We start from the raw sequence: 52,998 nt of genomic DNA, 5'->3' as shown, positions 1-52,998 counted from the left end.
TGGAGATGGTGATGCCCGGGGATAATGTGAATATGGACGTGGAGTTGATAGCGCCTGTGGCCCTTGAGGAGCAGCTTAGGTTTGCGATAAGGGAAGGGGGAAGAACAGTGGGCGCTGGTGTAGTTACTAAAATCGTGGAGTAAACCGTAACCATGGGAGACAATACATTAGTAATTGCTATGGCATGCAGTGATTGCAAGAGAAGAAATTATTCAACTACAAAAAATAAGCAAACTCATCGAGATAAGATCGAGCTGAAGAAGTATTGCAAGTGGTGCAGAAGTCATACTTTGCATAAAGAAACGAAGTAATGAATTGAGAAAAGATTTCTATAGGGCAGTAGCTCAATTAGGCAGAGCACTGGACTCCAAATCCAGCGGTTGGGGGTTCGATTCCCTCCTGCCCTGCACGTTGGAGTACACGCACAAGGATAAGCACAATGGATAAAATAGCAAATTTAAGCTCGGATACGGTTCAGTTTGCAAAGGATATAGAGAATGAGGCTAAACGTATAACCTGGCCATCTAGAAATGAGACGGTTAAGTCGACTTTGGCGGTAATTGTTATCTCGGCTATATTCGCGTCCTTTTTAGGACTTGTTGATTATATTTTTTCGATAGGTATCAAGTTCTTGCTGAGCTAAGAGATAAACGGAGACGAATATTCTTTATGGCTAAAAGATGGTACGTGGTTCATACCAATACGGGTTTTGAGGACAGAGTCAAGTCCTATATAGAAGAAAGGGCCAGAGCTGAGGGGTTAGAGGATCAGGTAGTCGAGGTTCTGGTGCCTACGGAGACAATAGTCGAGCCTGTGAAGGGAGGAAAAAAAAAGACTTCGGTCAGAAAATTTTTCCCAGGCTACATTTTGATAAAGATGGAGCTTAATGACGGCAGCTGGCACTTCATAAGAAATATTCCGAAGGTGATCGGATTCGTCGGTGGGAAGCTCAGGGATGGGCTGATAGATCCTGACTCGGTGCCTGATATAAACGAGCAGGAAGTTTTTAAGATAAAGAAACAGATAGAAGAGGGGACTTTAAAGCCCAAGCCGAAGGTCACTTTTGACAAGGGGGAAACAGTAAAGGTTATAGAAGGCCCTTTTGCGAATTTCTCGGGAGTAATTGAGGAAGTAAAGCCGGATAAGGCGAAAGTTCAGGTTCTTGTAACCATATTCGGCAGAACAACCCCCATAGAACTGGATTTTAATCAAGTGGAGAAGATATAGTATGAAAAAAATCGATGGATACATAAAATTATTGGTGGATGCCGGAAAAGCCACACCTTCGCCCCCCGTTGGTCCCGCGCTGGGACAGAGAGGCGTTAATATAATGGAGTTCTGTAAGGCTTTTAATGCGCAGACTCAAAAATTGGAAGGCCTTCTTCCCGTAACTGTAACGGTATATGCCGATAAATCTTTCTCTTTTGAGGTTAAATCCCCCCCTGTTTCCTATCTGCTCAAGAAGGCGGCGAAGGTGGAAAAGGGTTCCGGTGAGGTTCCGAGGGTAAAAGCGGGAAAGGTATCGAGAGTTAAAGTCGAGGAGATTGCGAAAACTAAAATGCCGGACTTGAATACGAATGATCTGGAAGCGGCTGTAAGGATCGTTTCAGGAACCGCAAGGAGCATGGGAATAGATATAGTCTGAGGATAAGTGATTGAATTTGTTCATAATAAAAAGCGGATAAAAAGGATTTATCAAGTTTTATGGAGGTTTAAAATGGCTAAAAAAGGTAAAAAATACACTGGAGTAAGGAAACTGGTTGATCCCAAAGCAAGCTACGTTCTTGATGACGCCATTAAACTTCTTGAAGAAACAAAGACGGCAAACTTTGATGAGACGGTGGAAGTAGCAGTTAAATTGGGAATTGATCCGAGACAGGCAAATCAACAGATAAGGACAGGAATGGTTCTGCCTCACGGCATTGGTAAAGATATCAGGGTTGCGGTTTTTGCCAAAGACGAGAAGCAGAAAGAAGCGAAGGACGCCGGCGCGGATCATGTCGGGCTCGACGATCTTGTGGATAAAATTATGAATGAGAACTGGCTTGAGTTTGATGTCTCAATTGCCACCCCGGATGTGATGGGCTCTGTTGCGAAATTGGGTAAAGTGCTGGGTCCCCGAGGCCTTATGCCGAGTCCCAAAGTCGGCACTGTGACTTTTGAGATCGAAAATGCCGTCAAGGAGGCTAAGGCGGGAAGAATTGAGGTTAAAAACGATAAAGGCGGAGTTGTCCACGCGCCTATTGGGAAGATTTCATTCGGGAGCGATAAGCTTAAAGACAATTTTCTTGTATTCATGGGATCTCTTGTAAAGATGAAACCACCCTCTTCCAAGGGAGCATTTATCAGAAAAATTACGGTTTCTAATACCATGGGACCGGGGATTAAAATTGATTTCGTTAACGTTCGTGAGGAATTAAAGGGGTTTCAGGTGGCGGCTTGATTCTCCGAGAAACGGAAGTAGCCGGATAAATGTCACAGACCCGGTTTATAACGCATAGATTATTTTGAAATTATGGATTTTTAAGGAGCAGGTCAATGTTAAGTAAAGCGGCTAAGAATGAGCTGGTTCAGGAATTTAACAATGTATTCAAAAGCGGTCCTTCGGTTCTGGTGGTTGAGTACAAGGGACTTACGGTCAATGAGCTCCAGGGACTGAGGGCGAATTTGAACAAAGCCGAGGCCGAACTCAAAGTCGTTAAGAATACGCTTCTAAAAATAGCAGCTAAGGATACGGACATTGAACAAATAACAGAACTTTTCGAGGGCCCCACGGCAGTCGCGATCTGCAAGAAAGACCCCACTGAGGTGGCAAAGGTATTTGTGGATTCGGCTAAGAAAATCCCTCTGCTAAAAATCAAGGGCGGGGTTGTGGACGGAAGCGTCCTGAATGAGACCGAGATTTCAGCACTTTCAAAGCTGCCGTCGAGAGAGGAAATGATAGCGCAGTTTATGGGACTTATATCTAGCCCCATGTCAAATTTCCTGGGCACGCTCGTTCAGCTTCAGACTCAGTTTTTGTACGCTTTGAACGCACTTAAGGAAAAAAAGGAAAAGGAAGAAAATTAAGTTTAAACCAAGACGTATTTCATTTAAGGAGGTTTTTTAATAATGGCTGACATCACGAAAACAGATGTTGTAACTTATCTTGAGAAAGCAAGCATGCTCGAGATCTCGGAGTTGATCAAGGAGATCGAAGATAAGTTTGATATAAAGGCCGCAGCCCCTCAAGTAGCCGTTGCCGCAGCGCCCGGAGCCGGTGCGGGCGGAGAAGCAGCTGCGGAGCAAGCGGAAAAAACCGATTTTACTGTGGTCCTGAAGGCCATAGGGGGCAATAAAATTCAAGTGATTAAGGCTGTCAGGGAAGTTACGTCTCTCGGTCTTAAAGAAGCGAAAGAGCTTGTCGAGGGCGCCCCCAAACCTGTTAAAGAAGGCGTGGAGAAGCAGGAAGCCGAGGATGTAAAGAAAAAGCTTGAAGAAGCCGGCGCAGAAGTAGAAATTAATTAAGTATTTGATGGAACAACGGTTATACTATAAAGTTTACCTGTTTAAAGTCGGTCGACTGATTTATATAACCGTATTTCCGGCTTTGTAACTATCATACTTATGTATCTTCTCTCAGATAGGTTGCCGAGTCTCCTAAAAGTAAATGCTTAATTAGGAATTAATGAGCCGTGTTGCGCCTATTGAACAGAGAATTTAGTCATGAAATTAATTGAGTAAGTATTATAAAACAAACACGGGGGGTAAGATAAGTTGAGTGTAGATGGTGTAGAATTTTATAAGTTCAGGAAGAGTTTTTCAAAATTACCGTCCGTCCTCGAAATACCTCATCTGCTCGAAGTTCAAGTCAAGTCCTACTATGACTTTCTTCAATCCGATACGAAACCAGAAGACCGGCAGGATGTAGGTCTGCATAATGCTTTTAAAACTGTATTTCCAATAGAAGATTACAACGAAAAGGCCTCGCTTGAGTATATAAGTTACAGATTTGACAGACCGAAATACGAAGCAGTCGAATGCAGGTTGAAGGGTTATACATACGTTGCGCCCCTTTACGTTACTTTTCGGCTGGTAATTTGGGATACCGAATCAGGTGAGGAACGTACGATAAGGGATGTAAAGGAACAGGAAGTCTATTTCGGCGAAATTCCTCTTATGACGCCTAACGGCTCATTCATAGTGAACGGGACGGAGAGGGTCATAGTGAATCAGCTTCATCGTTCTCCGGGCGTGTTCTTTGATCAGGTCAAGAATAAAGACTCGGCAGTAGGCAGGTCTTCTTTCTCTGCGAGAATTGTACCGCACGACGGCAGGTGGATTGATCTCGAATTCGACTCCAAAGACCTTCTTCATGTAAGAATAGATAGAAAGAAGAAGTTTCTTGTAAGCGTCCTGCTCAAAGCTCTCGGATACGATGAGAAGGAGATCATGCGTCATTTCTATCCTGTTGAGACTATCTATACGGACTCGGATGGAATGAGTAAAAGGGCCAACTACGACGTGCTGCCCTATCAAAGATCCACGGCGGACATCGCAGACCCGGAATCCGGAGATGTTCTGGTTAAGAAAGGCAGGAGATTCGTCAGAAATATCATCGAGAGACTCAAAAAAGCCGAGGTCGATATTATTCCTATTGATCCTCTCGAATTGATGGATAGGTTTGCCGCCGACGATATTGTGGATAAGAAAACCGGCGAGGTGATAGTCAACTTCAACGAACTGATTACTGAAGAAAAGATTCAACAGATAAAAGATAGTGAAATAAACGAGTTTAAGGTTTTCTACATCGATAATATCTCTGTTGTTGCCTCTCTCAGAAATACGATTCTGGCCGATAAGGTTAAAACCCGTGAGGATGCGATTACAGAAATCTACAAGAAATTCCGTCCGACGGACCCGCCTACTCTAAACGTGGCGGAGACTTTCTTCGATAATATGTTTTTTAATCCGGACACCTACAGACTGTCTCAGGTCGGACGACTGAAAATAAATTATAAGCTGAACCACGGTATCCCTGACGATTTTCCCACCCTTACGAAGGAGGACATACTGGGAACAGTAGGCTACCTCCTTGGATTGAGGGGAGGGAGGGGTACCACAGATGACATTGACCATCTCGGAAACAGAAGGGTGCGTACTGTCGGGGAGTTGATAGAAGACCGTTTCTATCACGGGCTCGAGAGGCTTGCGCGCTCTGTTAAGGAGAAGATGGGTTATCAGGCTGTTGAGAATCTGATGCCGAGCGAGCTACTTATTCCAAAAACCGTAATTGCGGTCGTAAAGGAGTTTTTCGCTACGGGTCAGCTTTCCCAGTTCATGGATCAGACGAATCCTCTTTCGGAGATTACTCACAAGAGAAGACTGAGCGCGCTTGGACCCGGTGGTCTTACTAGGGAAAGAGCGGGATTCGAGGTGAGAGACGTTCACTCCTCGCACTACGGGAGGATATGCCCGATCGAGACGCCCGAGGGCCCGAACATCGGTCTTATCTCCAGTCTGAGCACATACGGTAAGATTAACGATTTCGGATTTATTCAAACCCCTTACAGGGTTGTTAAAGGCGCCAGGGTAACTGATGAGATTGTCTATATGAATGCTCTGGCGGAAGAAAAATACATTATTGCCCAGGCAAACGCGCCGCTCGACAATAAGGGCAATTTTACATCGGAATTCATTTCTGCAAGACACGGCGGGGAATTTATGATGGTGGAGCGGGAAAAGGTGGAGCTGATGGACGTTTCACCCTCACAACTCGTTTCGGTATCCGCCTCCCTGATACCGTTTCTTGAGCACGATGATGCAAACCGGGCTCTCATGGGATCGAACATGCAACGGCAGGCCGTACCGCTTATTCGTGCAAGCGCTCCCATAGTAGGCACGGGTTTTGAAAGCACCGTGGCCAAGGACTCCGGAGTCGCGGTCATTGCCAAGAGGGACGGAATCGCCGAATATGTGGATTCCTCGAGAATAGTGGTGAGCGCCACGGGCGAGGACTCGGATGTCGATGCCGGCGTCGATATGTACAACATGCTCAAGTTTCAGAAATCGAACCAGAGCACATGCTGGAATCAAAAGCCGATTGTTAAAAAAGGCGATATTATAAAAGCCGGACAGGTCATTGCCGACGGCCCGTCGACTGATTTCGGCGAGCTGGCTCTGGGCCAGAACGTGCTTGTGGCATTTATGCCCTGGGGTGGATATAACTTTGAAGACGCTATTCTCATGAGCGAAAACCTGGCCAAGGAAGACAGGTTTACCTCTATACACATAGAGGAAGTCGAATGTATTGCGCGAGAGACGAAACTGGGACGCGAAGAGATAACGAGAGATATTCCTAACGTAAGCGAAGATACACTCAGAAATCTGGATGAAAGCGGGATAATAAGAGTAGGCGCTGAAGTTAAGCCCGGGGACATAATTGTAGGGAAGATTTCCCCCAAAGGAGAAACACAGCTTTCACCCGAGGAGCGACTGCTGAGAGCTATATTCGGAGATAAGGCGGGTGACGTAAAGGATACTTCTCTAAGGGCGTCTCCCGGGGTTTACGGCACCGTAATCGATGTGAAAATGCTTATATCCAGAGTCGTCGATAAGGACGAAAGGGCTAAAAGCATTGAGGATTTTGAAGTAACTCGTCTCAAGCAGGACTGGGAAGATGAGGTAAAGATATTAAAAGATGACGCCTTTGAGCGTATTAGGTCCATGGTGATCGGTAAAACAGCTTCTGCCAAACTCACGGTATCCCGAAAAACGGTTCTCAAAAAGGGAGACAAAATATCCGAGGAAGCTCTCAAAACCATACCCTTTGAAAAGTTTGCAGATATCAGCGTAGAAAAAGGAGACCAGATAGAATCCGAAATCAAGCGCATAATCGAAAGGACGCTTGAGCAGATAGACCTAACTAATGTCGTTTATGATCAAAGAATCTCCAAACTAACCAAGCCGGATGAACTTCCTCCGGGCGTACTCAAGGTTGTGAAAGTAAACATCGCGGTCAAGAGGAAGCTGCAAGTGGGAGACAAGATGGCCGGAAGACACGGCAACAAAGGTGTCATTTCGAAGATCCTTGCCGAGGAGGATATGCCTTACCTTCCGGACGGTACCCCAGTGGATATGATTCTAAATCCGCTCGGCGTTCCTTCGCGAATGAACGTCGGACAGGTGCTTGAAACTCACCTCGGGTGGGGCGCAAAGGAGCTCGGGAATCAGATAAATGAAATAATGGAGCGGGAATTTAGCCCCGAGGCCCTGCGCAAGAAACTAAAAGACATATATAAATCTTCGGAAACTGCCAAGATTATTGATAAAATGAAGGAGCAGGACGTGCTCGACGTTGCCAGAAAGCTGAGTAGAGGTATTCCGGTAAAGTCTCCTGTATTTGACGGCGCTTCCGAGGAAGAAATAAAAACGGTGTTGAGAGAGACAGGGCTGCCCGAAGACGGTAAAACGATTCTGTTTGACGGTCAGACGGGTGAGCCATTCGACCAGAAAGTGACGGTAGGCGTAATGTATATGCTTAAACTGCACCACCTGGTTGAAGAAAAGATTCATGCCAGAGCTATAGGTCCTTATTCGCTGGTTACGCAGCAACCCCTGGGCGGTAAGGCCCATTTCGGAGGCCAGCGACTCGGAGAGATGGAAGTCTGGGCGCTTGAGGCCTACGGAGCGTCTTATACCCTTCAGGAATTCCTTACGGTGAAGTCTGATGACGTAATCGGAAGGACGAGAATATTTGATTCGATCGTAAAGGGCGATATGAATTTCGAGCCCGGACTGCCGGAGTCATTTAAGGTGCTGCAAAAGGAGCTCCAGGCGCTTTCACTGGACATCGATCTTCTCGAAGAGGAAGAAGTGGAAAGTGAATAAATAAAGAATAGGGAGGGAGATAAACGTGGACGTAGATACCCTTTTTGAAAAACCTAAAAATCCTTCGGAGTACTCGGCCGTTAAGATTTCGATAGCTTCTCCCGAAAAGATCAAGGAATGGTCTTTCGGAGAAGTAAGAAAGCCCGAGACAATAAACTACAGAACTTTCAAACCGGAAAGGAGCGGACTCTTCTGCGCGAAGATTTTCGGACCCGTAAAGGATTACGAATGCACATGCGGGAAATATAAGAGATTAAAGCACAGAGGTATCACCTGTGAAAAATGCGGGGTAGAAGTTATCTCATCCAAGGTCAGAAGGGAGAGGATGGCTCATATAGAGCTCTCATCCCCGGTGGCCCATATATGGTTTCTAAGAAGCATACCCTCGCGTATCGGGATGCTCCTGGATATGACGCTCAAGGATCTGGAAAAAGTGCTCTACTACGAATCCTACGTGGTACTGGATCCCGGGGGCACGCCGCTTAAATTTGCGGAAGTGCTGAGCGAAGACAAGTACAGAAAGGCAGTAGAGGAATACGGACACAGCTTCAGAGTGGGAATGGGTGCTGAGACAGTAAGAGAGATGCTCAAGAAGATCGACCTTGTTGAGCTTTCGGAGCAGCTGCGCCATGAAATGAAAAATACATCCTCTCCCATAAAGAGGGCAAGGATAGCTAAAAGACTTAGAATTTGTGAAGCGTTCAGGAAGTCCAAGAACCGTCCTGAATGGATGATCCTTACAAGGATCCCTGTTCTTCCGCCTGATTTGAGGCCGCTTGTTCCGCTTGACGGCGGGAGGTTCGCTACGTCGGATTTAAACGACCTTTACAGGCGTGTAATTAACAGAAACAACCGTCTTAAAAAATTACTTGAATTAGGCGCACCCGACATCATTGTCAGAAATGAAAAGAGGATGCTTCAGGAATCGGTGGACGCTCTGCTTGAGAACGGGCGCAGGGGAAGGCCGGTTCTGGGTCACAACCACAGACCTCTTAAGAGTCTGAGTGACATAATAAAGGGGAAGCAGGGAAGATTCAGACAGAACCTGCTCGGGAAAAGGGTGGATTACTCCGGGCGTTCGGTTATCACGGTAGGCCCGGAGCTCAAGCTCCATCAATGCGGTATACCCAAGCAGATGGGTCTCGAGCTTTTCAGGCCTTTTATCTATCAAAAGCTGGAAAAATGGGGGGCCGCGGCAACAATAAAAATCGCCAAGAAGCTGGTGGAGCAGGAAGCCCCGATCGTTTGGGACGCTCTGGACGAAGTTATTAAAGAGCACCCGGTTCTGCTTAACCGTGCTCCCACACTTCACCGCTTGAGCATACAGGCGTTCGAGCCGATTCTGATCGAAGATAAGGCGATACAAATACACCCGCTCGTCTGTCCTGCATACAACGCGGACTTTGACGGCGACCAGATGGCTGTGCACGTGCCTCTTTCCATCGAAGCCCAGACCGAATGCAGAGCGCTCGTTATGTCGACCAATAACATCTTGTCCCCTGCGCACGGAAAACCTATAATTCTTCCCACCCAGGACATCGTACTCGGCATCTACTATATGACAAGGGACATGGCTGTGGATAAAGGGGACGGAAAGATATTCTCATGCATCGAAGAGGTGCAGATAGCGTATGATTCCGGTGAAATCGGTCTGCACGCAAAAATAAGAGTGCGCATCAATGATAAGGTATATGAGACAACGGCGGGCAGGGTAATACTATACGAAATAATGCCCAGGGACATTCCTTTCGAGCTTGTCAACAGGGTAATGACGAAAAGGGCTATCGAAGAGCTGGTCGATACGTGCTTCAGAGTTGCAGGAGGCAAGAGCACGGTTATTCTTGCCGACAGGATGAGAACACTGGGGTTTAAGTACTCGACCAGAGCGGGAATTTCCATATCAATAGACGATATGAGCATCCCGGAGAAGAAGAAAGATCTTCTTCAAAAAGCCCAGGACGAGGTAGTCAAGGTTCAGAATCAGTACTCTCAGGGTCTTATTACTGACGGTGAAAGATATAACAAGGTCATCGACATCTGGGCGCGAACGAGTGACGACGTAGCCCAGGAAATGATGAAAGATATTTCCTTTGAGGAAATGCTTAACGACAAAGGCGAACTGAAAAAGGGTACAAGCTCCAATCCTATATATATGATGATCGATTCCGGCGCGCGCGGCAGTCAGACACAGGTTCGTCAGTTGGCAGGAATGAGAGGCCTTATGGCCAAGCCTTCCGGTGAGATCATTGAGACGCCGATCACGTCTAATTTCCGTGAGGGCCTTACCGTTCTGCAGTACTTCATCTCAACTCACGGCGCGAGAAAAGGTTTGGCGGATACGGCGCTTAAGACCGCAAACGCTGGTTATCTGACAAGAAGGCTCATCGACGTGGCGCAGGACGTAATGATTAAGGAATTCGACTGCGGCACGGTTGAGGGTATTACTGTGAGCGATCTTGTCGAAGGGGGCGAGATAATCGAGAGAGTAGGGGAGAGGGTGCTCGGAAGGGTTACTCTGGATGACATTACCGACCCTGTAAGCGGTGAGATTATAGTAAGAGAGAACGAGGAAATAGACGAGCAGTCCGCTTCCAAAATAGACGAGGCGGGAAGTATTACAGAAGTGAGAATAAGATCGGTTCTTACGTGCGAAACACGGATAGGCGTCTGCGTATGCTGTTACGGAAGGAATCTGGCTACCGGCAAGCTCGTGAACATAGGAGAGGCTGTAGGCATTATTGCCGCCCAGTCGATCGGCGAGCCGGGTACGCAGCTGACTATGAGAACCTTCCATATCGGCGGCGCCGCCAGCCAGAGGGCCGCAGAAAGCACACTTGAATCAACCCATGAGGGAACGGTCAAATTCAGCACCGTCAGAACTGTAAAGAGCAAAGACGGCAGTCTTGTTGTCATAAACCGTACCGGTATTTTAATTATTATGGATGATAAGGGGTACGAGAGAGAGCGCTATCCGCTTGCTCTTGGAGCGAAGCTGAAAATAGAGGAAGGCGAGAAGATTAAGGAAGGGCAGTTGCTGGCGGAATGGGATCCGTACACCACACCGTTTATTTCGGAATTCGACGGCACTGTCGGCTTTGTCGATCTTGAGCAGGGTATTACCCTTAAGGAACAGGTTGACGAAGTTACGGGTATTTATAAAAAGGTTGTTATTGAATCCAAAAATCTGGACGTTCATCCCGGTCTGGTGATAAAAACGAAAGAGGGGAAAGGTATCCAGTACTCGCTTCCGATCGGCGCGATTATTGAAGTCAATGAAGGCGACAAGGTAGGTGCCGGGGACATAGTTGCCAAGATCGCGAGGGCGACCTCTAAAACAAAGGACATCACGGGCGGTCTTCCGAGGGTTGCGGAACTCTTTGAGGCAAGGATGCCGAAGGACCCCGCGGTCGTTACCGAAATCGACGGTATCGTGAGCTATGGTAAGGATGTCAAGGGTAAAAGAAGGGTTGTCGTAACCCCTGAGGTCGGGGAACCCAAAGAGTACCTGGTTCCGAGGGGTAAGCATGTCCTGGTTAGAGAAGGGGAGCAGGTAACCTCCGGCGACCAGCTTGTTGACGGCTCCGTCAACCCCCATGACATACTTCGAATCCGTGGGGAGCGTGCGCTCACCCGCTACCTGGTGGACGAAATCCAGGAAGTATACAGACTTCAGGGTGTAAAGATAAACGATAAGCACATAGAGGCCATTGTGAGACAGATGCTCAAGCGTGTCAGGATTAAGGACCCTGGCGACACAATACTCCTTGTGGGAGAAGCGGTGGAGAAGCACATATTCTTCGAGGAGAACGAAAGGGTTGTTGCTCAGGGAGGAAGACCGGCGTCAGCTGAGCCTCTCCTGCTCGGTATTACAAGGGCGTCTCTCAGCACCGACAGCTGGCTTTCCGCGGCATCATTCCAGGAGACGACCAGAGTACTTACCGAAGCCGCATGCGAGGGCAAAGCGGACAATCTGAGAGGCCTTAAAGAAAACGTCATCATGGGAAGACTCATACCGGCGGGAACGGGACTACCTATATACCGGAACATTGACGTAGAGGTTCCGGTGCTCGAAGTTCCGGTTCCGGCAGCAGCCTCTGTTGACGAAGAATAAACACAGCAAATAAATCCGGGGGCCGAACACTGATAATTATCAACGGCCCCACGGACCCTTAAAATTTATTTCATATAATTCATAATGCCGCAAGATAGTGGAACCCAGATGGACAAGGTTTACGATCCAAAAAAGGTTGAGGAAAAGTGGTATGCGGACTGGATCGAAAAGGGTTATTACAGGTCGTCTCATAACGAGCAAAAACCGCCTTTTTCCATCGTGATACCTCCGCCCAATGTGACCGGATCGCTTCATATCGGTCACGCGCTAAACAATACCCTCCAGGATATTCTTATCCGCTATAAACGCATGAAGGGATTTGATCCCATGTGGGTTCCGGGCACCGACCATGCCGGAATCGCGACACAGATGATGGTCGAACGGGAGCTCGAGAAAGAAGGCCTGTCCAGGGTTCGAATGGGGAGGGAATCTTTTGTAGAGCGTGTATGGAAATGGAAAGAAGAGTCGGGAGATACCATCAGCAATCAGCTCCGCCGTCTGGGGGCGCTTCCCGACTGGGACCACGAGCGTTTCACAATGGACGAGGGACTATCCAATGCCGTGAGAAAGGTCTTCGTCGATCTCTACAATGAAAAACTGATTTATAAGGACAAGAGGCTCGTTAACTGGGACCCCAAGCTGTGCACGGCGATTTCCGACCTGGAAGTAGAGCAGCGGGAAGTTACGGGGAATCTGTGGCATTTCAAATACCCGGTTGAGGGAACCGAAAACGAATTCATAACGGTCGCGACGACGAGACCCGAAACGATGCTCGGTGATACCGCGGTCGCCGTACACCCGGAAGACGGGCGCTACAAGCACCTCGTCGGCAGGAACGCGGTTCTTCCTCTTGTCGGGCGGCCTATTCCCATCATTGCGGATGAGTACAGCGACCCTGAGAAGGGAACCGGGGCCGTGAAGATTACGCCCGCCCACGACTTCAACGACTTCGAGGTCGGGAAAAGACACGGCCTTCATATGATTAATATATTCGACCAAACCGCTCACCTCAACGAACAGGCTCCCGAGAAATACCGCGGGCTTGAGCGTTTTGAGGCGAGAAAGCGCATCATAGAGGATATGGACGCGCTGGGTCTGATGGATAAAATAGAGAACACAGCTCATACGGTTCCTTACGGCGATAGGTCCGGAGTCGTAATCGAGCCCTGGCTTACGGATCAGTGGTATGTCGATGCAGGGAAGCTCGCCGCCCCGGCTATAGAGGCTGTAGAGAAGGGCCGCATCAAATTCGTTCCCAAATACTGGGAGAGCACCTACTATGAGTGGCTCAGGAACATAGAGCCCTGGTGTATATCCAGGCAGCTTTGGTGGGGGCATCGGATACCGGCCTGGTACGGGCCTGACGGCGAGATATTCGTTTCTATGACCGAGGACGGGGCTTATGAAGACGCGAGGAAGCATTACGGCCGTCAGGATGTCGAGCTCAACCGCGATCCGGACGTGCTCGACACTTGGTTTTCTTCCGCTCTGTGGCCGTTTTCCACTCTCGGGTGGCCCGAGCAAACACCGGAATTAAAAAAATACTATCCGACCGGCGTACTGATTACGGGTTTCGATATTATCTTTTTCTGGGTCGCGCGCATGATAATGCAGGGACTCAAATTTATGGGGGGAGTTCCGTTCAGAGATGTCTACATTCACGGGCTTATCAGGGATGAGAGCGGGCGGAAGATGAGCAAGACCACGGGGAACGTCATTGACCCGCTTGACGTAATCGAGGAGAACGGGGCTGACGCTCTCAGGTTCAGCCTCACGGCTCTGGCCACTCAGGGCAGGGATATAAAGCTCTCGATGTCCGTAATACAGGGCTACAGGAACTTCATAAACAAGATATGGAACGCGTCCCGCTTTCTCATTATGAATCTGGAGGATTACGACCCTGACCTGAACGTAGAGGATGAAAGGCTCACGACTTACGATAAGTGGATAATCACAAAGCTGAATCATACCGTAAAGGAAGTAGAGATTTCTTTAGAAGGATATGAGTTCGACAAGGCCGCAAACGCCGTTTACAAGTTCTTCTGGTCTGAGTACTGCGACTGGTACATAGAATCCGTGAAGCCGGCTCTTTACGGAGGCGATGAGAATCAAAAACAGAATACTAAGAGCGTTCTCGTTCACGTGCTCAAGACTGCCCTCCAGCTTCTTCATCCCATGGCGCCTTTTGTAACGGAGGAGCTTTATCAAAGGCTCCGCGGCTTCGGCGTAGAGTTAAACGCCGTCGATGGAGGAGTAGCGGAAAGCATACTGTTAAGCTCGTTTCCCCGGTGTGAAGAGGCGCAGATATTCAAAGACGCGCATGACGAGGTCGAATTTCTAAAGGAAATAGTTGTTGGTATCAGAAACCTGAGGTCCGTAATTGGTCTTCACCCTTCGGAGAAGGTGAACATACTGCTCCTTCCCGAAAACGTAAAAGCGCGTAAACAAATCGAGGACAACAGAGGATTTATACTCAACCTCGCTACCCTCTCGGGTCTTCAGGTTGCGGATGGGGAAAAGCCCGAAAAGGCAATCGCTCAGGTGGTTCCCGGAGTCGAGATTTTCCTTCCCGTCGAGGGTCTGATCGATGTTGAAAAAGAGACTGAGAGGGTAAAAAAAGAGATCGGAAAGATATCCAAAGACCTCGACCGCACTGAGAAGAAGCTCGCTAACTCCGACTTCCTGAGCCGCGCCCCCGAAGAGGTCATCGAAAAGGAGCGAGAGAAATTCGAGGAGCTTTCCTTCCAGAGAAAGAAGATGGAAGAAGTGCTAAATAAGCTGAACGAACTCAGATAAGCCTTTCCTGTTTATATAAAATCCTTCCTAATTCAGCCTTAGCGAAGTCCGATACCCTTTTGTTAATCTTATTGAATTGAGTACGTTATCCTTGAAGCTGAGGAGATATGGGATAAGTTGGGTTATAAATAGTTCCGCATTACGTCGAGGAAAAGTATTGAATAATAATACTGAGAAAATAATTGATGAAGTGATAGAGGCTCATGGGGGCATCGACCGATGGAAATCACTTGTAGCGGTAGAAGCGGTGATATCTGCTTCGGGATTTTTATTCACCGCAAAACGAAGGCCCGCTCAGAGCGGCGTCAGAGTGCGCGCATTTCGTGACGAGCCGCGATTTATCGCATGTGACTTTCCCGAACCAGGGCATCGGAGTGAGCTAATAGGGGATAAAGAGGTGAGAATTCTTGATTCCCGGGGTAATGTAATAGCCTCGCGCATAAACCCGAGAGCCGCATTCAAGAGTCTGAGGAGTACTTTCTATTGGGATGATCTGGATTTTATTTATTTCGGAGGTTATGCAGAGTGGAATTATCTCCTCACGCCCTTTATTTTTCTCCGGGATGGGTTTAAGTTCAAAGTGCTTGAGCCGATTGCTGGAATACCCGACTCGTGGTTAACGCTGGAAGTCACTTTCCCGGACGATTTGCCTACTCACTGTAAAAGGCAGATATTCTATTTCGATGAAAAAAGACTTTTACGACGTCTCGATTACACAGCCGAGGTAGTGGGCAGCTGGGCGAAGGGTGTGCATTTGTGCGAGGGATACAGGGATTTCCACGGCTTTAAGGTGCCTACGCTTAGAACGGTAAAGCCTCATTTTTATGGAGCTAGATATCTCCCTTTTCCTACACTTATATTTATAGAGGTCCATGATTTTAAGCCTATTGAGAGGGGCGATATGCTCTAGCTAAGCCAAGACGGCTAAGGCAGGAGCAGATGGGCAAGAAAAATTCGAAGAGCTTTCCTTTCAGAGAAAGAAGATGCGATTTCTGAAGGTGAAAACTGATTCTCCTGACATCTTTAACCTGAAAAACAGTAATTGCTTACTTCAATATAAAGTATTACATTAGAACACTCATGTTTTATCCGGTGTATATATCTAAAAAGGGGTGAAGAAAATGGCTCACGAAGTTTCCTTTACCATACCCAGCCGAGCGCTGGGACGTTCCGATGTCGAGTTCGATGTTTGGCAAAAAGGCGAGAAATTAGGAACGTTAAACGTATCCAAGGGCAGCGTTGTCTGGTTTCCCGCGAACACCATTTATGGATACAAAGTGGGATGGAACAGGTTCGATAAGATAATGCAGCAGCACGCTAAGGGTTTTGAGAAAAGATAGGCGCACAATTTTAAGCCCCGGAGTCCTGATTCGTCCTTTGAAACAGTTGCTGCCGGTGGAAAAAATATATTATGAATCAACTCCCGAAAAGTCTGAGCTGCTTCTTTTGTGTCTTCTTCTGATCGGTTAATTCGACCGTGTATTTCCCCGTGAAGCAAGCGTTACAGAAGTTTTCTTTCCCATCCACTTTTTTGGTATCATCTACCGCTTTCATGACCCCTTCCAGGCTCAGATACCCTAAAGAATCCGACGTTATATACTTTCTTATCTCCTCTGTTTCAAGAGAATTCGCTATGAGCTCCTCTTTAACAGGCGTGTCTATGCCGTAGTAGCAGGAGAATTTCGTAGGCGGGGAGCTTATCCTCATATGAACCTCTTTTGCTCCTGCGGACCGTATCATTTTTACTATCTTTCTCGACGTTGTTCCCCTCACGATAGAGTCGTCCACAATTACGACTCTCTTTCCGTCAAGAACCTCCCTGATGGCGTTCAGCTTGAGCTTCACGCCGAAGTTTCTTATCGACTGCTGAGGCTGTATGAACGTTCTCCCTACGTAGTGGCTTCTGAGCAGGCCCAGCTCGAGCGGAATACCCGCCTCCTCGGCGAATCCCATAGCCGCGGGGACGCCGGAGTCCGGCACGGCGACCACAATATCCGCGTCCGCAGGGTGTTCGATAGCCAGCTGCTTGCCGAGAGCTTTTCTAACCTGGTAAACGTTTCTTCCCGTTAAAAAGCTGTCGGGCCTTGCGAAATATATGTATTCAAACACGCAGTATGCGTGCTTCGCCTCACCGAAGGGTTTAAATGATTGAACTCCGTTCTCATCTACCAGTATCAATTCTCCGGGCTCCACCTCCCTTACGTATTGGGCCTCTATAAGATCGAAAGCGCATGTTTCGGAGGCAAACACGACCGAGTCTCCCAATTTGCCCATTACGAGGGGTCTGAATCCATAGGGGTCCCTTACGGCAATCATCGCTTCAGGCGTGAGGAACAGCAGCGAATACGCTCCCTTGGTGCGCGTAAGGGCCTCGATAACCCGCTTTTCCAGCTTCTCCTCTTTGGATTTCGCTATGAGGTGCACTATTACTTCCGTGTCCGTAGTGGACTGGAATATGGCTCCTTCCCCTTCAAGCTCTTCTCTAAGGGTTCTTGCGTTTGTCAGGTTGCCGTTATGGGCTATAGAGAGTGCGCCGCGGAAATAATTTATCACGATCGGCTGCATATTCTTGGTCTGGCTCGAACCCGTGGTGGAGTATCGTACGTGGCCTATGGAGTTTTGTCCGGGCAGGCCGGAGAGAATTTCCTCGGTGAATATATCGGAGACGAGCCCCATATCCCGGTGTTTGTGGAGATTCACGCCGTCCGACGTGACTATTCCCGCGCTTTCCTGCCCCCTGTGCTGAAGCGCGTGAAGACCCAGATATGTCAGGTTGGATGCTTCGACGTTACCGTATATGCCGAATAAACCGCACTCTTCTTTAAGCTTAGGCATAGCTTTTAAGTGTGTTTTCGAATCCGGATGACCAGGCCTTTAAGGCTTCTGTTACCGGAATATCGATCATATCCTCGATAAAGAAACGTGTGCCCGTAACACTTCCGATTATTTCAACGGGCACACCGTGTTTTTCCGCTATTTGTTCAATTCTTTCTGAATTCTTTTCGTCGAGTGAAATTATCGCCCTTGCCTGGGATTCCGAAAACAAGAGGGCGTCTTTCCTGATCGTATCGGGCAGCCTGATATTAATACCCACCGGACCACTCGGAGTGAAACAGGATTCAGCCAGTGAAACCGCAAGACCTCCCTCGGAAAGATCGTGAGCCGAATTAATTATACCTTCTCCTGATGCTTCAAGTAAAGCGTCTATAAGTCCCGACTCCGCTTCCAGGTCGAGCCGCGGCGGGCTGGTGCCTGTTTTTCCATGTATCTGCATGAGATACTCGCTTCCCCCGAATTCCTCCCTTGTATCGCCGAGCAGAACGATAATGTCTCCTTCATTCTTAAACCACTGTGTTACGTGTTTCTCCACATCCGGAATCAGCCCCGCCATTCCGATAGTGGGAGTGGGATAGATGGCTCTGTCTTCGGTTTCGTTATAGAAGCTCACGTTTCCGCTTACAACCGGCGTGTTAAGTTTTAAAGCGGCCTCGGCCATGCCTTCGATCGAGCGTTTGAACTGCCACATTACCTCCGGTTTCTCGGGGCTTCCGAAATTGAGGCAGTCGGTAATCGCAAGCGGCAGGGCGCCTGAGCATGCAAGGTTTCTCGCGCACTCCGCGACAGCTATGCCGGTTCCCGTGAAAGGATCGAGGTAGCAGTATCTGGAATTGCAGTTTACAGTCATGGCGACCGCCTTTGTTGTTCCCTTTATTCTTATTACCGCGGCGTCGGAGCCTGGCAGGGTCACGGAGTCCGTTCTGACCATATGGTCGTATTGCTCGTATATCCAGCGCTTGCTCGCTATAGTGGGGGTTGCGAGGAGCGTAAGTAATACACGGCCCAGATCCTGGTCCTGTGGGACCGGAATGCTGTCAATGTTAAAGTTTTCGTTCTCGGTTATATATTCGGGTTCCAGGACGGGCCTTTCATAGAGGGGCGCTTCTTCCGATATAAGGCTGATCGGGATATCGGCTACCTTTTCCCCCTTTTCCATTATTTCAAGCCTGCTCCGGTCCGTAACCTCTCCTATCACACTGAAGTCAAGGCTCCATTTTCTGAAAATATTCTCCGCTGTTTCTTCCTTTCCCTTCTCAAGCACTATGAGCATACGCTCCTGTGACTCGGAGAGCAGAACCTCGTAGGCGTTCATCGAATCTTCCCTTCTCGGCACCTTGTCTATATCTATCCTGATCCCTGTGCCGGCGCGCTCCGCCATTTCAGTCGAGGACGAAGTGAGCCCGGCGGCGCCCATGTCCTGAATTCCCACTACGACTCCGGTCTTAAAAAGCTCAAGGCAGGCTTCGAGAAGGAGCTTTTCCGTAAACGGGTCCCCCACCTGTACGGCAGGTCTTTTCTCCTCGGCCTCCTTCGTGAATGTTTCAGATGCCATGACGGCTCCGTGTATGCCGTCCCTGCCGGTCTTGGAGCCGACATATATGACGGGGTTCCCCACTCCCTCGGCGTAACCCCTGAATATTTCCTCAGACCTGGTAATTCCTAGAGCGAAGACATTCACAAGAGGGTTTCCGTTATAGCAAGGGTCGAAATAAACCTCGCCCCCGACGGTCGGTATTCCGATACAGTTTCCGTAGCCGGCTATCCCTGAGACGACTCCGCCGACAAGGTATTTTGTTTTCGGAAGGGAAGGGTCACCGAATCTGAGGGAGTCGAGAATTGCGACAGGTCTTGCGCCCATTGTGAATATGTCTCTGAGTATTCCTCCGACGCCCGTGGCCGCTCCCTGATAAGGCTCGATAAATGAGGGATGATTATGGCTTTCCATCTTGAACACTGCGCAGAGTCCGTCCCCGATATCCACTACTCCGGCGTTTTCTCCCGGTCCCTGAATTACCTTTTCCCCTTTTGTCGGCAGTTTTTTCAGATGGATTCTAGAGCTCTTGTAAGAACAGTGCTCCGACCACATTGCTCCCAGAATGCCGATTTCCGTTAGGTTCGGCTCTCTTCCGAGCGTATCCGTAATTTTTTGATATTCTTCCTCGGTAAGCCCGTGGTCCAAGGCGGTTTTCAGGTTAGACATATCGTCTCAATCTCTCTATGTTTAATATACCAGTTAATTCCCCTGTATCCATTTGCCGGTGCTTATCTTGAGCCCCTCAGAAAAATATCAATATGACATCGTACTTGGTTATGTCAAAAACTTTTTCGATTTTCCCGCAAGAACTTTTAAACTAGCGCATAACCGGGCTATTGTATAACCTCCGGTCGCCTTGTATCATTACTAAGATATAAGAAATATGACAGAGCATTTGAAAGAAAGGATAAATATAAAGGACTTAAGTCCCGAAGAAATAGAGAAATTCGTGGCGGATAACCGATTAGAGCCCTTCCGCGCCCGTCAGATAGGAAAGTGGATTTACGGTAAAAGGGTTTCTTCGTTCGAGGAAATGACCGATCTTTCCAAGGAGCTCAGGCTAATGCTGAACGGGGCTTTTTGCCTTGATGACTCGATTGAGCTCGCCGATAAACAGGTCTCTCAAGACGGGACAAAAAAGTACCTTTTTAAACTCCGGGACGGAAATCAAATCGAAAGCGTTTTGATACCGGACAAAGGGAGATTTACGCTATGTGTGTCCTCTCAAGTAGGGTGTGCTTTAGGATGCACGTTTTGCCTCACGGGTACTGTGGGAAAGATCAGAAACCTGAGCCCTTCCGAGATAATTGACCAGTATTTGCTGGTTAATCGGTATAATAATGATTGCATTACCAATATTGTCTTTATGGGTATGGGGGAGCCTCTCGATAATCTCGACAATCTTGTCAGGTCTGTAAAAACTTTGACTGATAAACATTTTCTGGCGCTTTCCCCGAGGAGGATCACGGTTTCTACGTCAGGCCTCGTTCCTCAAATTAAAAAGCTCGGCGCGGAGGTTTCCGTAAACCTGGCGGTGTCTCTGAACGCCCCGACGGATGAACTCAGAGATGAAATAATGCCGATAAATAAAAAATACCCCATCCGGGAGCTTCTTAGCGCGAGCGTGGAGTTCCCTGTGCCCCCGAGAAAAGCGCTCATGTTCGAATATGTGCTCCTGAGCGGGGTGAATGATTCTGACAAGGACGCGTACGACCTGGGTAATCTGCTGCGCGGTATAAACTGCAAGGTAAATCTTATTCCTTTCAACCATGCTTCTCCTCTTCTTTACAATTCGCCCGCCCGGGATAGGGTGATAGGCTTTCAGGACATTCTTAAGACGTACGGAATTAATGTGAGAATAAGAAAAAGCCGCGGCTGCGATATTCTGGGCGCGTGCGGACAGCTGGCGGCAAAATACCCTGCCAGGAAGTCCAAACGGGTCCGAAATTCCACTCGGGCGGTAGTCTGATATAAGGTTTTATCAAAGGTAAGGCAATAATGACAGGCTCGGAAATAAGAGGTCAGTTTCTAAAGTATTTTGAAAGCAAGGGTCATACGGTTGTGAAGAGCTCTTCACTTATACCGAAAAGTGACCCGACCCTTCTTTTTACCAACGCGGGGATGGTCCAGTTCAAGGACGTATTTCTGGGTATTGATAAAAGGGATTACAAGAGGGCTGCATCCGCCCAAAAATGCGTCAGGGCCGGCGGTAAGCATAACGACCTGGAGAATGTCGGCTATACGTCGCGGCATCACACATTTTTCGAAATGCTTGGCAACTTTTCGTTCGGGGATTACTTCAAAAAAGAGGCGATAGAATTCGGCTGGGAGCTTATCAACGGTATTTTTAAGCTCCCTGAAGAGAGGCTCTGGGTCACGGTGTTCGAGGAAGACGACGAGGCGGCGGAGCTGTGGCTGAAAACGATAGGACTTTCTCCCGACAGAGTGGTAAGAATGGGGGAAAAAGACAATTTCTGGGCGATGGGCGATACCGGTCCGTGCGGTCCCTGCTCGGAGATACATATAGATCAGGGGGAAGAATTTAGCTGCGGCAAGCCTTCATGCCTGATCGGCTGTGAGTGTGACCGGTATCTCGAGCTTTGGAATCTTGTTTTCATGCAGTATGACAGGGATAAGTCTGGAAATCTCAATCCGCTGCCCAATCCCAGTATCGATACCGGAATGGGGCTTGAGAGGATTGCCGCAGTGCTGCAAGGGGTTAAAAGCAATTACGACACCGACCTTCTGAGAGGCCTGATATCCAAGGTAGAGGAAATATCGGGTAAAGAATACGGCCTTGACCCGTCATCGGACATATCAATGAGGGTAATGGCCGACCACGCGCGCGCTGTTACGTTTCTTATAACCGACGGTGTATTTCCCTCAAACGAAGGAAGGGGTTATGTGCTGAGGCGGATACTGAGACGGGCGGTCAGGCACTCGAAGATGCTCGGAATCGAGGAGCCCTGCCTGTATAGAATGACCGACCGTGTCCGCGAGATAATGGCAAGCGCATATCCGGAGCTCGACGAGCGAATCGCGTTTGTAGCCGACGTCGTAAAAAATGAAGAAGAGAGGTTTTTTGAAACGATAGACAGGGGCCTTGAGCTTCTGAATACGGAGATAGAAAAGATAGGGAGTAAAAAAATCATATCAGGGGATGTCGTGTTTAAGCTCTACGACACGTTTGGCTTCCCTGTGGATCTTACCCAGGACATAACGAAAGAGCGCGGGCTTGCGCTTGATTACGCCGGGTTTGAAAAAGAGATGGAAATGCAGAGGCAGAAATCTAGGAAAGCCCGGAAGGGAGCGGGGGCGGAGGAGCTTGCCCCTTTGTATAAGGAATTCGCGTCCGGGGGGCTCATGGTGAATTTCACCGGGTATGACAGAACGAGCGACACGGGAAGAATAACCGCGATTATAAAAAACGGCGTGCTCGCGGAAAGCGCGAATGAGGGGGAAAGCGCCGATATAATTACAGATCAGACCCCCTTTTACGGTGAGTCGGGGGGCCAGGTAGGCGATAAGGGAGTGATAGAAGGCGAGGGCGGAGTCGCGGAAGTAGCGGATACGAAAAAGCCTCTCCCGACTGTAATTGCGCATCACGCAGTAATTAAAAAAGGTACTCTCTGGGTAGGAGACAAGGTAGAGCTCAGGGTCAACGAAAAACTCAGGTACGGCGCCGAAACCCACCATTCGGCGACGCATATCCTCCATGCGGTTCTAAGGGAGGTGCTGGGAACTCATGTGGGTCAGGCCGGGTCTCTTGTCGCGCCCGGGAGGCTCAGGTTCGATTTCACTCACCATTCCTCGATTGACGAAAAAGATTTGAGAAAGATGGAGGAAATAATCAACGAGCGTATGAGATGGGATGATAGAGTGATAACTGAAGCCGATATCCCGTATGATGAGGCGATCAAAAAAGGGGCAATGGCATTCTTTGAAGAAAAGTACGGGGACAGGGTGAGGGTTGTCAGCATCGGGGATTACAGTACGGAGCTTTGCGGGGGTACCCATCTTGGCTCATCGGGTGAAGCCGGTCTCTTTAAGATCGTTTCCGAATCCGCTTCATCGGCGGGTGTGAGGAGAATAGATGCGCTTGCGGGGGAGACGGCATGGAATTTCATGAGGGGCAGGGAGGAAAAGCTGAGCGAGGCGGCCGAGATACTGAAGGTTCCCGAGTCCGATATTATCTTACGGCTCAGAAAATTGGTGGAGGAGCATGAAGGGGTCAAAAAAGAGCTCGAGACCTATAAGGGAAAAATGCTGAGTGAAAAAACCGGGGACTTGCTGGAGGCCGTAAAAAAGGTAAATGGAATGAATGTCCTTTCGGTTGAAATTCCCGAGGCCGACGCCGGTCAATTGAGGAAGGTCTGGGATGATTTAAGGAACAGGCTCAAGTCGGGTATCGCGGTTCTGGGGAGTAAGGAAGACGGCAAGGCTTACATACTCGTAGGTGTTACAAAGGATTTGAGCGATAGGTATCACTCGGGGAATATCGTCAAAGAGCTCGCTCCGCTGATTGGCGGTAAAGGAGGCGGCAGGCCCGATATGGCTCAGGCGGGCGGGAACAAGCCCGAGAAACTAAACGAAGCGCTCGACAAGGTGTTTGATTTAATACAGGGGGGCTGACTCCACCGCAGTTCATCGGTTATTTGCTGATTCCCTTTTCTTCAAGAACGTGTTTAATCTTTTTAAGCGCCGCGCTCTCGATCTGCCGTACCCTTTCTCTGGATATATTGAATTTCGTCCCGAGCTCTTCAAGGGTTTGAGGCGTGTCCGATAAGACTCTTTCCTCGATAATATAGCGTTCTCTTTCTTTGAGCGTTTTAAGCGCGTCGGCCATTCCGCTCTTGATCCGTTCTTCTTCCTCGGCTTTGGTTATGATCTCCTCCTGGTTCTCCTCTTCGTCGGTAAGGTATTCCAGGTGAGACGCGTTGTCTTCCTTTTTTATCTTGGCGTCGAGCGACAGGTCCTTGCTTGCCATTCTCTGATCCATCTCCATAACCGCCTCATCGGGCACTTCGAGTTTCTCGGCGAGTTCCTTGTAGTCTTCCGCGCTAAGGCTGTCCCCGCCCATTTCCATTTCATTTTTAGTCGATCTGAGTTTATAAAACAGCTTTCTCTGGGCCTGTGTCGTGCCCAGTTTTACGAGGCTCCAGCTCTTGATGATGTAATTTTGTATGTACGCGCGAATCCACCAGACCGCGTAAGAGATGAGCCGGTACCCTTTAGTCGGGTCAAACCCCTTAACCGCGTGCATGAGTCCCACGTTACCTTCCTGAATGAGATCCATCGTGTTGAAACCGTAATTTTTATATTCGTTCGCTACCCTGACGACGAACTTGAGATTGGATGTAACAAGCTTTCTCGCGGCGTCCAGATCGCCATCATTCTTGTACTTCATCGCGAGCTTATATTCCTCCTCGCGGCTCAGCACAGGATAATTGCTTATTTCTGCCAGGTAACGATGGAGGGAAGTAGTGTGAGCGGGTAGCAGGTTTGCCTGATGCTTTTTTTTGTTAGTCTTTTCGGATTCTTCAGCCATAGAATTTACTGTCTTTCTTGAGAGTTATAGTTAGTATACTTTTCAGAGGAGTCCTTATCAACCGGCTATATTATTTGTGGCGTAAGGCGCCGGATTTATTGTAATTATAAAATTACGGCTTCATCACTTGACGTATATAGTTCGACTGTATAAATTTATTCGCTTAAGTTCTGAGCCTGTTTTATTCGGTTCCGGTGTAGCTCAGCTGGCAGAGCGGGTGGCTGTTAACCACTAGGTCGGGGGTTCGAATCCCTCCGCCGGAGCCAATAATTACAGTATTATTCCTCCATACCCCATTTACCATACATCTCTTGGCTACAGTTTTGGCTACAGTTCTATTTATAGTTGGCTAAGATTTCCACCGCTTTTATTAAAGAATCACCAGGATGAAAGTACTTCATAGTGGTTTTTATATCAGCATGACCTAAAATTTCCTTTACCGCAATAATGTTTGCTCCATTTTCAGCCATTCTGGTCGCAGCTGTATGTCTTAAGTCATGGAAAGTAAAGTTTTCAACCTTAGCTTTATTACGAGCGGTTGTAAAGGTCCTTTTAAGAGCGCTAGGATTATTAGGGCTATACGGTATAGCTTCCGGGGTTACGAATACATAACCTGTACTAATGGTTTTGATTTTCTGCTCTAATAAGAGAGTTCTTAAGCTTGAAGAAATTGGAATTCTTCTATTCTTTTTACTTTTCGATATTTCAGCTCGAATTGTTATCAAATTATTACCAAAATTCACGTCTTCCCATTTTAAGCTTAAAATTTCGCCTTGTCTCATACCTGTCATAAGAGCTGTCTTGATAATCGGATAAAGATGTTCTGAGCTAGAGTTCATAAGTCTAGCTTCCTCGTCTAATGTTAAAACTCTTATACGCTGGCTCTCTGTTTTTAATAGCCCGGACTCAGATACTGGATTGTCTCCAAAAAACTTTTTCCATTTCTTCGCCAGATAAAATAAATGCCTAAGCACTTCTAGCTCTCTATTGACAGTTACGGGTTTAACTTCCTGTAGGCGTTTTTGTTTATAGTCATCTATGTCTTTTGCTGTTATTTCAGAGAGTTTTTTATCTCCGAATAGTGAATTAAATATTCTCAAGTGTGCTTCGTCCTTTTTCCAGCTCCTTTTGAATTTGACCTCTCTCTGATACACCATATAATCACGAGAAAATTCTCGTAGGGTAGGGATGGTTGTTTTTAACATATCCAGTTGGCCTAAACGTAATTGTTTCTTTCTTTCAGCAAGCCTAGCTAATGCGATATCTTTTGTAACCTGTCCGACTTTACCAACAAGTTCCCATTTGTCCTTTCCATTCACAGAATATCTGATATACCAAAACTCAGATTTCTTCCCCTTAGAATTTATTCTTTGTCTTTTGAAAACTCCCATTTATTATCTCCTTTTAATTTCAAGATATTTTAGCCTTTTAGTTTTGCATGTGTTTGGAACATTCAGTTCTCAACAAAATTTCATTATTAGATAATTGTGACTATATATTATATATTCTCAGTTAGAAATATCAAGAAAAATATTGTAGGGTATTCAGAATGTAATAAACGTAGTCTATAATTCTCATGCTTTATAATCTAAATAAAACATTTACAAATAGCATCTGCTGCATTCATACCTATGGTTAAGGAGACAATATGCAGCCTACGACTATCAATAATTATAGTGTAAGAGCGAATTGTCCTGATTGTGGGGGTGCTATATTATTATTTGACCATAGAAAGTCTGGGGGGGGCGAATATGGCTCTATTATAGCTTATCAAGGTATACATCAATACCAAGATGAAACATTCAATAGAGTAGTTTATACATTGGTAAGGTGTTCTGGGTGTGGGCGCGGTGGGATAGCTAAATTTCATGATAATGGAAACGGTCCAGGTACTCTTGAGACATTTTATCCACGAGCAGTACCTCATGCTTCATTACCAACCAATATTCCAGACAAAATAATGAATGAATTCAGAGAAGCAGAACTTTGTTATTCTTTTGAAGCATGGAGAGCAGCAAGTGCACTGCTACGTTCTACGTTAGAAAAAACATTAAAAGAAAAAGCACATTCCGACATTTAGAGTACTTGGTAACGAGATTGTACATGATGATTGGAAAAGAGTTGAAGAGGATGAAGTTGCAGCGGCTATGCATTATATTCAACGCATCCTAGAAGATTTCTATGATGACCGAGAGAGTGTAACAAAACTATTATATGAAAAAAACAGACTTGCTGTCCCAGAATCGAAAGTGTAGTGACTAAGCCAGTCGACAAGGTGCTGGAATAAAATCTTCGAGTTTAATTACATGGCTTAACATTTCTTGACTTTCAGCTGTATGTGAATATCGTTGAGCGAAATCTTCACAAAAGAAGTTGTGATACCTCGCGGCCCATTCATATTTTGCATATACATTTGTGATTCCTCTATAACTTAAGAGTCCATGTTCTATCTGGTTCTTATGTTGAATTATAAAATCAAAGAATACTTGGTCATAAGGATAAGCAATCAATGATAGATTTAGGTAGTTTATAAAGTACTCTCCATCCGCATCTTTGAGTAAGTCATGATAATGTGGAGTACTTTCAATCCTTCCTCCGTGGGCTTCAAAATGCTTCTCTATTGACTTCCTCGCTGAGTTTGAGAATACAATGCGCGGTGCTCCATTACTTTTATCTAGTTGAACTGCATCAACAAATGCTTCACCAAAAACAACATGCTCATCTATGTAACATTTTCCGTATGCAACTCCACCGCGTATAAAGAAGCCATCTAATGCTAGGAATAGCTGAAGGTTTGAAATTAGCCATATTAAGTCGCCTAACTCTGGTTCTCCATGATCCCATTCAGGTCTTTGGATTGGGTATCCAACCACCACGTTGTCAGTAAATGTTTTCATCTCAAAACGAGCATAATCTTCTTCAGGCCAAAACCGTTCAGGGCCTCTGTGTCCCAACATCTTTTCATAAGCTTTACTAAGTGTGTTATTTAATTTTTGCAAATTAGCATTTGTACTTCTCTGTGCAAATTCTTTATAACCCAGAATATCAGAATGACAAACTAAGGATTTAATCTGTCTGTTACGTTGTTTTAGGTAAGGGTTCTTATTCTTAAATTTCTTGCTCATATATAGTGATATAATTCAATCTTAATATGGGATACAGTGGGTCAATATTATAGAAGACCCAAGTATAGTATAGTTTATCTGGTTCGGTAACTCTTTATGAAATTAGTCTACTTAGTAGAATTGCGAGTAAAATCTTTAATGTAATATAAATTAATCTGGTTTAGGAATAGCAGAAAAGAACATATGTCTGCCCGAATAATTCCAATCCCTTATATCTTGCTCAATAAAAAACCACTTTATTACACCTAGTAGTAGGTCAACCGGATAACCTGTGGAAAACCTAATTTCTGTATAAGAACTTTTATTAAGGTCCTTACAAGTATATAAGTCTTCTATTAGTGAAAAAAGTTTGCTATATAGTACTTGATTTTCTGAACGCTTAGATGTTAAATCTTGTAATACATCGTCATGCTTTGGATAGTCTCTTCTTCTGCCAATGCCCTGACTAAATTCAATATTCTCCACACTTATTCGAAAATCAAAACCTTTTTTTAAATTGGCTGGCCTCTTTAAATATATTCTATTTCCTGAAGAGAGAGTTTCTACGAAGTATATATAATTAGAATAATCTTCTTTTTTCCCTGGTTTCTCATTTAAAAATAGTTCCACAACTCTTCTTCTTATGTCTTCTCTCGTCCCTTCATTTGAAATTTGAGCATTTATTTCAGTTACTGGCATATTACATGAATAACACAATTATTTACCCTTGTCCATACAGACTAAATGTGTCTATTTCCTACAGACTTTGGTATCTTAATATGTGTAGTTAGTATCTTTTACAAGAATTTCTATACGGGAAGAAATCACATGCAAGTTCGAAAGAATTGGCACCTTACCAGAGATAATGTGTTTTATGCAAAACCGTTTCTAAAATGGGCTGGAGGAAAGCAGCAATTAATACCACAATATCAAAACTTCTTTCCTATAGAGTTTGGAGATTATTATGAGCCCTTTCTGGGTAGTGGAGCAGTATATTTTCATTTATTCAATACATCTAGTTTAAAGAACCACTCTTACCTATCCGATAATAATGTTGAGTTAATAAATACATATGTAGTTGTACGGGATAATTTAGATGAATTAATGGTATTACTTAAAATTCATCAAGCTTCACATAACAAAGAATACTACTATGAAATCCGCGGTCTTGATAGAAATGACAATATAAAGCTCAGCGATGTGGAAAAAGCCGCTAGAATGATTTACTTAAATCGAACTTGTTTTAATGGTTTATACAGAGTGAATAGCAAAGGGTATTTCAATGTACCCATTGGGAGGTATAAAAATCCAAAGATATTATTCGAAGATGTTTTGAGAACCGCAAGTGATGCACTACAAGATGCCAATATCAAAGTACAAGATTTTAAATATATACTAAGTAGCCCTCATAAAGGGGATTTAATATATTTTGACCCCCCTTATCATCCATTGAGCGAAACTTCGAGTTTTACATCTTATACTTCAGGAAATTTCACAGATGAAGACCAGCGTGAGCTTGCAAATGTTTTTTCTCAGCTTTCTGCTAAAGGGTGTTTATGTATGTTAAGCAACTCATATTCTGATTTGATTTTAACGCTCTATAAAGACTTTAAAATTCATATAATTCAAGCTAATAGAGCTATAAATTCAAAGGCTCATGGAAGAGGCAAAATTAAAGAGGTATTAGTTACAAATTATTGATTTGAGTTTGACTTGAGTTGTGTAAGAAGGTCTATTAGCTTGTTTGTGATAGTTTTAAAGTCACTTTGAGAGATTTCTACTTTCCAATTTACTCCTTTCTTAGCTGTATTCCACAGTATCAGATTGTCAATTTCTTGCTTATGATTGTGTTTAAATTCTATGTTGGAGTGTGCTATGGAATTTCTCAAATAGCGGATTAACTGGTTTAAGTCTTTTACTTGCTTGTAATTTCCTATGATTTTCGGTATTGGCCAACCTTGATTTTGAAGGTCTGTTATTGGTATTTTCGGGATTTTCTTCATATACTTTTGTTGTGGGAAAACAAGTAATCCAAGCATCGAGTTAACTAGTTGTGTAACTTCAAATGTGATGCATCCTGCCTTTTCAAGTGCTTCAATAACCTTTAAATTATGGCTAGTCCGCTTAGCAAAATCTCTAATAAAATCAGTATCGTCATATTTCATAATTATTGTTCTTAAAACTACTAGAATGAATAACCAATTACTCTTGGATTCCTCATCTCAATATCTCTTCGAGAATCCCATTTTCAATCATGTTCAAATTGAAGAGATAATCATTGTGGTCGAATGTTTCTCTAAGAGGCCTAGCACTACTCTTCCATCCATATCCATCTGTTATCCATATGAACTTATGTTTATTCCTCAAGACGTCATAGAGATTTCGATATTCTCCTGCAGTTGATTTTAGTTTTGAGCCTCCGCCTCCATAGAAATTCGTTTCAATTAAAAAAATTTCTTTGCCATTATGGATTACAAAGTCATATCGACGAGATGACTTATCTACTGGTACATTATAATCCCACTTTCTTTTGATTTTGATTGAATCAGCTTCCTTTAAATATTCATATCCACTTCTCTCGCATAAATCATCAACAAATACTTCAACAATGTATTCCATTGATTTTCCACCCCTATTTTTACGGGCATTACTGTCTATGCCTGCTTCAACCCCTATCATGTAATCAACAAGACTTTTTATTTTTCTTGATTGAAGAAGTTCCTTTAGCCCTGTTTTTTCTATGAATAAAAGGTAGTTCTCAATATCATTTTCGTCTAGTTTTTTCTTAGAGAAATCAAAGTCTGCATATGTTAACTTTTTCTCGTTGAAGTCCACAAGAATCTTAAATCTTTTTCTACTTTGCCCATCCCTAACAACTAATGCCGGAATTGCTTCAATTGAAGACGGGTACTGTCTTAATATTTTTCTAAACTCCTCGTCGAAATTATCTTTTCCAATAAGGTAATTGAGCACATTCAAATGTAGCTCTATCTTATTCGTATTATCAAGAACCTTGTCCCAATTCACGAAGTATGTCCAAAGAGTAATGCTAGGTTTGAGAGTATCAATTAGATAACTGAAGACCTCATCTTCATTATTACAATTTAGGTTTTTATAGAAGTCGAGATAAATCATGTTCAGGTAAATTGATATCCAATCTATAAGAGCAAATCAGAAAACCTTTTCTTCGACAATTCCAGGTACTTGATTTCTTTATCTACACCGATGAAGCTTCTGTTATTGTGGAAAGCAGCAATTCCAGTAGTTGAACTACCAGTAAACGGGTCAAATACTAAATCACCCTCATGTGAGGATGATAAAATTATTCTGTGCAATAACTCTAATGGCTTTTGTGTAGGATGTTTCCCATATTTCTTTTCGAATCTATGTGGTGTATTAATAGCCCAAACGCTTCTCATTTGTTTTCCTGGATTCTTGACGGAATCGTTAACGTGCCAATCTCCATTCTTCATTTCTTCGTAATTGAAACAATGTTTGGAATTTTTATCTTTTCTTGCCCATATTAAAGTTTCATGACTTGCAGTGAAGTAACGACAACTCAAATTTGGAGATGCGTTTGGTTTATACCAGGCAATATCATTCAATATATGATATCCAAGCATCTGTAATACCGCTCCACATTGATAAATCGAATGATATGTTCCACTAACCCAGATAGAACCACTTGGCTTTAATATTCTTTGGCAGGCTTCCAACCATTTAAGGTGAAATTCAAAATCTAGTTCGAATCCTTTACTTTCATCCCATTGCCCCTTATTAACTGATACACGTCTTCCAGCGTGAACGGAAAAGCCATTATTTGATAAATTGTACGGTGGGTCCGCAAATATCAAGTCGACAAAATTTTCTGGTAAAGCATTCATTAATTCCAAACAATCGCTATTGTATAAAACAAAATTACTAGAGTGAAAATACGGTTTATTTGTGACAGATTGAAGTGTTATTTCTATGTTATTATGAATTTTATTCTTCGTTAGATTCATACTCATTCTTCTTTGTTTGGATTAAGAGGTTCTTGAATTTCGAAACCTTTGGTTTTCATTACTTCATGTATCCATCCCCGTATTAATTCAGATACGGATAGATAATTATCCTCAGCATATTTCCTGAGAAAATGGTCTTCATCTTCGTGTAAATATATATGTATTAATTTTGGTCTGAATCGTTTTGGCATGTATATGTATCATATAGTCATAATTTAGAAAGTCAATAAATCTAAGAATCGGCTAACTTCGGACCATATTTGAAACTTGATTTTTATCATGACATTATTTGCTAGAGCAGTCGGAGTAAATGGGTGCGAGTGATTTGAATGTGAATGCACTATCTATACTGTTTACATGAGCAATTCTTTGACCTACATTCGTTTATATAACAGTCCAAATCAATAGCACTATCTTTTTGTTCTTGAAAAGCTTTAATATCGACATGCTCGATTTTCATATGTCCACAATCTCCACATTTATTAATAAGACCGCTCTTCGAGCTGAATTCAATAATCTCCTCTACTGAAGAACAATCTAGAGTTTTCGCAAGGTTTCTCTCACTGCTAGTTTTAATCTTTTTATAGATGTCTTGTTTAATTTCACTTTCATCCTCGGGAGTGTAATTACCCGATATAGTCATTCCGACTCCTTGCGTTATTTGCTCCGTTTCCAAATCATGCGTAATTTTCAAAAGTTGCTGATAAACCCTTTCATAACGAGTACAAACTACTTCTAGATGAGAATACTCAATTTCACTGATAAAAAATCTGTGGATGAACTTATTCCTTATACTGTATAAATTATCAAGTTCATGATATAAAGCAGATTCAATAATGTTCTTCTGTCGGACTAATTTGTAAATCTTTCTCTCTGTAAAATAGAGCTTATCGTCATTCTGATAAATATATCGCGGATTAATTGTGGCGTTTCCGTTCTTAATCTGTTCTTTCAATATGAGACAAATGCGGCAAAGCCCATCAGTTAATGATGCGTATAAAACTAAGCCTTCAATCAGGAAGCCCTGTTCGTGGGCTCTTTGTAAGAGCAACCGCGTTGCACCAAATGTGTGAACAAAATTTTTGAATTTTTCGAGATTTTCACTAGTAGAAGTTCTGTGATTTAGTTTGCTCATATTCTTTCGACCTATATTTATTATCCAGAAGTGTTTTCTTGATATATCAGTTCTGACATTACTGGATTTTTATCTAATTTTATATGATAGGCTGTGATGTCAGGATTTTCGTGTCGAGCTTTCAAATATAAAGTAAAATTCCCATTTTTTTGTAATATTTGGACATGCCAATAAACTCTTTTTTCGTCTTTGGTTGTATTCATCTTTTTTAACCATGCTGAAAAAACTTCAAAGGGAAATAGAATTATGTTATCTGAAGAGCCACAGCCGAATGCTACAAATGGTTTTGAGCATTTCTTTAGGAAATCTTTTTGATATGGATGAAAGGCAAACCAATAGCCTGAACTATCATTCTTTACATATTCCTTCGAAATCGCAATACTGAGTCCAATATCGTTGTCTATGCTTGAATATAATGACTTAGTTCTTTTTACTAAATCTATACCTAATTGTTTTTGGATAAATTCTATACTTCCTTCACGAAAGGATACTGGTATTTTCTTTCTATGACTTTCTGATTTCTCTTCAAAATCATCCACAATTTCTCCTTCACTTTCTGTAATACCTTCAGCTGTGGAGAAAATCATTTCGATTATTTCATCGAGTTTTGTATATTCTTTAGGTAATAGAACTTGGAAAATTTTGTTAACAGTATCAGGGTTGTCCAAGTCCTCTTTCACAGTCATGAGTTTAATTAAAGCGTCTATACTAATAATTCTAATGGACCATGCGTATTTGGAACCTCTTACTTGTGCTTCTAAACCGCCTGTATCTTCCCTCCCTACAACCAATAATATTGATACATCTTCATTTGTTTGATTCTCTCGAGATATGAATGTCTTTCGATAAGATGCAATTGTGTCTAATTTTATGCGGTATGCGTCAGTTGTCTTTACTTCGACAACAATGAACTTAGACTGAGGAGTTTTCCAAATGCCATCACAATTAAGTTTATTTTTATTACCTAGATATATGCCATTAGTAACTTCAAATCCGATTCTGTTTCCAATTTCGTTAATGATATCCTGCAAAACATAACCTGAATCCTGAAACTTTTCTTGTAAGCACTCAATAGCATATTCTCTGAGTTTGTTAGAAGGAATTATTCTGAGAAATTCACGAAACTCAACTGAGGTTGAAGAACCATCTCGAAGTTTTCCATCTCCCGCAAAAGATATAATTTGACTGACCTTCTTATCAATTAATTGGGATTTATCACTTGACCAAACACTTAAGAGGCTCATTATTAAATATTGTAGAACAAATAGTTCTGTTATCAAACAGTAAGCTGTTTTCAGTTTCTATCTACAATTTATAAATCATTGCTCTTTTTCTACTTTTAGAGGACCAATTTTTTTCATTTCGAGCTCGATAGTTCCCTTATCATATGAAGAAAGTATTATTAATTTTGGTAATAAGGCTTTGGACTCCGGGTTGAACGGTACACAGTAGATAACCTCCGGATACATTTTGACGACAACTAGATTTGTATCTTGGACAACATAATATTCTTTCGTTGTCTCCGCTTTGGCGACTCCTTGCGTGTATGCTAACCAACTGCTAACGAATATGAATAATAAAAGATTGTAACCTGCTGGTCCTATTAAATTAAAAATACGACCAAATATACTTTTGCTTCTAGCAGGTTCTTCAGCTACTTCGTCGGCAATAATTTTTTCACTAAAGTTTTTCTTTTTGGAATGAACTAAGATTGGCCAAATCAATTCAAATATTATTAAAACTACACCAAAAAAAATATATATAATCCAATCTGTTCGACGGAAACCATAATTTATTATATGTATTAATAAGAGTAGAATTATTAATGATACTCTAACAGCTTTTACTTTTAGTGCTGGATGTGTTGGCCAAAACATTGCTAAGAAATTTCCTATGAGGAATACAAGCCAAAGCACTCCAATTAGGAGGACAAAAACAGTAAGAACTGATTCTAATTTCAGTTGAATTAGATTATAAGGGATGTCGAAGGTTTTAAAATAACCAACTTCGTATACAAATGCTATCCAATACGAGCAGGCTGTAAAAATTGCTATTAAAGTAGCTTCAGGTATTAGATTTAGTAATTTGTTCTCATTTGTATATGAACTCATTTTTCCGCTCTGTTGCAAATTCTAAGCAGGTTTTGTTAATTTTTGTCCCTTGAACAAATTCAGTAAAGATTTTTTACAGTTTCTCTATTATGGTCAGTCAGTAGCATTTCCTGAAGGTTCATTATTCTCGGGAAATCACCACTTCAGGATTACACTTTCGTTAGTAATTAGACATAGCTAACATCGATTGATGAAGTTTCAAATTCTGATTTTCAAGCCAGTCCACATAGGATTGACGATTCGCTATTCTTTTCAATATTTGCCGTATTGTTATAGTTGTACCTAAAACAAGAACATAAGAGGGTAAACCTCCAATTCTAGCTATATTTGTTAGCATTAGTTCGACAGCCATACCTGTAGAAATTGCTCCTGAGGATATAGCCGTTTGTTCAAGAGTGTCGTGTATAAATTGTTCTGAATTTTTTGCTCCTTTATACATTAAGAAAGCGTTCGCTAAGACATGGAGTGAAGCTGCAGTAATACTTGAACCTATAATTTCTGTGAAAAAATTTTCTAAAGCTTCACTGGCATTAGCCGAGAAGCCGAAACCCAACTCGGTCATGTCTCTTGCTTCACTGCTAGTAATATCAATCTTGTAAATTTTAGTCTCTAAATCCAGTTCATTTACCATTTCGACAACCTCTTCATGGATATCCTCAGGTACTGCGAAATCTATAGAATTAACTATCTGGTCCCCGTCTGTAATTTCTCCAAGCTGAAGCTTATCATTAACTTCTTTTATCTCACGAATTACCGAAGAAGGTTCGGAATATAGTTTAACTTGCACATACTCCTTTGTGCCCTCCGACGTAGGTAGCACAGCATCCCAACCTTTTTGGCTGCCAGATTCCGCCAATCTCGCATCAAGACCGATTTTCTCAGCCTCATCGATAAATCTGTTTTCACCGACCTGTCCTACAATTTTATTTATAAAACCCTCAATAGAGTTATCACCGAGTTCTATTTTTTCGTATATTAGTGCTCGAATTTCCTCGTATGTATCAGCCTTATCCTTCATAAGGGCTGTAAAGGCCTCTTTCAGCTCAGGTTTTATCTGGTCTAGGATTTGGTCTCCGTGAAGCACATCGAATAAAACTACTCCCGGAGCAATTGGTGTATTCAGAAGCTCATCAACCCTTTTCTCATTGTCCCAATGCTCGAATATTCTCTCGCTATTCTTAATAGCGGACCCGTACAATAAGTCGAATTTATGTATGTTCATTTTTTATCCGGAATTTCAGACGAATTTAATTCTGAGATTTTTTTCTCTAGTTCCGAGATTCTCTCTAAGGCTTCTTGAAGTTTAGTGGCTAAGAGGTCGTTATACCTATCCTGAAGCGATAATCTTTCCTGAACCAACTCATACATAGCCTGGCCGCTTATTACATCTAGGGTTTCCCCTGACTTCGTTTTTATAGTATGTATATGTCTCTGCGCACCTGATTCGACAAACCTTGTAGAAACTTCTTCGGATATCTTTTTCGCATGCTCTTTAAGTTTTGGATTCTTGTCTACAAATTCATTACTTTTTAATGAGACAAACTCTTTCGTATTATCGAGGATGCCTCTTAATTTGGAATAGGTGGTTTGATTTATTTCTTCTACGTCTGCGCACTGAGGGCAAGAAGAGATATTGTCTTCGGTTTCATAATCACACTTACCACATACAAACCCCATCTTAACCACCTCATACATCAGTATGAAAAGTATCGACAGAATAAGAACCGACCTAATCGATTATCTCATAAGACTCTCCTCAGTGTCAATCTCCTGTGAATTATTCGGCATAAATGATGTGAAAATCCGATTCTATTCAGTGAATACGGGTGTTATATTAGGAGTATCATAATCCGAAAATCCTAAAATTTCTCGGCGTAAATATAATTTATCAGCGGGCCTTGTTTCACGCCTCTCTCATTTCCTTAAGCTTGTTCATGAGCGTTTTTTTATCGAATTTGGCGTGTGCGTATTCCTCGGCTTCTTCACCGTTTAAAATCTCGTCCGGCTCATGTTCTTTTATCAAACCGATTTTCAAGAGCTTATCCATAGTATCCATCTCAGTTTTCCATATGAGTCCCCAGTCAGCCATTTGTGCGGCTTTAGACTGTACCACTGCCTTTACTCGAAACAGCTCTGAAATCACGGTCCAGGGGTCGAAGCCCCTTGCGATTAGTCTGGCCCTCATAGCCTCGTCTATTTTCTTCAATCGGGACCGTACTGTGTCTCTGTGAAGACCTAATAGGGCCGCTATCTTGGCTATAGTGAAGTTTTCCTCATAACGCAGGAATTCAATAATAAGCGTCTGCTCTTCCTTCGACAGACTTGCAGGGTGGAGTTTATTATTGATAACTAGACCTATTATTTTTATTATATCTCGTTGAGTTCGTAGCTTATTTATTTTCCCTACTTTCATAACGCTCATTTTTTTAATGTTATTTTCAATGATGCTCCGAATGACTATTTCTCTGGCGTAGTCGTTTATTTCTTACCGCTACTTTTAGTTTTCCCAAGAGCTCGTGTTTGTCGTATAACTTACCTGAATCGTTACTTTTTTCTCTTGGGAGTTTTTCTTGGGAAATTTGTGATGCCAGCATGTATAGATTACCAGCCTTACGGTTTTTCCCTTGAGGAAGTCGTATTACGACTCCCTCTTCAACCATGGTTTGTAATGCCTTTTTAGTAGCTTCGTATTCTAAGCCAAGGGACTTACTTATTCCTCTAATACCTTTCTTACCTGATTTCAGCTGATTTTTAATCCTTTCATTAGTAGTCAGTTTCTGTATATCCGGATATTTCCCTTTGAGCTCCCACCTCAGGTCCCCCTTCAATTCCGCCTCTTTCAATTCTCCGGATTCAGCGTCCCTGATGATGGTTTCTATAGATATATTTTTCCCCTGACCACGAATTTCTTTTAACAATATCGCTCCGTCAACTGCACCGAGGATAGCTGACGAGCCTCGGATAACTTCTCCACTTATACCTTCTGATTTTCGAGTATGGTGAATAACAAGGCATGAGCAACTCGTACTTTGTACGATTTCTCTGATAGGTCTTAACACTCTAGCCATATCGTTTGCGTTGTTTTCGTCAGCTGCATTATAAGACTCGATAAGAGGGTCGATTATAACAAGTTTATAATCTCTCTCCTCTATAAGGGCTTTCAGGCTGTCTCTCTGCTCTTGTGAGTCGAGCAATACAGGTTTACATATAAAATCGATATCAATGTCCTCTCGACTCTGTAGTATCTGCCAGAGCCTCTTATTAATTAGTCGGGGTCTATCCTCTAAGGCCAGATACAAGACTTTTCCTCTGGTTGTCGCATTCTGTAAAAACAGTTCTCCTTGCGCTACTGACAAGCCTATATTAAGCGCAAAGATGGATTTCCCGAGCTTCGGCTTGCCCACGAGCAACACCAGACTTCCCTCTACAATCATTTTATCGACTATCCACCTGATTGTCGGCGGTTCGTACCCCATAAAATCTCGTAACGGAGTCGGCTTTAAATCATAATTTGTATATTGTCGAGATTTTACCAGCTCGGTGAGCTCCTTCAATTTATCGGACGATAGAATTTCTTGTAGTCCGGTGTAACCTTTGATAGAGGCATCTTTCAACTTTTTATTATAAGTACTTTTTATCGCGTCCAATCTCTGTCGAGTTTCGTCATCACCGCAGTTAGAAGCTGCGCCGAGAATTATTTCTCTTGTATCAGCCCAGCTAATATTATGCTTTCGTGCAAATCCGGCAAAATACAGGGCTAAGTTTTGTCTTTGCCCTTCAGACCAATTGCCCGAAAGGATTTCGATAATCATCTCTTTTCTGTCTGCCCATGTATGTGATGTCTTAGGCACCAGTTTATTATAGGCATTATCTAGAGTTTCTCTGGATGTTCTATTTTCCCTCGCGATTTTGAGATATTTTTCAAAGCCTAGTGGTCTAAAATACTTAAAATCGACCATAACCCTATTTTCTGGTTCCCGCGTAAGAGTTCCGAAGTAGGGTAAATTGATATAATGGCCTACTCCCGGTGGTGTTATTGAGTCCTGCTTCGGAAAAACTTCCACGTGGCCATCACGAATAGGGAGATTAAGCATATTAGCTATGGTCCGAAAAATCACTCTGACTTTTCTGGCTGGCACAGGTTCTGAAAATAATACCCACACATGAACTAGGCCCGATTTACTAATCTCTAGCATAGGCTTAAAGCCAATCTGTGATAATTTAATGTATAACCTTCGAGCCTCTTTTTTTGCTCGTTTCTTCGCATTCGGGTCAGACCTGAAGTCGAGGTCAAACAACGCAAAATAACAATTACCGTCATCAAGTACAGGGTAGATACCTAGCGACTCTTCACCGTTTAGATGTCTTAGATAATGAGATTTATTCAGCTCTTCTCTCACGCAACCTCCTCTGAGTCTCCCCCATGCGTCTTCTCTGCCCCTAAATAAAGTCGCAAATTGAATTGCGAGCTTATTTTCTTTAGACTTAACTCGTGATAAAATAAATTTAATGTGAGTTTTTTTAAGCCTCAGTTTGGCGCTGGGGCTTTTTATTTTTTTAGGCATTTTCATCTCCTAGTTCGGAAATTTTATTTTTTTCAACCCAGCGATTGATATCTTCTGGGTCGAAGTATATACGTCGACCTATTCTCACTACAGGTATACGTCTATGACGGACAAGCCAACGTACACCCCATTCTTTGAAAGCTGGATATGCTTCCATTAATTGCCTCATATCCCAAAGTCTATCTTGATACATGATTGACCTCCGTTTTGTTTTATGAGGCATTAGTTTACGTGAAGTGGTGTAATCAATATTGTGAAGAAAATTGAAATATTTTCTTCACAATTTAAAGCAGGGCATCATGAATTATTGGCCAGAAGAAGTGCATTCCTAATTACGGACAAGATACTGAGAAGGATTAATTTTATTCTTGATAAGATATCTCAGCCAAGCTCTGTCTTTCAATATCCTTGGAGCCTCCCTCTTAAATATGGTTTCTTTTGTCTTGCTGATTTTATAATATCTCTTTTTTACAGATTCGTATTTGTCTTTGAAATTATTATTCAAGCAGTATAATCCTATAGCTATTGCTACCTTATCTTTATCATGCTCTCCATGGGTTAGGAAGTTTAAATTCTCTGTAGATGGCTCGTATCCAAAGATACTTTTAAATGCTTCTTGAATGTCTTTTCTCTTTTGTAATTGATTTTCACGAGTGTATCTTTTATTTAAGAACGAAGCTAACTTGAATTTGTACGTCTCAATTTCAGTATATAATTTTCGTGATTTGACTCTAGCCAAGTTTTTATCACTACTTTTACGTCCTTTAGCATATTCTGGAATGAATGCATTCAATCCAGCCGACTTGAATATATTCTTAGCCATTTCCCTCTTATCATATAAAAGGCAACAATGATGTAACACATGAATAGCACGCTTAATTAGAGGGTCATTATAAATACAGAAGGGGTCATTTCTTATCCTCAATAGAAACTCATCTTTGGTAATTTCAGGGTATATGTATAGTTTGAGCTTTTTCTTATTCATTATAATTATTTTATGGTCGGCTACAGTTCTGGCTACAGTCAGCTTTACATTCTATCATAATCCCACACCATTAAACACAAAGCGAGTTCGTAATTAAGATATATATAAACCTATGATTAAAGGGAGTTATGCTTGATGGAACAACACAACACAAATTAGCACAACTTCAAATTGAAGCTCTGTTAACCACTAGGTCGGGGGTTCGCCAATATTTACGTATTAAGCTTTTTGTTAATATCTGGCGCAAATGTATTTCATCATTATCCTTAAGGAGGAACGTAAGAATAGACCGGAGCTTCATAGATATGGAAAAGATGAACGGAAGAGATCTTTTGTTTGAAATACTTCTCATAGAAAACTTAGACAGAATATTGTATCTGCAAGCAGTCAGAAAACTAAGTAAGGAGGCGTGCATACTATATAAATATATGAAAAATGGTCCAACTTCTGTCGAATTCAATATACGGTTTGTATTACGCATGGACTGTGGTTGTTCTGGACATGCCTGTCCATAACTTATCTCCAGGAGGATTAATTATGGAACTTTATGAGGTAATGCGCACGGCTTTTGCCGCGAGAGAATTTACCAAAGATCCTATATCCGATTCCACTCTCTACAAAATTCTCGATAACGCGCGTTTCGCTCCAAGCGGTGGAAACAGACAGGGATGGCGTGTGATTATTATACGAGAGAAGAAAACGAGGAAGGCTCTGGCTGACCTGGCCGCGCCCGCCGCGAAGAGATACGCGGCACAGCTGGAGGCGGGTGAAAACCCCTGGAATACCATAGTCCCGTCAAAGGTCGATTCCGAGACGATAGATTCCATTCCGGCCCCGACCCATTTAACAAAAATATATTTGGATGCTGCTTTAGTGCTGGTTGTGTGTGTTGATCTCAGGGTTGTCGCTTCTGTGGATCAGAACCTCACTCGAATCGGCGTAGTCAGCGGGGCTTCTATTTATCCTTTTGTCTGGAATATCCTGCTTGCTGCTCGAAACGAGGGATATGGCGGTAATATAACTACCTTAGCTATTTCCCGTGAACCGGAATTACGAGAGCTTCTTGGCATCCCGGATCATTTCGCGGTAAGCGCAATTATACCGCTCGGTAAACCTCTAAGGCAGCTCACACGGTTAAAGCGTAACCCGGTTTCCTCATTCGCCGTTAATGGACACTGGAGCGGCAGACCCTTGACTGAAAACGGTCATGATTAAGTATTGTGAGAAGCCCGACTATAGGGATGAACTGAATTTGGTCTTTGAACTGATGCTAAAACAAGAACAGTGAAGGAGATTAAATTATGAACGTATTGATTATTATCTTATCCGGCATACTGATTTGATTGATATTGTCATAGCGGCTCGTGAATATATACAACCGGGCCTTTGATCATGGGCTTCCCTACCGACTTAGCAATCCTGGTGAGCATGCCGTTGAATATCAGATGGTGAAGAGGGGATACAGAATACCAGTATAATATGCCGCCCAGGCCGCGGGGAATAAATCTTGCAATTTGATGAAGCTCCACGGTCCCGTCTTCCTTTGGAAGAATAGAGAAGTCCAGAATCGCGCTCCCGGGTAATTTCATCTCGGCTTTTAATAAGAGCCTTTTATAGTTCCTGACTTCCTTTATTCGCCAGAAATCCACCATGTCCCCTTCATTAAGATGATGAGGGTCGGTCCTTCCTTGTCTCATTCCGACACCGCCGATCAGATTGTCTATTGAGCCTCTTAGTTTCCAGAGCCAATCCGCATAGTACCATCCATTTCTACCTCCGATATTTAACAGAGGCTGCCAAACCTGCTGTGGGCTTGCCTTGATTCTGACTACTCGGTGGTCTTCAAAAACCTTGCCGCCGGCCCAGGCGTCGTCTCCCGGATAAGTCCATTCAGGCGGGGGAATAACGTCAGTTTGTTCGTTAATATCTTTCACTAAATTATGCTGCGCCTCGTCGAGAGCGAGCTTTATCGCTTGTCTGCAATCCAGCAAATCCTGCGATATTTCATTGTGTATTCTGTTCTCAAGACAAACCACTTTACTGCTTAAACCCTGAGCCAGGGGTCTGGCAATCGCTGCGTTAATCGGTGTTACCAGATGAATCCAGTATGAGCTCAATTTTGGCGTTAGAACCGGAGCGGGAATAATCCATCTCCTCGACAGACCCGCTTCCCTGGAGTATGTATGCATAAGACTCTGATAGCTCAGGACTTTCGGGCCTCCGATGTCGTATGAATTTCCCGTTGTGGATTCCGTCTTCAAACATTTAACCAGGTAATACAAAGCGTTTCTTATCGCTATCGGCTGAGATTCTATACGGACCCACTTCGGGGTTATCATGATTGGCAGGCGTTCTACGAGATACCTAAGTATCTCGAATGACGCGCTTCCCGCTCCTATGATCATTGCCGCCCGAAAAACGGTTGTCGGAACTTTTCCCGATTGCAGTATTTCCCCCACTTCAATTCGGGACAGAAGGTGTTTACTGATTGTCGTATCCTTGTCGCCCAGCCCGCCGAGATATATTATTCTCTTTAATCCGCATCGCTCGGCAACCTTAACCATGTTCTGAGCTGCTTTTCTATCCGCTTCCGCAAAATCCTCTTTGTTCGGGTTCATCGAATGAATAAGATAATATGCGGCGTCGCAGCCCTGAGTTACATTTATTAACGAGTCCTCATCAAATATATCAAACTCGGCCAACTCAAGATTTTTTTTGTTACTCCAGGGTCTTTTTTCAAGTTTATCGATAGACCTGCTGCATGCTCTAACCGAATAACCGCTGTTGAGGAGCTCCGGAACGAGTCTCGCGCCTACATAACCTGAGGCTCCGAGAACCAGTACTCGTGAATTCCCAGGTTCGATTTTTGACATTTTATTTTTTTGCTCCGCCTTTTTCATCGAACGATATTGGCGTTAATAAATTTTTGTTCCCGTAAGTTAGGTTAGCATTAATTTGTAATTCCGTGAATTTTACAGGCTCGAATATTCTGGCCTTATCTATAAAAGACATTATAAATAGTAGAGATATGCTATCAATTCTATATATACAAGTGGCATGCCAAGCAAGACTAAATCTCCGCATGAGACAAATATACTTTGTAGAGCGCGTCGAGTCAGGTTATGGGCGGCAAGGTTCTTAAAGCGAGCACGGGCAACTAAGCCCTTGAAATTATTCACACATTTAGCCGCTTGTAATCCTGCTGAGCGCTGATTTGTGGCTCCGAATCTTTGGGCCTGAATGTTAACCGGGAGCCGGACTAAGCCTTCTCGTAATTATGTTTATCGCCCCGTGTTCTCTTCAATTCTTTTCATCTCTTCCATCCACTTGTTAACAGTCTCCTGATATAAATCCTTTGCGTCCTTTTTACCCACTGCGGGTTCTATCGGGTCCATCACGGTAAGAGTCACCTTCGGGAAATTAAGATCGGGGTTTACGGGGGAGAGTGTTTTGGTTGCGCCGTCGATATAAATCGGAATGATAGGAGTGTTTGTTTCCACGCTCAATAAACCCGTCCCTATCCTGGGCTCCATTATACTTCCGGTACTCGTGCGCGCCCCCTCCGGAAAGATGCAGACGGACATGCCGCGTCTCAGCCCCTGTGACGCCAGTCTCAGGGAGTCGGCGTACGTTCTGCTGGTACCCGTCAGTATTACTCTCAAGGGATGCACGATCCAGGAAAGCGGGGGCTTGCTAAAGTACTCGCCGAAGCCTGTGAAAAGAAGTTTTTCAAGCATGTCGCCGGGCAGAAGGGCAAAAATCAGTACAGGATCTATGAAGCTCTGGTGGTTGGGACATATCAAAACCGCTTTATTCCTAGGTATCTTGTTAACTTTTTTGATGCTGGCCCTGAATGTGATTTTTACGATTACCCTGACCAGGATCTGTATTATTCTCATAGCCGCTCTTTTAAAAATGCCCCGGTTCAAATTAAAAATATCATCTATTGATTCGGTTTCTTCCCGTTCGAATAAAGTTTTTAGATTTCTATCTTCTTCAGTAATTGTCGGTTGTGATTCGGGTAGTCTTTTGAGTATGTCCCCGATTGTGCGGATGTCTGAAATGTCTCTTTCCGTTATCAAAACTCCGAACTCCTTTTCAAGTAAAGCTGTGATCTCGACAAGCGTAAGGGAATCGAGTCCGAGGTCCAGTGTGAGGTCGTCGCTCGGATGAAAAGGTCCCTCGACTTCGGTTATCTCGGTAAAGTGTTTCAGGAATCTTAGGGCTTCGGGCTTGTTCAGGAGCTCTATCGCCTTGGGTGTGAGGAATGTTTCCCTCGGTTGCTCGCCCGCCTTTAGCTCGGCTGCTATCTCCTCAATTTCACCTCTCCTGAACTTGCCCAATCTTGTCTTCGGCAGTTCGTCAGTGTAAATAAGAACCTCGGATATCTGCATATATGAGGGCAGGCTCGACCCCGTCATTGAGATGGTAGTACGTATTCTTTCCCGTATATCAAGAACGTCTCTGTCTCTTGCCTCTTTCATGTCGGGGACTACTACCATGCCGAGACCTTTAATGCTGCCGGAGTCCGACTTCGAGGGTATGACGCAAAGCTCCTTTATGAGTGAGCTCTTTTTATACAGGTTTTCCACATCCTCAGGATATATATTCTTGCCCGAGGGAAGAACTATCACCTCTTTGGCCCTTCCGGTAATAAAGAGATTATTCCCCGAATCCAATCTCCCCAGATCCCCGGAAAAAAGCCACCCGTTTCTTATCAGTTCGTTAGTAGCGCTCTCGTTCTTGTAATAGCCTCTAGTGACATTCGGTCCTCTTATGCATACCTCTCCCGTTCCGGACTCCTCCGGGTTATCGATCCTGATTTCAACCCCCGGCAGCGGTTTTCCCGCGCTTCCCGGATTGGGGTTATCAGGCGACGTCAGTGTCGAAACAGCGGAGGTTTCGGTGAGTCCGTATCCCTCGGCTATCTTGAAACCGAGGCTGAGAAAGCTGCTATATATTTTAGGGTCGAGCTTGGCGCCCCCTGATGTAAAAAAACGAAATTGCCCGCCGAACGGTTCGTGAATTTGTCCGAAAAACAATTTTCCCAATCTCACATTTATTGATTTCCAGCTGAATTCCGATATTTTGAACATACTTTTAAATAAAGTCTTTTGCAGCAAAGGCAAGCGTCTCACTCTGCTGTCTATTTCGTTATACAGAAGCTCGAATAACCTCGGCACTCCAGGGAAAATTGTGACTTTTGTTTCTCTTATACATGCAATCAGGTCGGTGCTTTTAATTGACTCTGAAAATGTAACGGTAGCGCCTGCCCAAAGAGGGGACAGTAAGGCTACTATAGATGAGTATCCGTGATGAAGAGGAAGAATATTTAAGATGTTGTCCCGTGGCCTCACATCGACTGATTTCAATATTGCCCTTACGTTGCCGAAAACATTATTGTTCGATAACTGAACGCCTTTTGGAGTCCCTGTAGTGCCGGAGGTAAACAATATGGCTACCAGATCATCCGGGTCCGGTATATGAGGCTCGCCTGATCGCTTTTCTTCGGACCCGTTAACTATCGATTCCATAGGGATGACTTCAATATCTGAGCCTCTTGTCGTTAATTCTTCTTTGAGTTTATCTATATGCGATTGGTCGGTTATTACGGCTTTTGCCTCCGAGAAACTCAGAAAATTGAAAATATCCTGAGGGCCGAGCAGGGCGTCAAGCGGTACCAGAATAACGCCTGCGAAGTGGACAGCGATGTAAGATATAACCCAGTCGGGAGAGTTGTCGCCATATACCGAAATACGATCGCCCGGTTTATATCCCATAGACTCCAGTTTTAATTTTAGCTTGAGACAATTTTGGTATAGGTCGCGGTAGCTGATTGTGGAATATGCGCCTTCGGAGTCCCTTAGCTGTAGGGCTGTCTTATCGGGCTGTTTCTCGGCCCAGTGCCGGAGTTGTTCAGCGAGCATTTATAGTTTCCCTAATATTTTATAAAAAAGTCGCGATTCCTAAAAGATTATAACTTAAATTGAGGCGGGGAATTTGAGCTGTGGAAATTTTTTTCGGTCTGCCGTAACCATATTTCACAGTTTTATAATCTCTGGTGAGCTTCAAAGCTTATATTTTTAATTACAGGACGTTATTCTACAGTATGAATACTCATACCAGCTTCATCCGTGATAACAACATTATCTCCGGCTTTAATAACTTTAGATTTTAGTGCAGTTCTAATCATATTCTCGGGGGTTAGGTATTGCTCCTCATCGTTTTGGGTCAAAACTGGAATAACTCCCCATACGCCAGGCAGGTATCTGTATGTATCAACTGATGGCGTGATAGCTATAATGATCTGTTTGGGACGATACCTGGAGATGGTTTTTGCCGTATAGCCTGATTTGGTGTAGGTAATGATTGCTGATGCTTTTATATCTTCAGCTACGTTGCACACCCCAAGCCCCAGAGCTTCACGATCGCTATCAGTGGAAAAATTCCTGAATTTATCGACCAGAGTCTGGAATAAAGAGCTGGATTCCATGGTTTTTGCGATTTTAGCCAGAATTTTCACCGCCTGATCCGGATATTCGCCGATTGCCGTTTCCTCGGAAAGCATTACAGCGTCTGTACCGTCCAGAATCGCGTTAGCTACGTCGGCAACCTCAGCCCTGGTCGGTCTCATGTCGTGTACCATCGATTTCAGCATATGAGTAGCCGTAATCACAGTCTTTCCAATCTCATTTGACTTGCTAATAATTATTTTTTGCGTTATCGGGACCTTTTCGATAGGAGTTTCAACTCCCAGGTCACCGCGGGCAACCATGATTCCATCAATAGCGTCCAGTATTTCATCGATATTATCTATTGCCGGAAGGGTCTCTATTTTGGCGATAACCGGCAGTGTGCTCTTTTTCTTCTTTAAGTATCTTTTTACCTTCTCAACATCCCGGGCATTTCTGACGAAAGATAGGGCTATCATGTCAATTCCGGTCTTAATTCCGAAATCGAGATCCTTTTTGTCCTTATTTGTAAAGCTCGATATGTCGAGGGAGTGTGCCGGTATGTTGATTCCTTTTTTGGAACTGAGTTTCCCCCCGGTAATTACCCGGCATATTATATCTTCTTTTGAAGTTTCAATGACTTTAAGCTCTATGGAGCCGTCACTCAGAAGTAAGGTGTCACGGGCGTTTACTTTTGTCGGCAGCTTCTTATAATTGACTGATACTTCATTCTCATCGCCCGGAACGCTACGGCTGGTTAACGTGAAATCCGATCCTGATTCCAAGATTACCGACCCCGATTTTATTCCTCCAATTCTGATTTTCGGTCCCGCCAGATCCTGCAGAATTGCTACAGGTTTGTTTAGGTCGTCTGAGATTCTCCTGATTGTATCGATTCTTTCTTTATGCTCGGAGTGTGTGCCGTGAGAAAAGTTTAATCTCGCTACGTTCATTCCCGATTGAATCAGCTTCGAAAGCATTTTTGGGGAGCTTGTGGCGGGACCTATTGTACAAATAATTTTGGTTTTAATCATTGCGGATTTTGAGTTTCGTACAACCTCTCTTGATTATAAGTCTAAGCATAGAATAATAATTACACTTTATAACTGGTTAATCAATTTAAATAGTTTAGTTGAATTTTCGGCTTTTTTGTTATCACTCAAGCTGTGAATATATGAGGTAGTGCTATTACTTATTGGCGGTTTAAAAGAGCGCACTGTAACTTATACTTACCTTAAAAATAATCAAGACCTGACTAATTTATGAATAGCCTTGTTGTATTATCGATATTTATTTTATTGGTGGGTCATCTATTTGCCGGAAGACTGAGTTTCTTTAATACGGCTTCACGATGCAAATGGTTATCCATGGCGGGAGGGGTATCCGTGGCATACGTGTTTATTCATGTATTGCCGGAGCTCAAAGAGGGGCAGGATGTATTAAAAGAATCCGACTATTTTAATTTCATAAAATTCTTCGAATCCCATGCGTATTTTATCGCAATGCTGGGCTTGATGATATTCTACGGCCTGGAAAAGTTGGTGAAAACGTCTAAATATAAGAGCCGTGACGGCTCTAAAGAAAGAAATTTAGGGGTTTTCTATATACATATATTTTCTTTTGCCATCTATAATGCGCTCATCGGCTACTTGCTGGTTCACAGGGAAGATCATTCGGTTCAGGGACTGGGTTTTTATGTAGGAGCTATGGGACTTCACCTGATAGTTAACGATATTGGACTGAGAGAGCACCATGAACATATATACGACCATATCGGGAGGTGGGTACTCGGTTTCTCTCTATTTATCGGCTGGCTTGTGGGAATCAATACTGAAATAAGTGAGCCTGCCATCGTTGCTCTTTTCTCTTTTCTTGCAGGCGGCGTTATTCTCAATGTTTTAAAAGAGGAGCTTCCCGAGGAGCGCGACAGCAGATTTTGGCCTTTCGCATTGGGAGCTCTCCTGTACGCTTTTCTTATGTTTACAATTTAATGGTTTTATACGTGGGAACAATTTTTGAATCCGCTCTGGATTTCATTTAAAAAAGCGCTCTCAAGTCAGCCGTGCTAATTAATTGTAAACGGCATCAGGAATTAAACGGCCGAAGAAAAGACCCCTCGAAGAAGATTCTTTACAAAATGCGATATCACTGTACTAGAAATTCAATCACAGGAACCCATTATTCTAATGACGAAATAGAACTCATAATCTACAAATAATTCATTTAGTAGAACCGATTACCTCTATTTTTTCTTAATACCCAGGTTACTTAATTCTGCTGCAATTAGTAGCTGAAACCCCTTTTATTTTCCGTATACTTAAAACAACCATATTGTAAAACAGGAGGATTTAATGAAAGTCTTGGTTGTTTATTATTCGATGTACGGTCATGTTCATAGAATGGCGGAGGCAGCTGCGGAGGGAGCGAGGTCTGTGGACGGTACGGAAGCTCTTCTACGCCGCGTGCCTGAAACTCTGCCCGACGATGTGCTTGAGAAAATGGGCGCGATAGAATCTCAGAAAGAGCAGGAGCATATCCCCGTGTGCACACGGGACGAATTGGGTGAGGCGGACGCGATAATATTCGGAACCCCGACCCGCTTCGGCAACATGTGCGGCCAGATGCGCCAGTTTCTCGATTCTACGGGAAAGCTATGGCAGAGCGGGAAATTGGTCGGAAAAGCGGGGAGTGTTATTACTAGCTCGAACACTCAGCACGGCGGCCAGGAATCTACCATCCTCAGTTTTCATTATACATTGCTGCATCAGGGTATGGTGATTGTCGGTCTTCCGTACACCTTCGAGGGACAGATGACTATGGATGAGATAACCGGATGCTCTCCATACGGAGCTTCAACGATCGCTGGCGGCGACGGAAGCCGCAGTCCAAGCGATAACGAGTTGGCCGGCGCGCGGTTTCAGGGAGAGCATGTCGCAAAGATCGCGAAAAAGCTTGCTGCATAAGGGGAATATATAAGCAATACGTATTAAAGATGCATATTCTTCGAAGGTTCAAAAAATTACCTGATATTGGTATTTACCTGTTTGATTAAGAGTCTTTTTTTCGCAGAGTGCGTCATCGGCTTCCTCATGCCAATCCCGGATCAGGCTCCGTCCGAGTCCGGGATGAAATTATTCTGTCAGTATTATGAAATCATGATGGCTTAATTTTCTTAGGATAGCTGAGGAGTTATTCCGATTTTTTCAATTTAAGGTTAATTTATATCCTTAATGGGAAATTTTGAGGAACGCTACGGGAAATTAAATCCCGAGCAGAGAGAGGCCGTAGATTATATAAACGGTCCGCTACTTGTCGTTGCCGGACCCGGTACCGGAAAGACCGAGATTCTGGGTCTCAGGATCGCGAATATTCTCAGAAAAACCGATACGTCTCCCAGGAACGTTCTGTGCCTCACATTCACTAACTCTGCATCCCATAACATGCGTAAGAGATTGTCGGAGCTGATCGGACAGGACGCGTATAAAGTAGCGATACACACGTTTCATAGTTTCGGAGTCGAGATTATAAGCGGTTACCCGGAATATTTTTATAGCGGCACGATATTTTCCCCCGTTGATGATTTAGGGCAGATTCAGATACTTGAAGAAATAATTGAGGAACTCTCGTACGACGATCCTCTACGGACAATCCATCCCGAGGGTGGATATGCTTATATTAACAGCATTAAAGAAGCCATAGGCGATTTAAAGAAGGCCGGACTCACCCCTGAAGAATTCCGTTTAGTACTGGAACGGAATAAGACGTGTTACGAACATCTGAATCCTCAAATTAATTCAGTATTTGCTCCGAGAATAGCAAAGAAATCAATTGGAATCGTTGCAGGTCTCGTAGAAAACTTGAGTTCTGAGAATGCCCTTGATACGGCATTTCTGGATATAAAATCAATCGTAGAGTCGGTGCGACATTCACTCACTCATATACTCGAAGATGCCGAGAGGAGCGCAAAGACAAAGCCTCTATCCGACTGGAAATCCGAATATACAAAAAAAGATGATAATGGAGCTCTCGTACTAAAGGATAGTCTCTATTCGGACAAACTCTTCTCTCTCGCGGATGTATATGAAGAATATCAAGAGCGGTTGTATAAAGAAAGATGCTATGATTTTGACGACATGATACTCGAGGCGATCCAGGGTATCGAGACAAATAAATCGCTGGGATACGAGCTCCATCAAAAGTATGAATACATACTGGTCGACGAGTTTCAGGATACGAATGAAGCGCAAATGAGGCTTCTTCGTCTCATAACGAAATACGGTGAAGACGGCCGGGAACCGAATGTTATGGTTGTAGGGGATGATGATCAGGCGATATACAAGTTTCAGGGCGCGGAATTGTCAAACGTTCTTAATTTTCAAAAAATTTATCCGGATACCAAAGTACTAAGCATTACTTCAAACTACCGGTCGACTCAGGATGTTCTGGATCTCGCGCGTTTTATCATAACAAAGGGAGAAGAACGTCTTGAGAATTTATATCCCGATATAGATAAAAACATAGTTTCTTCGAATGCCAGGGTCGAGCCCGGAGAAATCGTTTCAAAGTCCTTTCCCACAAATTTACACGAATATTTCTGGGTAGGTCGTGAAATCGAGAGGCTCATTCAAACGGGCAAATGCCCGAGTAGTATAGCCGTCATAGCTCGAAATCACAGGCAGCTTGAGGAGATCGCGCTCTTACTAAATAAAATGGAGATACCCCTCATATACGAGAGATACAACAACGTGCTGAGGGAGCCTCATGTGCGTCAGCTTATTCAGATATCCCGTTTTATCAGCTCCGTTTGCCGGAAAAACATGGACGAGGCGGACGAGTATTTACCGGAAATTCTCAGTTATCCCTTTTGGAAAATAGACCGGAAGGTTATATGGGATATTTCAAAAAAAGCTGGAAACAGGAGGGCCGGGTGGCTTGACATAATGGAATCCTATCATGATGAAAATATCAAACGGGTGGCTGATTTCTTAATACAGCTTGGAAAAGAATCCTCCTTCGAGACGCTCGAGCACATTCTCGATAGGATAATGGGGGCTCATGAGGAGCTCGTTCCCGATAACGACGAAGACGAGTTAGAGAGCCCGGATGGGGTTTCTGACCAAAAATTTGTCAGTCCCTTCAAGGATTATTATTTCGGGGAACGCAGACTGGAGGAAAATCGCGTCGAGTATATAAAATTCCTTTCGGGCCTTCGCACCTTTATCCAGGCATTAAGGGACTACAGGAAGGGAGAGCTTTTAAAGATCGATGACCTTGCCGAATTTGTGGGGCTTCATGAAAAAAACAATGTCCCGGTAATTGACAACAGTTTTTTCGTGAATTCAGGTGATTCGGTCAGCCTTCTCACCGCTCATAAAGCGAAAGGGCTTGAGTTCGATACGGTTTTTGTAATTAACTGTCAGGAGGAAATCTGGACACGAAAGGGCAGGGGGTCTTTGCTACCATTCCCCCTTAATCTTCCGATTAGCCCTGCGGGCGATACCCTGGACGATCAGCTTAGATTATTTTACGTAGCTGTAACGAGAGCCGGAAGCAATCTCTACATTACTTCTTACGAAACGAAGGAAAACGGGAATATTTCGTCAAGGCTTCATTTTATTCAGGATTCCGGAGAGAGCGAAGAGTCGGGAGCTAAGTTAAGAAAGGCGTTAAGCGTAGACCGGGAAGATATAGACGTTTCTGAGATACCTGATACCGGGGATGTGTTAACAGTCTCGTGGGAATCGTACCATGCTCCGCCGGTCGTTCATGACGAAAAGGCTGTTTTCGAGAAGACTCTGGAGGAGTACAAGCTCAGCGTGACTCACCTGAACAATTTTTTGAATGTAACAAAAGGAGGCCCCCGTTTATTCTTTGAGCAGAATCTGCTTAGATTTCCTCAATCCAAGACCCCCGAGGGTTCTTACGGCTCTGCTATTCACCGAATAA

General features: G+C 43.7%; 43 protein-coding genes and 2 tRNA genes (1 of these 45 running past the window's edge). 23 read left to right on the top strand and 22 right to left on the bottom strand.

Annotated elements, in window-relative coordinates; genetic code table 11:
• The 14 genes from tuf to RIG61_01550 all read left to right on the top strand — a co-directional run.
• A partial coding sequence (gene tuf, locus RIG61_01615; GenBank protein ID MEQ9617853.1) for an elongation factor Tu occupies positions 1-143 on the top strand: 143 nt, incomplete at its 5' end.
• Positions 144-152: 9 nt separating this feature from the next.
• A complete protein-coding gene (gene rpmG / locus RIG61_01610; GenBank protein MEQ9617852.1) occupies positions 153-311 on the top strand; it encodes a 50S ribosomal protein L33 in 159 nt (52 codons plus the stop codon).
• 22 nt (positions 312-333) lie between these two features.
• Positions 334-407: transfer RNA gene (locus RIG61_01605), tRNA-Trp, on the top strand.
• A 32-nt stretch (positions 408-439) separates the two neighbouring features.
• Positions 440-643: a preprotein translocase subunit SecE gene (secE, locus tag RIG61_01600; protein ID MEQ9617851.1), complete on the top strand. Its 204-nt coding sequence runs from the start codon at positions 440-442 to the stop codon at positions 641-643.
• Between the two features lie 26 nt (positions 644-669).
• Positions 670-1,227: a transcription termination/antitermination protein NusG gene (gene nusG / locus RIG61_01595; protein ID MEQ9617850.1), complete on the top strand. Its 558-nt coding sequence runs from the start codon at positions 670-672 to the stop codon at positions 1,225-1,227.
• Between the two features lies 1 nt (position 1,228).
• Positions 1,229-1,645 (top strand): 50S ribosomal protein L11, encoded by a 417-nt coding sequence (rplK, locus tag RIG61_01590; protein MEQ9617849.1) that lies wholly within the window; start codon positions 1,229-1,231, stop codon positions 1,643-1,645.
• Positions 1,646-1,717: 72 nt separating this feature from the next.
• The gene (rplA, locus tag RIG61_01585; GenBank protein ID MEQ9617848.1) at positions 1,718-2,443 is read left to right on the top strand and encodes a 50S ribosomal protein L1; all 726 of its coding nucleotides are present in this window, start codon (positions 1,718-1,720) and stop codon (positions 2,441-2,443) included.
• 95 nt (positions 2,444-2,538) lie between these two features.
• The gene (gene rplJ / locus RIG61_01580) at positions 2,539-3,069 is read left to right on the top strand and encodes a 50S ribosomal protein L10 (protein MEQ9617847.1); all 531 of its coding nucleotides are present in this window, start codon (positions 2,539-2,541) and stop codon (positions 3,067-3,069) included.
• Positions 3,070-3,111: 42 nt separating this feature from the next.
• Positions 3,112-3,507: a 50S ribosomal protein L7/L12 gene (gene rplL, locus RIG61_01575; protein MEQ9617846.1), complete on the top strand. Its 396-nt coding sequence runs from the start codon at positions 3,112-3,114 to the stop codon at positions 3,505-3,507.
• A gap of 249 nt (positions 3,508-3,756) precedes the next feature.
• Positions 3,757-7,869, top strand: coding sequence for a DNA-directed RNA polymerase subunit beta (rpoB, locus tag RIG61_01570; GenBank protein ID MEQ9617845.1), 4,113 nt, complete (start codon positions 3,757-3,759; stop codon positions 7,867-7,869).
• A gap of 25 nt (positions 7,870-7,894) precedes the next feature.
• Complete coding sequence (gene rpoC / locus RIG61_01565; GenBank protein ID MEQ9617844.1) at positions 7,895-11,980, top strand: DNA-directed RNA polymerase subunit beta'; 4,086 nt, start codon at positions 7,895-7,897, stop codon at positions 11,978-11,980.
• Between the two features lie 84 nt (positions 11,981-12,064).
• Positions 12,065-14,776: a valine--tRNA ligase gene (locus tag RIG61_01560; GenBank protein MEQ9617843.1), complete on the top strand. Its 2,712-nt coding sequence runs from the start codon at positions 12,065-12,067 to the stop codon at positions 14,774-14,776.
• Positions 14,777-14,933: 157 nt separating this feature from the next.
• Positions 14,934-15,686, top strand: coding sequence for a hypothetical protein (locus RIG61_01555; protein ID MEQ9617842.1), 753 nt, complete (start codon positions 14,934-14,936; stop codon positions 15,684-15,686).
• Between the two features lie 211 nt (positions 15,687-15,897).
• The gene (locus tag RIG61_01550) at positions 15,898-16,116 is read left to right on the top strand and encodes a hypothetical protein (GenBank protein MEQ9617841.1); all 219 of its coding nucleotides are present in this window, start codon (positions 15,898-15,900) and stop codon (positions 16,114-16,116) included.
• Positions 16,117-16,192: 76 nt separating this feature from the next.
• Here RIG61_01550 and purF read toward each other — a convergent pair whose 3' ends face one another.
• Entirely contained in the window at positions 16,193-17,611 is a 1,419-nt protein-coding gene (gene purF, locus RIG61_01545) for an amidophosphoribosyltransferase (protein MEQ9617840.1), read from the bottom strand.
• On the bottom strand, positions 17,604-19,814 hold the full coding sequence (purL, locus tag RIG61_01540; GenBank protein ID MEQ9617839.1) for a phosphoribosylformylglycinamidine synthase subunit PurL: 2,211 nt from the start codon (positions 19,812-19,814) through the stop codon (positions 17,604-17,606). Before purL ends, purF begins: the two co-directional genes overlap by 8 nt.
• A 217-nt stretch (positions 19,815-20,031) precedes the next feature.
• Here purL and rlmN point away from each other — a divergent pair, with 217 nt between their 5' ends.
• Together rlmN and alaS are read left to right on the top strand one after the other, a co-directional pair.
• Positions 20,032-21,117, top strand: a complete 1,086-nt coding sequence (gene rlmN / locus RIG61_01535; GenBank protein MEQ9617838.1) for a 23S rRNA (adenine(2503)-C(2))-methyltransferase RlmN — start codon at positions 20,032-20,034, stop codon at positions 21,115-21,117.
• Between the two features lie 29 nt (positions 21,118-21,146).
• A complete protein-coding gene (gene alaS, locus RIG61_01530) occupies positions 21,147-23,780 on the top strand; it encodes an alanine--tRNA ligase (GenBank protein ID MEQ9617837.1) in 2,634 nt (877 codons plus the stop codon).
• A gap of 19 nt (positions 23,781-23,799) precedes the next feature.
• On the opposite strand, the gene rpoH is transcribed toward alaS, so the two are convergent.
• Complete coding sequence (gene rpoH, locus RIG61_01525; GenBank protein ID MEQ9617836.1) at positions 23,800-24,696, bottom strand: RNA polymerase sigma factor RpoH; 897 nt, start codon at positions 24,694-24,696, stop codon at positions 23,800-23,802.
• Positions 24,697-24,886: 190 nt separating this feature from the next.
• Between rpoH and RIG61_01520 the strand changes: the two genes are divergently transcribed.
• Positions 24,887-24,962, top strand: a tRNA-Asn gene (locus RIG61_01520).
• 69 nt (positions 24,963-25,031) lie between these two features.
• Here the strand turns inward: RIG61_01520 and RIG61_01515 are convergent.
• On the bottom strand, positions 25,032-26,087 hold the full coding sequence (locus RIG61_01515; protein MEQ9617835.1) for a tyrosine-type recombinase/integrase: 1,056 nt from the start codon (positions 26,085-26,087) through the stop codon (positions 25,032-25,034).
• A gap of 257 nt (positions 26,088-26,344) precedes the next feature.
• On the opposite strand from RIG61_01515, the gene RIG61_01510 reads away from it, so the two are divergent.
• Complete coding sequence (locus tag RIG61_01510; protein ID MEQ9617834.1) at positions 26,345-26,776, top strand: hypothetical protein; 432 nt, start codon at positions 26,345-26,347, stop codon at positions 26,774-26,776.
• 178 nt (positions 26,777-26,954) lie between these two features.
• Here RIG61_01510 and RIG61_01505 read toward each other — a convergent pair whose 3' ends face one another.
• Together RIG61_01505 and RIG61_01500 are read right to left on the bottom strand one after the other, a co-directional pair.
• The gene (locus RIG61_01505; protein ID MEQ9617833.1) at positions 26,955-27,821 is read right to left on the bottom strand and encodes a hypothetical protein; all 867 of its coding nucleotides are present in this window, start codon (positions 27,819-27,821) and stop codon (positions 26,955-26,957) included.
• 150 nt (positions 27,822-27,971) lie between these two features.
• A complete protein-coding gene (locus RIG61_01500; GenBank protein MEQ9617832.1) occupies positions 27,972-28,499 on the bottom strand; it encodes a DNA adenine methylase in 528 nt (175 codons plus the stop codon).
• A gap of 129 nt (positions 28,500-28,628) precedes the next feature.
• On the opposite strand from RIG61_01500, the gene RIG61_01495 reads away from it, so the two are divergent.
• Positions 28,629-29,501, top strand: coding sequence for a DNA adenine methylase (locus RIG61_01495; protein ID MEQ9617831.1), 873 nt, complete (start codon positions 28,629-28,631; stop codon positions 29,499-29,501).
• On the opposite strand, the gene RIG61_01490 is transcribed toward RIG61_01495, so the two are convergent.
• From RIG61_01490 to RIG61_01430, 13 genes are all read right to left on the bottom strand, one after another.
• Positions 29,495-29,965, bottom strand: coding sequence for a HEPN family nuclease (locus tag RIG61_01490; protein MEQ9617830.1), 471 nt, complete (start codon positions 29,963-29,965; stop codon positions 29,495-29,497). The genes RIG61_01495 and RIG61_01490 overlap by 7 nt on opposite strands.
• A gap of 52 nt (positions 29,966-30,017) precedes the next feature.
• On the bottom strand, positions 30,018-30,935 hold the full coding sequence (locus tag RIG61_01485; GenBank protein ID MEQ9617829.1) for a type II restriction endonuclease: 918 nt from the start codon (positions 30,933-30,935) through the stop codon (positions 30,018-30,020).
• 23 nt (positions 30,936-30,958) lie between these two features.
• Positions 30,959-31,684 carry a site-specific DNA-methyltransferase gene (locus RIG61_01480; GenBank protein MEQ9617828.1) on the bottom strand — a complete coding sequence of 242 codons (726 nt, stop codon included), beginning with the start codon at positions 31,682-31,684 and terminating at the stop codon, positions 30,959-30,961.
• A 122-nt stretch (positions 31,685-31,806) separates the two neighbouring features.
• Positions 31,807-31,995, bottom strand: a complete 189-nt coding sequence (locus tag RIG61_01475) for a hypothetical protein (GenBank protein MEQ9617827.1) — start codon at positions 31,993-31,995, stop codon at positions 31,807-31,809.
• A 149-nt stretch (positions 31,996-32,144) separates the two neighbouring features.
• Positions 32,145-32,939 (bottom strand): hypothetical protein, encoded by a 795-nt coding sequence (locus RIG61_01470; GenBank protein ID MEQ9617826.1) that lies wholly within the window; start codon positions 32,937-32,939, stop codon positions 32,145-32,147.
• Between the two features lie 20 nt (positions 32,940-32,959).
• Positions 32,960-34,183 carry a hypothetical protein gene (locus tag RIG61_01465; protein MEQ9617825.1) on the bottom strand — a complete coding sequence of 408 codons (1,224 nt, stop codon included), beginning with the start codon at positions 34,181-34,183 and terminating at the stop codon, positions 32,960-32,962.
• A gap of 75 nt (positions 34,184-34,258) precedes the next feature.
• Entirely contained in the window at positions 34,259-35,050 is a 792-nt protein-coding gene (locus RIG61_01460; protein ID MEQ9617824.1) for a hypothetical protein, read from the bottom strand.
• A gap of 160 nt (positions 35,051-35,210) precedes the next feature.
• Positions 35,211-36,272 carry a hypothetical protein gene (locus tag RIG61_01455; GenBank protein MEQ9617823.1) on the bottom strand — a complete coding sequence of 354 codons (1,062 nt, stop codon included), beginning with the start codon at positions 36,270-36,272 and terminating at the stop codon, positions 35,211-35,213.
• Positions 36,269-36,745 (bottom strand): hypothetical protein, encoded by a 477-nt coding sequence (locus RIG61_01450; GenBank protein MEQ9617822.1) that lies wholly within the window; start codon positions 36,743-36,745, stop codon positions 36,269-36,271. Before RIG61_01450 ends, RIG61_01455 begins: the two co-directional genes overlap by 4 nt.
• 208 nt (positions 36,746-36,953) lie before the next feature.
• A complete protein-coding gene (locus RIG61_01445) occupies positions 36,954-37,463 on the bottom strand; it encodes a helix-turn-helix domain-containing protein (GenBank protein ID MEQ9617821.1) in 510 nt (169 codons plus the stop codon).
• 25 nt (positions 37,464-37,488) lie between these two features.
• Complete coding sequence (locus tag RIG61_01440; protein MEQ9617820.1) at positions 37,489-39,615, bottom strand: AAA family ATPase; 2,127 nt, start codon at positions 39,613-39,615, stop codon at positions 37,489-37,491.
• Positions 39,608-39,808 carry a helix-turn-helix domain-containing protein gene (locus RIG61_01435; GenBank protein ID MEQ9617819.1) on the bottom strand — a complete coding sequence of 67 codons (201 nt, stop codon included), beginning with the start codon at positions 39,806-39,808 and terminating at the stop codon, positions 39,608-39,610. Before RIG61_01435 ends, RIG61_01440 begins: the two co-directional genes overlap by 8 nt.
• 135 nt (positions 39,809-39,943) lie before the next feature.
• Positions 39,944-40,600, bottom strand: a complete 657-nt coding sequence (locus tag RIG61_01430) for a hypothetical protein (protein ID MEQ9617818.1) — start codon at positions 40,598-40,600, stop codon at positions 39,944-39,946.
• 537 nt (positions 40,601-41,137) lie between these two features.
• Between RIG61_01430 and RIG61_01425 the strand changes: the two genes are divergently transcribed.
• Positions 41,138-41,815 carry a nitroreductase family protein gene (locus RIG61_01425; protein ID MEQ9617817.1) on the top strand — a complete coding sequence of 226 codons (678 nt, stop codon included), beginning with the start codon at positions 41,138-41,140 and terminating at the stop codon, positions 41,813-41,815.
• A gap of 137 nt (positions 41,816-41,952) precedes the next feature.
• On the opposite strand, the gene RIG61_01420 is transcribed toward RIG61_01425, so the two are convergent.
• The 3 genes from RIG61_01420 to pyk form a co-directional block, all read right to left on the bottom strand.
• Complete coding sequence (locus RIG61_01420) at positions 41,953-43,473, bottom strand: SDR family oxidoreductase (GenBank protein MEQ9617816.1); 1,521 nt, start codon at positions 43,471-43,473, stop codon at positions 41,953-41,955.
• Positions 43,474-43,881: 408 nt separating this feature from the next.
• Positions 43,882-46,527, bottom strand: coding sequence for an AMP-binding protein (locus RIG61_01415; protein MEQ9617815.1), 2,646 nt, complete (start codon positions 46,525-46,527; stop codon positions 43,882-43,884).
• Between the two features lie 170 nt (positions 46,528-46,697).
• A complete protein-coding gene (gene pyk / locus RIG61_01410) occupies positions 46,698-48,086 on the bottom strand; it encodes a pyruvate kinase (protein MEQ9617814.1) in 1,389 nt (462 codons plus the stop codon).
• A 351-nt stretch (positions 48,087-48,437) separates the two neighbouring features.
• Between pyk and RIG61_01405 the strand changes: the two genes are divergently transcribed.
• From RIG61_01405 to RIG61_01395, 3 genes are all read left to right on the top strand, one after another.
• Positions 48,438-49,043: a hypothetical protein gene (locus RIG61_01405; GenBank protein MEQ9617813.1), complete on the top strand. Its 606-nt coding sequence runs from the start codon at positions 48,438-48,440 to the stop codon at positions 49,041-49,043.
• 360 nt (positions 49,044-49,403) lie between these two features.
• Positions 49,404-50,015, top strand: a complete 612-nt coding sequence (gene wrbA / locus RIG61_01400) for an NAD(P)H:quinone oxidoreductase (GenBank protein MEQ9617812.1) — start codon at positions 49,404-49,406, stop codon at positions 50,013-50,015.
• 267 nt (positions 50,016-50,282) lie between these two features.
• Positions 50,283-52,998 carry the 5' portion of an ATP-dependent DNA helicase gene (locus RIG61_01395; protein MEQ9617811.1) on the top strand. It continues 659 nt past the right edge of the window, so 2,716 of the gene's 3,375 nt are visible here — the first part of the coding sequence; it begins with the start codon at positions 50,283-50,285; its stop codon lies beyond the right edge, outside the window.

The sequence above is a fragment of the Deltaproteobacteria bacterium genome, assembly GCA_040223695.1.
Lineage (GTDB): Bacteria > Desulfobacterota_D > UBA1144 > Nemesobacterales > UBA2774 > JAVKFU01.
The sequence above is the reverse complement of the archived record's forward strand: the minus strand, read 5'-3'. Positions and strand labels throughout refer to the sequence as shown.

Bases quoted from the DNA above. Each gene is read 5' to 3' on its own strand.
- RIG61_01515 (MEQ9617835.1), bottom strand. From the start codon at position 26,087: ATGGGAGTTTTCAAAAGACAAAGAATAAATTCTAAGGGGAAGAAATCT.
- secE (MEQ9617851.1), top strand. From the start codon at position 440: ATGGATAAAATAGCAAATTTAAGCTCGGATACGGTTCAGTTTGCAAAG.
- RIG61_01445 (MEQ9617821.1), bottom strand. From the start codon at position 37,463: ATGAAAGTAGGGAAAATAAATAAGCTACGAACTCAACGAGATATAATA.
- RIG61_01480 (MEQ9617828.1), bottom strand. From the start codon at position 31,684: ATGAATGCTTTACCAGAAAATTTTGTCGACTTGATATTTGCGGACCCA.
- RIG61_01490 (MEQ9617830.1), bottom strand. From the start codon at position 29,965: ATGAAATATGACGATACTGATTTTATTAGAGATTTTGCTAAGCGGACT.
- RIG61_01495 (MEQ9617831.1), top strand. From the start codon at position 28,629: ATGCAAGTTCGAAAGAATTGGCACCTTACCAGAGATAATGTGTTTTAT.
- RIG61_01415 (MEQ9617815.1), bottom strand. From the start codon at position 46,527: ATGCTCGCTGAACAACTCCGGCACTGGGCCGAGAAACAGCCCGATAAG.
- RIG61_01420 (MEQ9617816.1), bottom strand. From the start codon at position 43,473: ATGTCAAAAATCGAACCTGGGAATTCACGAGTACTGGTTCTCGGAGCC.
- RIG61_01485 (MEQ9617829.1), bottom strand. From the start codon at position 30,935: ATGATTTATCTCGACTTCTATAAAAACCTAAATTGTAATAATGAAGAT.
- rlmN (MEQ9617838.1), top strand. From the start codon at position 20,032: ATGACAGAGCATTTGAAAGAAAGGATAAATATAAAGGACTTAAGTCCC.
- RIG61_01470 (MEQ9617826.1), bottom strand. From the start codon at position 32,939: ATGAGCAAACTAAATCACAGAACTTCTACTAGTGAAAATCTCGAAAAA.
- RIG61_01435 (MEQ9617819.1), bottom strand. From the start codon at position 39,808: ATGTATCAAGATAGACTTTGGGATATGAGGCAATTAATGGAAGCATAT.
- RIG61_01450 (MEQ9617822.1), bottom strand. From the start codon at position 36,745: ATGTATGAGGTGGTTAAGATGGGGTTTGTATGTGGTAAGTGTGATTAT.
- RIG61_01455 (MEQ9617823.1), bottom strand. From the start codon at position 36,272: ATGAACATACATAAATTCGACTTATTGTACGGGTCCGCTATTAAGAAT.
- RIG61_01550 (MEQ9617841.1), top strand. From the start codon at position 15,898: ATGGCTCACGAAGTTTCCTTTACCATACCCAGCCGAGCGCTGGGACGT.
- RIG61_01475 (MEQ9617827.1), bottom strand. From the start codon at position 31,995: ATGCCAAAACGATTCAGACCAAAATTAATACATATATATTTACACGAA.
- wrbA (MEQ9617812.1), top strand. From the start codon at position 49,404: ATGAAAGTCTTGGTTGTTTATTATTCGATGTACGGTCATGTTCATAGA.
- purF (MEQ9617840.1), bottom strand. From the start codon at position 17,611: ATGCCTAAGCTTAAAGAAGAGTGCGGTTTATTCGGCATATACGGTAAC.
- nusG (MEQ9617850.1), top strand. From the start codon at position 670: ATGGCTAAAAGATGGTACGTGGTTCATACCAATACGGGTTTTGAGGAC.
- pyk (MEQ9617814.1), bottom strand. From the start codon at position 48,086: ATGATTAAAACCAAAATTATTTGTACAATAGGTCCCGCCACAAGCTCC.
- RIG61_01460 (MEQ9617824.1), bottom strand. From the start codon at position 35,050: ATGAGTTCATATACAAATGAGAACAAATTACTAAATCTAATACCTGAA.
- rpmG (MEQ9617852.1), top strand. From the start codon at position 153: ATGGGAGACAATACATTAGTAATTGCTATGGCATGCAGTGATTGCAAG.
- rplJ (MEQ9617847.1), top strand. From the start codon at position 2,539: ATGTTAAGTAAAGCGGCTAAGAATGAGCTGGTTCAGGAATTTAACAAT.
- RIG61_01500 (MEQ9617832.1), bottom strand. From the start codon at position 28,499: ATGCCAGTAACTGAAATAAATGCTCAAATTTCAAATGAAGGGACGAGA.
- RIG61_01430 (MEQ9617818.1), bottom strand. From the start codon at position 40,600: ATGAATAAGAAAAAGCTCAAACTATACATATACCCTGAAATTACCAAA.
- RIG61_01440 (MEQ9617820.1), bottom strand. From the start codon at position 39,615: ATGCCTAAAAAAATAAAAAGCCCCAGCGCCAAACTGAGGCTTAAAAAA.
- rplK (MEQ9617849.1), top strand. From the start codon at position 1,229: ATGAAAAAAATCGATGGATACATAAAATTATTGGTGGATGCCGGAAAA.
- RIG61_01425 (MEQ9617817.1), top strand. From the start codon at position 41,138: ATGGAACTTTATGAGGTAATGCGCACGGCTTTTGCCGCGAGAGAATTT.
- RIG61_01465 (MEQ9617825.1), bottom strand. From the start codon at position 34,183: ATGAGCCTCTTAAGTGTTTGGTCAAGTGATAAATCCCAATTAATTGAT.
- RIG61_01505 (MEQ9617833.1), bottom strand. From the start codon at position 27,821: ATGAGCAAGAAATTTAAGAATAAGAACCCTTACCTAAAACAACGTAAC.
- rpoH (MEQ9617836.1), bottom strand. From the start codon at position 24,696: ATGGCTGAAGAATCCGAAAAGACTAACAAAAAAAAGCATCAGGCAAAC.
- alaS (MEQ9617837.1), top strand. From the start codon at position 21,147: ATGACAGGCTCGGAAATAAGAGGTCAGTTTCTAAAGTATTTTGAAAGC.
- rplA (MEQ9617848.1), top strand. From the start codon at position 1,718: ATGGCTAAAAAAGGTAAAAAATACACTGGAGTAAGGAAACTGGTTGAT.
- RIG61_01510 (MEQ9617834.1), top strand. From the start codon at position 26,345: ATGCAGCCTACGACTATCAATAATTATAGTGTAAGAGCGAATTGTCCT.
- purL (MEQ9617839.1), bottom strand. From the start codon at position 19,814: ATGTCTAACCTGAAAACCGCCTTGGACCACGGGCTTACCGAGGAAGAA.
- rplL (MEQ9617846.1), top strand. From the start codon at position 3,112: ATGGCTGACATCACGAAAACAGATGTTGTAACTTATCTTGAGAAAGCA.
- RIG61_01560 (MEQ9617843.1), top strand. From the start codon at position 12,065: ATGCCGCAAGATAGTGGAACCCAGATGGACAAGGTTTACGATCCAAAA.